The organism is Microbulbifer maximicatervae (SeqCode), assembly GCF_052467325.1.
In genome coordinates this window covers 3,580,001-3,636,094 of record NZ_CP174310.1, presented here as the reverse complement: position 1 = coordinate 3,636,094, position 56,094 = coordinate 3,580,001, and the positions used below count along the sequence as shown (strand labels likewise).

58 protein-coding genes and 1 tRNA gene (1 of these 59 running past the window's edge) are annotated in these 56,094 nt (G+C 52.3%); 28 read left to right on the top strand and 31 right to left on the bottom strand.

The window, feature by feature from the left end:
* On the bottom strand, positions 1–81 hold the beginning of the coding sequence (locus ACJJIE_RS16230) for a Tex family protein (protein ID WP_444894776.1). 2,274 nt of this gene lie to the left of the window's left edge; the window shows 81 of its 2,355 coding nt (coding positions 1–81); it begins with the start codon at positions 79–81; the stop codon falls past the left edge of the window.
* A gap of 294 nt (positions 82–375) precedes the next feature.
* Here ACJJIE_RS16230 and ACJJIE_RS16225 point away from each other — a divergent pair, with 294 nt between their 5' ends.
* The 6 genes from ACJJIE_RS16225 to ACJJIE_RS16200 all read left to right on the top strand — a co-directional run bounded on the left by ACJJIE_RS16225 (position 376) and on the right by ACJJIE_RS16200 (position 7,369).
* Positions 376–1,626, top strand: coding sequence for an efflux RND transporter periplasmic adaptor subunit (locus ACJJIE_RS16225; protein ID WP_282930689.1), 1,251 nt, complete (start codon positions 376–378; stop codon positions 1,624–1,626).
* Positions 1,626–4,757, top strand: a complete 3,132-nt coding sequence (locus ACJJIE_RS16220) for an efflux RND transporter permease subunit (protein WP_282930690.1) — start codon at positions 1,626–1,628, stop codon at positions 4,755–4,757. The genes ACJJIE_RS16225 and ACJJIE_RS16220 overlap by 1 nt, the downstream gene beginning before the upstream one ends.
* Before the next feature lie 131 nt (positions 4,758–4,888).
* Positions 4,889–5,635, top strand: a complete 747-nt coding sequence (locus ACJJIE_RS16215; RefSeq protein WP_282930691.1) for a 16S rRNA (uracil(1498)-N(3))-methyltransferase — start codon at positions 4,889–4,891, stop codon at positions 5,633–5,635.
* Between the two features lie 44 nt (positions 5,636–5,679).
* Positions 5,680–6,045 (top strand): hypothetical protein, encoded by a 366-nt coding sequence (locus ACJJIE_RS16210; RefSeq protein ID WP_282930692.1) that lies wholly within the window; start codon positions 5,680–5,682, stop codon positions 6,043–6,045.
* Between the two features lie 14 nt (positions 6,046–6,059).
* Positions 6,060–6,707 carry an HAD family hydrolase gene (locus ACJJIE_RS16205; protein WP_282930693.1) on the top strand — a complete coding sequence of 216 codons (648 nt, stop codon included), beginning with the start codon at positions 6,060–6,062 and terminating at the stop codon, positions 6,705–6,707.
* Positions 6,708–6,793: 86 nt separating this feature from the next.
* Positions 6,794–7,369: an OmpA family protein gene (locus ACJJIE_RS16200; RefSeq protein ID WP_444892343.1), complete on the top strand. Its 576-nt coding sequence runs from the start codon at positions 6,794–6,796 to the stop codon at positions 7,367–7,369.
* 43 nt (positions 7,370–7,412) lie between these two features.
* On the opposite strand, the gene ACJJIE_RS16195 is transcribed toward ACJJIE_RS16200, so the two are convergent.
* Positions 7,413–9,116: a phytoene desaturase family protein gene (locus ACJJIE_RS16195; RefSeq protein WP_444892342.1), complete on the bottom strand. Its 1,704-nt coding sequence runs from the start codon at positions 9,114–9,116 to the stop codon at positions 7,413–7,415.
* A 151-nt stretch (positions 9,117–9,267) separates the two neighbouring features.
* Here ACJJIE_RS16195 and ACJJIE_RS16190 point away from each other — a divergent pair, with 151 nt between their 5' ends.
* From ACJJIE_RS16190 to ACJJIE_RS16175, 4 genes are all read left to right on the top strand, one after another.
* Positions 9,268–9,474, top strand: a complete 207-nt coding sequence (locus ACJJIE_RS16190) for a ParD-like family protein (protein ID WP_413663773.1) — start codon at positions 9,268–9,270, stop codon at positions 9,472–9,474.
* Positions 9,467–10,252: a type I methionyl aminopeptidase gene (gene map / locus ACJJIE_RS16185; RefSeq protein WP_444892341.1), complete on the top strand. Its 786-nt coding sequence runs from the start codon at positions 9,467–9,469 to the stop codon at positions 10,250–10,252. The genes ACJJIE_RS16190 and map overlap by 8 nt, the downstream gene beginning before the upstream one ends.
* 414 nt (positions 10,253–10,666) lie before the next feature.
* Complete coding sequence (locus tag ACJJIE_RS16180) at positions 10,667–10,915, top strand: hypothetical protein (protein WP_444892340.1); 249 nt, start codon at positions 10,667–10,669, stop codon at positions 10,913–10,915.
* Positions 10,916–10,929: 14 nt separating this feature from the next.
* A complete protein-coding gene (locus ACJJIE_RS16175; protein WP_444892339.1) occupies positions 10,930–11,577 on the top strand; it encodes an SOS response-associated peptidase family protein in 648 nt (215 codons plus the stop codon).
* Here the strand turns inward: ACJJIE_RS16175 and ACJJIE_RS16170 are convergent, their stop codons facing one another.
* From ACJJIE_RS16170 to ACJJIE_RS16155, 4 genes are all read right to left on the bottom strand, one after another.
* The gene (locus ACJJIE_RS16170; RefSeq protein ID WP_444892338.1) at positions 11,578–12,231 is read right to left on the bottom strand and encodes a DUF6058 family natural product biosynthesis protein; all 654 of its coding nucleotides are present in this window, start codon (positions 12,229–12,231) and stop codon (positions 11,578–11,580) included. It abuts the gene before it with no gap.
* A gap of 106 nt (positions 12,232–12,337) precedes the next feature.
* Positions 12,338–13,135: a prolyl hydroxylase family protein gene (locus ACJJIE_RS16165; RefSeq protein WP_444892337.1), complete on the bottom strand. Its 798-nt coding sequence runs from the start codon at positions 13,133–13,135 to the stop codon at positions 12,338–12,340.
* Positions 13,136–13,170: 35 nt separating this feature from the next.
* A complete protein-coding gene (locus tag ACJJIE_RS16160) occupies positions 13,171–14,502 on the bottom strand; it encodes an aldehyde dehydrogenase family protein (RefSeq protein WP_444892336.1) in 1,332 nt (443 codons plus the stop codon).
* A 65-nt stretch (positions 14,503–14,567) separates the two neighbouring features.
* On the bottom strand, positions 14,568–15,482 hold the full coding sequence (locus ACJJIE_RS16155; RefSeq protein WP_444892335.1) for a CmcJ/NvfI family oxidoreductase: 915 nt from the start codon (positions 15,480–15,482) through the stop codon (positions 14,568–14,570).
* Position 15,483: 1 nt separating this feature from the next.
* Between ACJJIE_RS16155 and ACJJIE_RS16150 the strand changes: the two genes are divergently transcribed.
* The 3 genes from ACJJIE_RS16150 to ACJJIE_RS16140 all read left to right on the top strand — a co-directional run bounded on the left by ACJJIE_RS16150 (position 15,484) and on the right by ACJJIE_RS16140 (position 19,079).
* Positions 15,484–16,515: a LysR family transcriptional regulator gene (locus tag ACJJIE_RS16150; RefSeq protein ID WP_444892334.1), complete on the top strand. Its 1,032-nt coding sequence runs from the start codon at positions 15,484–15,486 to the stop codon at positions 16,513–16,515.
* Positions 16,516–16,538: 23 nt separating this feature from the next.
* Complete coding sequence (locus ACJJIE_RS16145; RefSeq protein WP_444892333.1) at positions 16,539–17,552, top strand: YHYH protein; 1,014 nt, start codon at positions 16,539–16,541, stop codon at positions 17,550–17,552.
* Positions 17,553–17,741: 189 nt separating this feature from the next.
* The gene (locus tag ACJJIE_RS16140; protein ID WP_282930708.1) at positions 17,742–19,079 is read left to right on the top strand and encodes a dicarboxylate/amino acid:cation symporter; all 1,338 of its coding nucleotides are present in this window, start codon (positions 17,742–17,744) and stop codon (positions 19,077–19,079) included.
* A gap of 37 nt (positions 19,080–19,116) precedes the next feature.
* Here ACJJIE_RS16140 and ACJJIE_RS16135 read toward each other — a convergent pair whose 3' ends face one another.
* The 12 genes from ACJJIE_RS16135 to ACJJIE_RS16080 all read right to left on the bottom strand — a co-directional run bounded on the left by ACJJIE_RS16135 (position 19,117) and on the right by ACJJIE_RS16080 (position 30,232).
* The gene (locus ACJJIE_RS16135; protein ID WP_444892332.1) at positions 19,117–19,245 is read right to left on the bottom strand and encodes a DUF1810 family protein; all 129 of its coding nucleotides are present in this window, start codon (positions 19,243–19,245) and stop codon (positions 19,117–19,119) included.
* A 172-nt stretch (positions 19,246–19,417) separates the two neighbouring features.
* Complete coding sequence (locus tag ACJJIE_RS16130) at positions 19,418–20,041, bottom strand: GDSL-type esterase/lipase family protein (RefSeq protein ID WP_444892331.1); 624 nt, start codon at positions 20,039–20,041, stop codon at positions 19,418–19,420.
* Between the two features lie 379 nt (positions 20,042–20,420).
* Entirely contained in the window at positions 20,421–20,858 is a 438-nt protein-coding gene (locus tag ACJJIE_RS16125) for a DUF1810 domain-containing protein (RefSeq protein ID WP_413663762.1), read from the bottom strand.
* A gap of 101 nt (positions 20,859–20,959) precedes the next feature.
* Positions 20,960–21,493, bottom strand: a complete 534-nt coding sequence (locus tag ACJJIE_RS16120; RefSeq protein ID WP_282930711.1) for a hypothetical protein — start codon at positions 21,491–21,493, stop codon at positions 20,960–20,962.
* 480 nt (positions 21,494–21,973) lie between these two features.
* Positions 21,974–22,399: a hypothetical protein gene (locus ACJJIE_RS16115; RefSeq protein WP_444892330.1), complete on the bottom strand. Its 426-nt coding sequence runs from the start codon at positions 22,397–22,399 to the stop codon at positions 21,974–21,976.
* A gap of 632 nt (positions 22,400–23,031) precedes the next feature.
* Positions 23,032–23,370 carry a hypothetical protein gene (locus ACJJIE_RS16110; RefSeq protein ID WP_444892329.1) on the bottom strand — a complete coding sequence of 113 codons (339 nt, stop codon included), beginning with the start codon at positions 23,368–23,370 and terminating at the stop codon, positions 23,032–23,034.
* Positions 23,371–23,749: 379 nt separating this feature from the next.
* Positions 23,750–23,825, bottom strand: a tRNA-Phe gene (locus tag ACJJIE_RS16105).
* A 126-nt stretch (positions 23,826–23,951) separates the two neighbouring features.
* Entirely contained in the window at positions 23,952–24,227 is a 276-nt protein-coding gene (locus tag ACJJIE_RS16100; RefSeq protein ID WP_282930759.1) for an oxidative damage protection protein, read from the bottom strand.
* 15 nt (positions 24,228–24,242) lie between these two features.
* The gene (gene mutY / locus ACJJIE_RS16095) at positions 24,243–25,328 is read right to left on the bottom strand and encodes an A/G-specific adenine glycosylase (protein ID WP_444894775.1); all 1,086 of its coding nucleotides are present in this window, start codon (positions 25,326–25,328) and stop codon (positions 24,243–24,245) included.
* A 79-nt stretch (positions 25,329–25,407) separates the two neighbouring features.
* A complete protein-coding gene (locus tag ACJJIE_RS16090) occupies positions 25,408–27,567 on the bottom strand; it encodes an AsmA family protein (protein ID WP_444892328.1) in 2,160 nt (719 codons plus the stop codon).
* Between the two features lie 176 nt (positions 27,568–27,743).
* Positions 27,744–29,834 carry a TonB-dependent receptor gene (locus ACJJIE_RS16085; protein ID WP_444892327.1) on the bottom strand — a complete coding sequence of 697 codons (2,091 nt, stop codon included), beginning with the start codon at positions 29,832–29,834 and terminating at the stop codon, positions 27,744–27,746.
* A gap of 83 nt (positions 29,835–29,917) precedes the next feature.
* Positions 29,918–30,232, bottom strand: a complete 315-nt coding sequence (locus tag ACJJIE_RS16080) for a hypothetical protein (RefSeq protein ID WP_444892326.1) — start codon at positions 30,230–30,232, stop codon at positions 29,918–29,920.
* Between the two features lie 101 nt (positions 30,233–30,333).
* On the opposite strand from ACJJIE_RS16080, the gene hisB reads away from it, so the two are divergent.
* The 4 genes from hisB to hisF are packed head-to-tail and all read left to right on the top strand — an operon-like array spanning position 30,334 to position 33,115.
* Complete coding sequence (gene hisB, locus ACJJIE_RS16075; RefSeq protein ID WP_282930763.1) at positions 30,334–30,921, top strand: imidazoleglycerol-phosphate dehydratase HisB; 588 nt, start codon at positions 30,334–30,336, stop codon at positions 30,919–30,921.
* The gene (hisH, locus tag ACJJIE_RS16070) at positions 30,921–31,574 is read left to right on the top strand and encodes an imidazole glycerol phosphate synthase subunit HisH (protein ID WP_282930764.1); all 654 of its coding nucleotides are present in this window, start codon (positions 30,921–30,923) and stop codon (positions 31,572–31,574) included. Before hisB ends, hisH begins: the two co-directional genes overlap by 1 nt.
* 48 nt (positions 31,575–31,622) lie before the next feature.
* Complete coding sequence (gene hisA / locus ACJJIE_RS16065; protein ID WP_413663754.1) at positions 31,623–32,354, top strand: 1-(5-phosphoribosyl)-5-[(5-phosphoribosylamino)methylideneamino]imidazole-4-carboxamide isomerase; 732 nt, start codon at positions 31,623–31,625, stop codon at positions 32,352–32,354.
* Positions 32,354–33,115, top strand: a complete 762-nt coding sequence (gene hisF, locus ACJJIE_RS16060; protein ID WP_282930766.1) for an imidazole glycerol phosphate synthase subunit HisF — start codon at positions 32,354–32,356, stop codon at positions 33,113–33,115. Before hisA ends, hisF begins: the two co-directional genes overlap by 1 nt.
* Before the next feature lie 46 nt (positions 33,116–33,161).
* Here hisF and ACJJIE_RS16055 read toward each other — a convergent pair whose 3' ends face one another.
* The 3 genes from ACJJIE_RS16055 to gpmI form a co-directional block, all read right to left on the bottom strand.
* Positions 33,162–34,520 (bottom strand): S41 family peptidase, encoded by a 1,359-nt coding sequence (locus tag ACJJIE_RS16055; RefSeq protein ID WP_444892325.1) that lies wholly within the window; start codon positions 34,518–34,520, stop codon positions 33,162–33,164.
* 372 nt (positions 34,521–34,892) lie between these two features.
* Complete coding sequence (locus tag ACJJIE_RS16050; RefSeq protein WP_444892324.1) at positions 34,893–36,020, bottom strand: murein hydrolase activator EnvC family protein; 1,128 nt, start codon at positions 36,018–36,020, stop codon at positions 34,893–34,895.
* Complete coding sequence (gene gpmI, locus ACJJIE_RS16045; RefSeq protein WP_444892323.1) at positions 36,020–37,567, bottom strand: 2,3-bisphosphoglycerate-independent phosphoglycerate mutase; 1,548 nt, start codon at positions 37,565–37,567, stop codon at positions 36,020–36,022. The genes ACJJIE_RS16050 and gpmI overlap by 1 nt, the downstream gene beginning before the upstream one ends.
* Before the next feature lie 216 nt (positions 37,568–37,783).
* On the opposite strand from gpmI, the gene ACJJIE_RS16040 reads away from it, so the two are divergent.
* From ACJJIE_RS16040 to smrA, 6 genes are all read left to right on the top strand, one after another.
* Positions 37,784–38,200, top strand: coding sequence for a rhodanese-like domain-containing protein (locus ACJJIE_RS16040; RefSeq protein ID WP_282930770.1), 417 nt, complete (start codon positions 37,784–37,786; stop codon positions 38,198–38,200).
* Between the two features lie 30 nt (positions 38,201–38,230).
* Positions 38,231–38,491 (top strand): glutaredoxin 3, encoded by a 261-nt coding sequence (gene grxC / locus ACJJIE_RS16035; RefSeq protein WP_444892322.1) that lies wholly within the window; start codon positions 38,231–38,233, stop codon positions 38,489–38,491.
* A gap of 160 nt (positions 38,492–38,651) precedes the next feature.
* Positions 38,652–39,143 carry a protein-export chaperone SecB gene (secB, locus tag ACJJIE_RS16030; protein ID WP_444892321.1) on the top strand — a complete coding sequence of 164 codons (492 nt, stop codon included), beginning with the start codon at positions 38,652–38,654 and terminating at the stop codon, positions 39,141–39,143.
* A 133-nt stretch (positions 39,144–39,276) separates the two neighbouring features.
* The gene (locus tag ACJJIE_RS16025; RefSeq protein ID WP_444892320.1) at positions 39,277–39,729 is read left to right on the top strand and encodes an acyl-CoA thioesterase; all 453 of its coding nucleotides are present in this window, start codon (positions 39,277–39,279) and stop codon (positions 39,727–39,729) included.
* Positions 39,722–40,585, top strand: coding sequence for an SDR family oxidoreductase (locus tag ACJJIE_RS16020; protein ID WP_444892319.1), 864 nt, complete (start codon positions 39,722–39,724; stop codon positions 40,583–40,585). Before ACJJIE_RS16025 ends, ACJJIE_RS16020 begins: the two co-directional genes overlap by 8 nt.
* Before the next feature lie 18 nt (positions 40,586–40,603).
* Positions 40,604–41,191, top strand: coding sequence for a DNA endonuclease SmrA (gene smrA / locus ACJJIE_RS16015; protein WP_444892318.1), 588 nt, complete (start codon positions 40,604–40,606; stop codon positions 41,189–41,191).
* Between the two features lie 90 nt (positions 41,192–41,281).
* On the opposite strand, the gene ACJJIE_RS16010 is transcribed toward smrA, so the two are convergent.
* A complete protein-coding gene (locus tag ACJJIE_RS16010) occupies positions 41,282–41,842 on the bottom strand; it encodes an META domain-containing protein (RefSeq protein ID WP_444892317.1) in 561 nt (186 codons plus the stop codon).
* Positions 41,843–41,906: 64 nt separating this feature from the next.
* Positions 41,907–42,380 carry an META domain-containing protein gene (locus ACJJIE_RS16005; protein WP_444892316.1) on the bottom strand — a complete coding sequence of 158 codons (474 nt, stop codon included), beginning with the start codon at positions 42,378–42,380 and terminating at the stop codon, positions 41,907–41,909.
* A 177-nt stretch (positions 42,381–42,557) separates the two neighbouring features.
* Between ACJJIE_RS16005 and pyk the strand changes: the two genes are divergently transcribed.
* Positions 42,558–43,994, top strand: coding sequence for a pyruvate kinase (gene pyk / locus ACJJIE_RS16000; protein WP_444892315.1), 1,437 nt, complete (start codon positions 42,558–42,560; stop codon positions 43,992–43,994).
* A gap of 456 nt (positions 43,995–44,450) precedes the next feature.
* Here pyk and ACJJIE_RS15995 read toward each other — a convergent pair whose 3' ends face one another.
* The 5 genes from ACJJIE_RS15995 to hutC form a co-directional block, all read right to left on the bottom strand.
* Positions 44,451–44,957: a hypothetical protein gene (locus tag ACJJIE_RS15995; RefSeq protein ID WP_444892314.1), complete on the bottom strand. Its 507-nt coding sequence runs from the start codon at positions 44,955–44,957 to the stop codon at positions 44,451–44,453.
* Positions 44,958–45,053: 96 nt separating this feature from the next.
* Complete coding sequence (locus ACJJIE_RS15990) at positions 45,054–45,386, bottom strand: hypothetical protein (protein WP_282930781.1); 333 nt, start codon at positions 45,384–45,386, stop codon at positions 45,054–45,056.
* 280 nt (positions 45,387–45,666) lie between these two features.
* Positions 45,667–47,217, bottom strand: a complete 1,551-nt coding sequence (hutH, locus tag ACJJIE_RS15985) for a histidine ammonia-lyase (RefSeq protein ID WP_444892313.1) — start codon at positions 47,215–47,217, stop codon at positions 45,667–45,669.
* Positions 47,218–47,484: 267 nt separating this feature from the next.
* A complete protein-coding gene (gene hutU / locus ACJJIE_RS15980) occupies positions 47,485–49,161 on the bottom strand; it encodes a urocanate hydratase (RefSeq protein WP_444892312.1) in 1,677 nt (558 codons plus the stop codon).
* 89 nt (positions 49,162–49,250) lie between these two features.
* Positions 49,251–49,961 carry a histidine utilization transcriptional repressor HutC gene (gene hutC / locus ACJJIE_RS15975; RefSeq protein ID WP_282930784.1) on the bottom strand — a complete coding sequence of 237 codons (711 nt, stop codon included), beginning with the start codon at positions 49,959–49,961 and terminating at the stop codon, positions 49,251–49,253.
* A gap of 187 nt (positions 49,962–50,148) precedes the next feature.
* Between hutC and hutI the strand changes: the two genes are divergently transcribed.
* The 4 genes from hutI to ACJJIE_RS15955 all read left to right on the top strand — a co-directional run bounded on the left by hutI (position 50,149) and on the right by ACJJIE_RS15955 (position 53,847).
* On the top strand, positions 50,149–51,378 hold the full coding sequence (gene hutI / locus ACJJIE_RS15970; protein WP_444892311.1) for an imidazolonepropionase: 1,230 nt from the start codon (positions 50,149–50,151) through the stop codon (positions 51,376–51,378).
* On the top strand, positions 51,362–52,324 hold the full coding sequence (gene hutG / locus ACJJIE_RS15965) for a formimidoylglutamase (RefSeq protein ID WP_444892310.1): 963 nt from the start codon (positions 51,362–51,364) through the stop codon (positions 52,322–52,324). Before hutI ends, hutG begins: the two co-directional genes overlap by 17 nt.
* 130 nt (positions 52,325–52,454) lie before the next feature.
* Positions 52,455–53,354, top strand: a complete 900-nt coding sequence (locus tag ACJJIE_RS15960; protein ID WP_444892309.1) for a LysR family transcriptional regulator — start codon at positions 52,455–52,457, stop codon at positions 53,352–53,354.
* A 91-nt stretch (positions 53,355–53,445) separates the two neighbouring features.
* Positions 53,446–53,847, top strand: coding sequence for a RidA family protein (locus ACJJIE_RS15955; RefSeq protein WP_444892308.1), 402 nt, complete (start codon positions 53,446–53,448; stop codon positions 53,845–53,847).
* Between the two features lie 42 nt (positions 53,848–53,889).
* Here ACJJIE_RS15955 and ACJJIE_RS15950 read toward each other — a convergent pair whose 3' ends face one another.
* The 3 genes from ACJJIE_RS15950 to ACJJIE_RS15940 form a co-directional block, all read right to left on the bottom strand.
* The gene (locus tag ACJJIE_RS15950; RefSeq protein WP_444892307.1) at positions 53,890–54,909 is read right to left on the bottom strand and encodes an alpha/beta hydrolase; all 1,020 of its coding nucleotides are present in this window, start codon (positions 54,907–54,909) and stop codon (positions 53,890–53,892) included.
* 30 nt (positions 54,910–54,939) lie between these two features.
* Positions 54,940–55,362 (bottom strand): organic hydroperoxide resistance protein, encoded by a 423-nt coding sequence (locus ACJJIE_RS15945; RefSeq protein ID WP_444892306.1) that lies wholly within the window; start codon positions 55,360–55,362, stop codon positions 54,940–54,942.
* A gap of 265 nt (positions 55,363–55,627) precedes the next feature.
* Positions 55,628–56,071 (bottom strand): MarR family winged helix-turn-helix transcriptional regulator, encoded by a 444-nt coding sequence (locus ACJJIE_RS15940; protein WP_444892305.1) that lies wholly within the window; start codon positions 56,069–56,071, stop codon positions 55,628–55,630.
* Between the last annotated feature and the right edge of the window lie 23 nt (positions 56,072–56,094).

Below are 56,094 nucleotides of genomic sequence, written 5' to 3'. Positions count from 1 at the left end.
ATCGAGCAGGGATACTGCGGCGGTAACCTGTTGTGGTCTGACATTGAGTTCTTCGGCGATGCGAACGTTGATATCCAGCATTTGATGTTTACATCCGTTTTCCGGGAAATTTCGTACCTTTAGGGGCGACGTTGGACCAGTAAGTAGCCTTTCAGTTTCCGTGGTTTGTAGCGGGTAAACGAGAGGGCCATTACAGGGGTAATTTCGGGTCGGCATTATGCGTTACCCGAGCGCAGCGAGGAAGGTTTGCGGCAGGACACAAACTTGTGCGGCAGTTTGCATCCAAATTGCGCCTTATCTGCGTCGAACTTCAGTAGAATGCGTGCTAACTAAAATTTGACCAATTTAGGTCAGGGAACGGGGTAGAGGGTACCTGTGAAAGTCTCGAGTAAAAACAAGCTGTTATTCATTGTATTGTTAATCGGGGTGGCTGTTATTGCTGCGGTGGTTGTATTGAAGCCAAAGCCGGAGGAAAAACCACCGGAGGCAGTGATACCGCCAATGGCTGATGTCCTCTATATAGAGCCCAGTCGTCAAACACTGTTGGTTCCCAGCCAGGGAACTGTACATGCCCGCCATGAAATCGAGGTGATTGCCCGAGTTGGTGGTGTGATTGAAAGTGTCGATGAAGCCTTTGTTGCCGGTGGTTTCTTCAAAAAAGGCGCCAATTTGCTGCAGCTTGAGCAAGCTGATTACCAGTATCAGGTTACCCGCGCAGAAGCTCAATTGGCAGATGCCAAGTCTGCCCTTGCACAGGAGCAGGGCCATGCCAAGCAGGCCAAGCGCGAGTGGCGCGACTTGGGGTCAGAGGCTGCCAACGCTTTATTCCTGCGCAAACCCCACCTAGAGGCGGCCAAGGCGGCGGTGGAGGCTGCACGGGCCGATCGCGATCAAGCCAAGCTGGATTTAGCACGTACCACATTGAAAGCGCCCTTTGCCGGTCGTGTTGTGGAGACCTATGTAGATTTGGGCCAGTACATTACCCCCGGCACGCCGCTGGCAAAAATTCACAGCACCGGCATTGCCGAAGTTCGCCTTCCCCTGACTGATCAGCAATTAGCACTGCTCAACCTGCCCCTGGGTAAATCCATCGAGAATGGCCCCGCCGTGCGCTTGCAGGCCGTGGTAGCCGGTCGTGAACATAAGTGGCGCGCACAGCTGGTGCGCACCGAGGCCAGTATTGACCCCAATAGCCGCTTTATCTTTGCTGTTGCCCAGGTTCAAAACCCCTACGAGGGAGAGGTTCCGCTGATGAATGGCCTGTTTGTAGAGGCCGACATCGCCGGTAAAACTTTTGATGATGTTGTGGAATTACCGCGCCAAGCACTGCACGAAGGGGATCACTTGCTGGTGCTGAATGAAGAGAGCCAGCTGAGTTACAAGACTGTAGAGTTACTGCAAACCGTGGGAGACAAAATCTGGCTGCGCGGCGATATCGCTGTAGGCGATCGGGTTATTGTTTCGAGTCTGGGCTACTCCCGTGAAGGTATGGTGCTTACCGCCAATCCTCTCAATGAGCGGCCTGCGGGTCTGGGTAGCCTCTCAGAGGATTCTGCTGAGCCCGCCAAGTTGTCAGCTGCGGGTGATGCCGGAGGCGTTAGTAATGCTTCCCAGGGAGGCAAGTAATGAACGGAATCATCCCTTGGTTTGCGCGCAATAGTAAGGCGGCAAACCTGCTGATGATCATGATTATCATCGGCGGATTCTTTGGTATATCCGGTATCGACCGGGAAGTATTCCCAACGGTGCAGCTGGGTATTGTCGATGTGGATATTTCCTATCCTGGTGCCGGTCCTGCTGAAGTAGAGCAGCAGGTAACTGTACGTGTTGAGGAAGCAATCTCCGAAGTAAAAGGTATTAAGGAAGTGAATTCCGCTTCCCGGCGGGGCCATGCTTCTATTGAAGTTCAGGCGATGGATGGTTACGACGAACTGCGCCTGCTCAACGATATTAAGGTGCAGGTGGACAGTATCAGCACCTTTCCGGATGGAATTGAACGTCCTGTTATTCGCTTGATCGAAGCTAATGCCGAATTAATGATGATTGCTATCGGCGGTCCGGTTTCAGAGCGTCAGCTTAAGGAGACAACTCTAGATCTGCGCGACAAGCTCAACTTGATTCCGGGTGTGCGCCGCGTTGATGTTTGGGGTGATCGGCCGGACGAGTTATCTATTGAAGTTTCCGAGCTGGATTTGCGTCGTTATAACCTGAGCTTTAATCAGGTTGCCGATGCGGTGCGCCGCTCCTCTCTGGATCTGCCTGCCGGCATGGTGCGCTCGGATCGCGGTGATATCCAGGTTCAAACCCGAGGCCAAGCCTATACCGCTGAAGACTTTGAGCGCATTCCCGTGGTTAGCCGTGCTGATGGCTCTGTATTGTTACTGCGTGATGTAGCGACAGTGCGGGATGGCTTTGAGGAATACAACAACGTTATTCGCTTTAATGGCAATCCTGCCATGAACCTCCGCATTATTCAGGGCGAGCCCCTGGATGTGGTGAAAACGGCAGAGCGAATCAAAGATTTCCTGGAAGAGACTCGCGAGCAATTGCCTCCGGGTATGGAACTGGATGTCTGGTTCGACTTCTCCAAGGCATTTGAAGGTCGCATGAATCTGCTGACTACCAATGCCCTGAGCGGTTTTGCCATGGTGTTTGTCATGCTGATGCTGTTCCTGCGCCCGGCACTGGCCATGTGGGTAACCGTAGGTATTGTTGTCGCTTTCCTTGGTGCTTTTTGGCTGTTGCCGGTGACCGGCGTCAGTCTGAATATGCTGTCGCTGTTCGCTTTCCTGTTGATACTCGGGATTGTGGTGGATGACGCCATTATTGTGGGAGAGGCCGTGCATGCTGCCCACGATAGAGGTGAATCTGGCTTAGCTGCGGCCGAGCAAGGGGTGAAGCAGGTAGCTTCGCCGGTAATTTTTGCCGTGACTTCCACCATGGTGTTCTTTATTCCCATGCTGTTCCTGCCCGGTGTCACCGCACAGATGATGCTGGCCCTGCCGGTGGTGGTATTGCTGTGTCTGGTGTTTTCGCTGGTAGAGTCCCTGTTAATCCTGCCGGCTCACTTGGTAGGCATGAAGCCTGAGAAGCCAGCCAAGTCGACACTGGGAATTAAGTTACAGAAAGTGCGTGGGCGTTTTGCCGGCGCTATGAAAACTGCTGGCGACAAGTATTACTTGCCGCTGCTGAAGAAGTCCCTCAGCAATAGCCGAACCACAGTAATGAGCTTTATGTTGGCGCTTGGTTTGTCGATCGCTGTTTTTCAGAGCGGTTATGTGGGCTCTTCATTCTCCCCCCAGGTCCCCTCTGATTTATTGCAATTGCGAATTTCAATGGCCTCTGGTGAGCCTTTCAGTGAAGCTGAACGGGTAATGGAGCAGGTACTTAGCGCCGCTGATAAGTTGGAATCTGATGAGGGAATGCTGGAGCAGAACAAGGGTGAGCCTTTCTTGGAGAACTCCTTGGTTTTCAATTGGCGAGGCAACATCTATGTAACCCTGCAGCTCATCGATGGAGAGATGCGTGATGTTACTTCTGAATCTTTGGCGCTGCGCTGGCGCGAATTGATTGGCGAACTACCAGCTAGTGTCGAAGATATGAATATTGATGCCACTATTAACAATAGCGGCAATGGTATGAGTCTAAACCTGAGCACTGCCTCGGGGGATATGGAGGAACTGCGTGCTGCGGCTGACCTAGTTAAGGAAAAGCTGGATAGTTATGTCGGTGTTTATGATGTGCGCGATAACCTGACCAGCGCCCGTCGGGATATTGAAATCCAGCTGAAGCCTTACGCTACCACGATGGGCATTAACCTGTCAGATGTGGCCAGGCAGGTTCGCCAGGGCTTCTATGGTGAGGAGGTTCAACGTATCCCACGTGGTCGTGAGGATGTTCGTGTAATGGTTCGCTACCCCATGGAGGAGCGCGCCAGTGAAGAGCAGATGGACCGTATTCGTATCCGTACCAACGATGGGGAGGTACCCTTCTCAGCGGTAGCTGATGCGGTTTATGTGCCAGGCTACACCACGATTCGCCGCAACGACCGCGAACGCACAGTTCGGGTAACCGCTGAAATAACACCGAATACTTCCAGCACGCAGGATATCCTTAAGGATATGCGCGAGACCCTGGTACCTGAACTGGAGCGTCAGTTCCCCGGCTTCTCTCTCAGAACCGCAGGAGAAATGCAGGAAGAAGAGGAATTTAATGGGGCTATCCTGGCCTTCTTTGTGCTGTCTTTGTTCGCTATTTACGCATTGCTGGCGATTGCCTTCCGCTCCTACTCTCAGCCGCTATTGATCCTCACTGCTGTACCTTTTGGATTCTTCGGTGCTTTAGTTGGCCACCTGTTGATGGGGCACAACATCAGCATTATGTCGATGCTCGGTTTCCTCGCAGCGGCGGGCGTGGTTGTGAACGACAATCTGGTATTGATGGATCGTATTAATCAGCTGCGCGCTCAAGGTATGGCGGTGATGGATGCGGTAGTACACGCGGGCCGGGATCGTTTCCGCCCGATTATCCTGACCTCGATTACTACCTTTATTGGTCTGGTACCGATTATGTTCGAGCGTTCAATCCAGGCCCAGTTCCTGATCCCGATGGTGATCAGCCTGGCATTCGGTGTACTGTTTGCAACGGCAGTGACTTTGATCTTGGTTCCCAACCTGTACAAAGTTATTGAGAAGTTACGCCCGAAGCACAAAGTTGCAGTAGAAGACGATACCCCGGTCTCATTGGAGACTGTGTAGCGCGGGTATCCGGGCGCAATGGTGGGTCGCCTTCACCATTGCGCCTTTGGGGTATAAATGCCTAAACTAACTGCCAGCAAAATGCCGACATTCCTGTCGGCTTTTTTATGGTGTTTGAATAGGATTCCCCCATGCGCATCCCGCGTATTTTTTCCAAGCAGCCTCTGGCTTCCGATCAAGAAGTAGACCTGGATGAGCTGGCTTCCCGTCACCTGGTAAAAGTACTTCGCTTGAATGCGGGCCACCCTTTAGTTCTTTTTGATGGCAATGGCGGTGAGTACACGGCGGAGTTGATCGAGACCGGCAAACGGGCGCGCGCGCGCACGGGAGAGTACTGTGCAGAGGATCGCCAGTCACCGTTGGCACTGACCCTGGCGATCGGTATTTCCCGTGGCGATCGCTTCGATTGGGTGATACAGAAAGCCACTGAGCTGGGAGTGGCGGCGATACAGCCGCTGTTTACCGAACGTTGTGAAGTGAAGCTGTCCGGGGACCGCTTACAGAAAAAACTGGGTCACTGGCGCCAGATTGCTATCAGTGCCTGTGAGCAGTGTGAGCGCAACCGGGTGCCGGAGATTGCCGAACCGATAAAGCTGGCGCAGTATTTACAGAGTGAATCTGCTGAAGCTGAGCCCCAAGCCAAGTTGGTACTGCATCACCGCACCGAGCTGGATTTGCGCCAATGGCAGGCGGAGCGCGGTACACCGGAGTCCGCCCTGCTACTGGTAGGTCCAGAAGGCGGGCTATCGCAGGTTGAAATCGATGCGGCACTGGCGCAGGATTTTATGCCTCTGCGCTTGGGACCAAGGGTGATGCGCACTGAGACAGCGCCGATAGCGGCATTGTCGGTATTGCAATTTCAATGGGGTGATTTGTAAGTCACTGAAGGATTGGACTCGAGAGTATTCAGGGAGAGAAGAGCATGATAAAAGCATTTATCTGGTTGTTGGGCATTGTCATCGTTGTGTTATCACTGGCGATTATTGCCAAGCCGAAGCTGGCACAAAGCCTCAGCGAACGGCTTAACGAAACCGGCTATGCCCTCTCCGCCTGGGCGCGAATTATTATTGGCCTGATCCTTTTACTAATTGCAGACACTCGCCACTGGTATATTTTGTTCAATGCCCTCGGTGTACTGGTGCTATTGAGTGGTGCCTATATGCTGCAAATTGGTTTTGAGCGGGGCAAAGAATTAGCGGTTAAAATTTCCCGTGGCAATGAAAATTTCCTGCGTATTAGCGGCGTCATCGGTGTCATTCTCGGCCTGATGCTGCTCTCTGCGCGTTAACGATGTAGGTTCCCATGTCTTCTACCGATTTAATTATTTTTGACTGTGATGGTGTGCTGGTAGACAGCGAGAGCATCGTCTGTCGCATATTGGCAGAAGAAATGAATCGCCTGGGCTTGCAGACCACCGCCGAGGAGCTGGACGAGCAATTCAGCGGTCGCCCGGCCAGGGACTGCTTGGTGGAAATCGAGAAGCGCTTTGGCGGACCACTACCGGATAATTATTTTGGCAATACGGAGCGGCGTATCCGCGAGGCATTCCAGCAGGAATTGCAGCCGGTTGTGGGTATCGAAGGCCTGCTCGATCAACTTCAACAGCTGGGTCTGCGCAGCTGCGTGGCCTCCTCGGGCTCTCACCAGAAAATGCAGCTGACACTGAATAAGACCGGTTTGTACGATTATTTCGACGGGCGGATTTTCAGTGCCGACGATGTATCCCGGGGCAAGCCCTGGCCAGAGCTATTCCTGCACGCGGCAGATGCCATGGGGGTGGCACCGGAGCGCTGTCTGGTGGTGGAGGACTCCATTGCCGGTGTCTCTGCGGCGGTCTCTGCAGGTATGCGCGTGGTTGGCTACAGCGCTCACCCAGTGCGGGGCCCCCAGCTGGAACAGCAGGGTGCCCGGGTAGTCACAGATATGATGGCAGTTCTCAACTTTATTTAATGGCCACAGTGGCCGAGACTTCCGGTTGATCAGCGCTTTCGCTGTTCTACACTGAATTTGACGTCGAGAAACCGGAAGCTGTACCTATGGCGGGTAAATTCTTGTCTGCCAGTTGCCTATTCTTATTGGCCTTTACTCTGGTGGGCTGTGACCAGTCCGAACCCCCAAAGAAATATACGCTCGAACCTGTCGATGGAATACAGTCAGGTGACAGTGAGAAGACTGCCCGAGCAGCGGCGCCCTTTGCCGATGAGCTGGTGAGGTTTTTACGGGGAAATAACCGGTCCATCGGGGACACATTCCGCCTGCGCCTGGAGTTCGATCCCGGCGGTTTTGCCCCCCGCATAGAAACCATTGCCGATCTGGAAGCCTTGCTGGTGATCATGCGCGATTTTTCAGAGATGCGAATCTCCATTGAGGGGCATACAGACAGTGGCGGCGATGCGAAGAAGAATCTCAGCCTGTCCCAGCGCAGAGCGGATTGGGTAAAGCATTTCCTGATAGAGCGAGGCGTCTCCGCTGACCGTATGGAAGCCCAGGGCTACGGCGATACTGATCCGATTGCGGATAATGAGACAGAGAAAGGCAAGCGGGAGAACCGCCGCCTGATGATCCGGGTACTAAATTTTGATCGTGTTCCCAGCAAACTGCCGAGGCGCTAACCCCGAACAGCTTGCAGGTGAAGAGCTAGCTTAGAGTAGTGTCTCAGCTAGAGGCATTACCCAGTTCCTCACTGGAATTTACCGGCTCTTTTGGGGCTTGATTGGAAAATATTTTCTTCATTAATTTTCCAGTTTGACGCAATCCAATAATACTCTGCGCTGTGAGCATACCGGAGATCATTGCACCGGCTACGCCGCAGCTCATCACATCCTGCCCTGTAAGGTAGAGCCCTTTGACCCGGCTTTTGGGTCTCAGCCAGGATTGCTCAAAGCGGTTGGGATCGTGATCCAGTCCGTAGATCTCTCCCCGTGGGTAGAAGCAGAAATAATCCGTGGATAACGGGGTTGAAAGCTCGTAGTAATCGATTTCCCCACGTAACTGCGGCATGTGCTTATACAAATGCTCCAGCAGGCGCTGGCTAAATGCCTCCTTCAGATCCTCGTAATCATCTCCTCGCTTGCCCCAAGGCTTGTCGTGCCACTGGGCAAACCAATCGTAGTTGGCCGGTGCCACAATTTCGATAGTTGCGCGGCCCGGGTAGCGTTGGGTAAAGGTGGGGTCTTTCGCAGACGGGAACGAAATATAGACTAGCGGTATTTCCTTACCCTGATCGTCGATAAAGGCCTGCATATCCTCTTCGTACTGATCGCTGGAATAGATCCAGTAATTGGTCTTGGGCAGGTTTAATTCTTCCGCAGTTTTATCCAAGCCAATATACAGACACAGGTGAGACATGGAGCGGTTGACGGTGTCCAGGTCGCGGATATATCCCATGCGCTCACTGGTACTGCGCGGTAACAGCTTCTCGAAGGTATTAAATACCCCTGCGCCGGAGACAACTAATGGTGCTTCGATTTCATGTCCGTCGGACATTCTTACACCGCGAACCTGATCCCCATTCATCAGGATGGTTTCCACCTTGGCATAGGTAAATACATCTCCACCACTGGCCTGGATTTGGGGAATTATCGTTTCGGAGATTTTGCTGGCGCCGCCGACAGGATAGTAACCCCCATAGAGATAATGTTTGGCGATCAGGGCGTGAATAATAAAGCTGCCCTCGGATGGGGTCATGCCATTATCACCCCACTGACCTGTCAGCACAGAGATCAGCTTTTCATTGCTGGTGATTCCACTGAGAACTTCGCGGGTGGTTTTATTGAGCCAGGCGGGTTCGCGCAGTTTTCTCCACAGGCGAATAAAAGGCCCACACCAGGAGGGCAGCATTTTTTCCATTGCCAGTCGCTGCATGGCTTTGGCAACCACATTCAGGCGCTGCAGGTACTCCTCGATATTCGCGCGCTCATCGGGGAAGTGGCTGACTAATTCATCGATAAATTGCTGGCGGCCGGCTTTCAGGTCGTATTGTTTATCGCCAATACAGATGCGGTCATAGGTGCTGTCCATTGGCGCCCAGTGCAACTGGTTATTGGAAATAAAGTCGAAGATCTTGCGGGTCATGGTGGGGTGTTCGCCCACGTCGCCGATATAGTGGACGCCGACATCCCACTCATAACCATTGCGGTCATAGGCGTGGGTGTATCCCCCGGCAGTGTAGTGTTGCTCAAGGACAAGGGCTTTCTTGCCCATGGCACTGAGCATCGCAGCACAAGTCAGACCGCCAATGCCTGAGCCAATGATAATGGCGTCGTAATTGCCTTCTAGGCGACTCGGGCGATAGCGCCGACCAATGCGCAGCCGGCTTGGTTTTGGGGCACTGCGCTTCTTCTCAGGGGTCTCTGTCATGATGGCCTCGCCACTATTGTTTTTATTCCTCAACCATAGCGCCCCCTATCGAGCTATGCAATAAGTTGCATATTAATATTCTGTATATCTATTGTGCGCTTTTATATGTAATGTATACAATTTGTATATAAAGCATATCAAGGTAATAGTTATGGGCATCGTCAAGATATCCGATGAGCTACACGATGAGATTCGCAAGGCCAGTACGGTGATGGCCCGTTCAATTAATTCCCAGGCGGAGTACTGGATCAAGATTGGGATGCTGGCGGAGCTGAACCCGGAATTAAGCTACAGCGACTTGTGTAAGAAGTTGCTGCGCAATCAGGCATTAACCCTGGAAGAGCTGACACGTGAGTGAAATAAAAATAAAGACTCCTGATGAGCAGGAGTTAATGCGCCAATCGGGTCAATTGTTGAGCCGTGTATTTGCCATGCTGGACTCCTTTATTGAACCGGGGGTCTCGACAATGCAAATTAATGAGCGGGTAGAAGAATTTATTGTCAATGAACTCAATGCCCGCCCCGCCAGCAAGGGGCAATATGATTATCCCTACGCCCTGAACACCTCAGTCAATGAGGTAGTCTGTCACGGCATGCCAAGTGATAAGCAGCTACTGCGGGAGGGAGATATCATCAATGTGGATATTACCCTGGAGAAATCTGGCTATATCGCGGATTCCAGCAAAATGTATAGCATCGGTACCGTGACCCCTATTGCCAGAAAACTGGTAACCACCTGCTATGAAGCTATGTGGGCCGGTATTGCCACGGTAAAGCCGGGAGTTACTTTTGGTGATATCGGCAATGCAATCCAGCGCCATACCGAGCGCAACGGCTTCAGTGTCGTACGGGAATATTGTGGCCACGGTATTGGCCGGGAAATGCATGAAGCACCTCAGGTTCTTCACTTTGGGCGGCCTGGTTCCGGTGAAGTTTTACAGGAGGGAATGACATTTACCATTGAGCCCATGATCAATCAGGGAAATCGTAAAACCAAACTCAAGAAAGATGGCTGGACTGTAGTAACTAAGGATAAAAAGCTATCGGCCCAATGGGAGCATACGATTTTGGTAACTGGTGACGGTTATGAAGTGCTAACGCTTAGGGATGAAGAGAGATCTTCTAAGATCAAATAGATATCAATAATAACTGCTGCGTAAATAAAGAAGGGGTTGTGAGATAACAAATATCCGCACTCCCTAATTTTTTAGAAGGGTGAGTTATTTTAGGTAGTCAGGTTCAGCTATTGGCATTGCCCTCCACGACATTTTGGCGTGTTTGGGCACTCGAGATGATATTGATGTGATGGTAAATTCTGAGCTCCTATTTCCTCGCAATATTATTTTTTGATGTGATAAAAAATCAGCATTGCTGGATTTTCTCCCCTCCCCTGACGCATTAATTTATCATCAAGTAACCCCTGTCCTCATAAGCAAAAATACGATGCCACTGATGAAGAATGGCCTTGATGCCAAGTTGTGGCTTTCTTGACATAACCACAGGAAACCAATATATACTGTATTTTTATACAGTATATTAAGTGGTTGATTATGCGCCCCAGGGTTATAGTTTTTGATCGTGAGCCGATTCGTATCTGCCGCTATCGCTCCAGTTACGATAATCGCCCTATGTACGCGATTAGTATTTTGAACTATGAAAAGTACGTACGTCGGTTTTCTGTTGCTGTGGGAGTGGATTTACGCAAGGAATTGGAGTTAACCTTGTGCCAGATGAGAGGGATCGAGAGTAATTTAAGGTGGCTGTCCGAACATACTGAAAAAACCAGTTCAGCGGGATAAGTGGGAGGCTCTGGGTGTGTAGTGTCTTTGATGTCAGTGATCATGCGGGTATGGAGCGCTTTCTCGATACCTATGGTATCCGGGGTGCCGGACATATGATTTACGGTAGGCGCCGGAGGCCCACCCAGCAGGTGTCTATCGTAACTACTCGGAAGGGTTCTGCTGAAATAGAAAACGCTATTTGGCATCTCTACCTTGAGAGGCATGGTGATACTTGGCGGCCCCATAAAAAATACTGGTCCATCAACAGCAATTGGAAAAAATTGGATTCCAGACAGGAATATCGCAAGTCCCGCTGTTTAATTCCGGCTACCGCCTGGGTGGAAAGCCAAGGTGGCAAGCACCCGGTGGAATTCAGTTATGGTGAACCTTTTTTCTTTTGTGGTTTGTATAAAATCTGGGGAAATTTACTCAGTTGCTCAATCATTACTTTGGACTCCCATCCAGCCACTAAGCGCTATCATGAAAAGTCACTTCCCATGATTGCGCCCAATCGCCCAGATTTTGTAGAGTCCTGGTTAAATTGTTCGGGGGTGACAGAAGATTTTAGCCCTTTCTTAAAACCATCCATTGAGTACTCGGGGAAAATACTGACGGCCCACCCTTTGCTGCGGGCAACTTCGACTGAGTATATCGGTGATCCTATCCCCGTAATTGGATAATTATTTACTTTTTGATACAGAGCAATCTAAATTATATTTCCTGCGCGGCGTATCAATTAGCTTCTGCCTTGAACTTATACTTCTTTCGTGAGGCGCAAAATGTGCGCTGGTTTCATCCAGAATATCTACAAAGCGATTAAGCCGATGTATTTGTTTTTGGCTTAAAGTATCTTGTGTAAGAAGCGCATTGATTTCTATGCTAGCCAGTTCCTTTGTAGCTATATCCTCCGGCAGGCCACTGCGAGTACATAATCCATAAGTCCCCTCAATAAAGTGTTGCCACTCCTCTTCGATATGTTGAGAGATTCCGGATGAAAATTTTAAGTTGCTAGATTCGTATCCTAGGTTTCGCAATTGGGCTATTTTATCCTTGTATCGATCACCAAAGCACTGGTAAATAGAGTTAAAGTCTTGCTTAGCCTCTATGATACCAATCCAGCTGGCGTAGCCTTTTGCAAAGTACTCAACTGCCTGTTTTTCGGAGTGGGGCCCAAAAAAGGATTCACAGTCCCATTGAATATTGAGCTTATAAGAGGGCTTTGGCATAACACCCTCATCCTGGTAGCGCTGCAATTGTAGTTCGCTGATTTGAGTAGCCTGAATAAGCTGTTCTTTGGTTAGGAAGTGTTTATCCAGATAGTTAACTAATTCCACTGAATGTGCTCCAAGGTAGAAATCGAATGAAATTCTAGCACCTGGAGCACTTAATACTTCGATGTGAGCCGAAGCATCTTTTCCCTTTTAACAGGTCTTGGAGAATTTATTCCTGCAGGAAGAGAATATCCGTTCTAATAATATATTTGATTCCTCGGGTGATTGGAGTAGAGCTGTGAATTCTGTGTAAGGGATGCATTCCATGGGGGAAGCACAGTACGGCCCCGGCAGGTATGCGGACATCGATGTCTAATAAAGAATCCCGACTGGGTTGTTTTAGGGGATCATCTGCATTCACCCTGAATCGGGTTGCACCACCTTCAAAATCTTCACTCAGTAGTACTAAAAACGTCATTTCACTATAGCGATCGGGGTAGCCATTGGTGATCAACTGGTTGTTGTCAATGCGGCTACCGGGCCAGGCGCCATCGGTGTGGAACTGGAAGAAATCTCCCTCACCATAGCGATAAAAGCGGCAACGCCGATTGATGCCAACAGCCTCTCTTCCACCAAAGTAACCATTTAAGTCCTGCGCCAGGTCTCGGCATCGCTGCCAGATCAGTCGCTCTGTAACTTCGTCTACCACCCAGGTCAGGTTATCGTTATGGCGGACCTCCCGGGGCAGGGAGACGGCTGCATCCGGTAAATAGCCCACCGCTTCAGTGATATCAATGAGTCGTTGGCATTCCTCTTTTGAAAAGACATTGAGCAATTGGAAGGCTCCGGGTACCTCGGCGATATCTCGTCGTGAAACCGGCTGCGGCGCCTGCTCGGCCAGCGCCGCCGGGTTTTTGCTGCGAGTAGCCCAGGTGGGTAGGGCCGGGTGTTCTGCTCCGGGTTCGCGGGCGATAACAAAGAAGTCATCCAAGTGGGTGACAGTATCAATACTTTCAGTCGTGGACATCTGCTGTACTTCTATTGGAAAATTTTTTCAAAGGCTTAGCGGTTTAAAACGGTAGTTTGTGCAAACTGCCGGTGCCCTTCAGCTCCACCGTGGAAGCCAAAGCCACTTTGCTTGGCGCCCACCCAAGGTGACCCGCCGGCGCCCTGGTTGATGCCAATCATTCCCGCTTGCAGCTGGCTGGCGACTTGCTCGGCCTGTTTGCTTTCACCAAACACAACCGCACCGAGACCGTAAACAGAGTTATTGGCCCGCTCGACCACATCGTCCACTGAGCTAAAGCGGTCGATGGCTACGATAGGCCCAAAAGTCTCATCATCTTCCACCAGCATGCCCGGTCGAATACCGCTGATAACTGTGGGCGGAACAAACGGCACCTGTGGATCGCGTTCCCCTAAAAGAAGCTTTGCGCCTTTATCCAGGGCATCGTGGATATGCTCCACTACCTTTTGGTGTTGGCGGTGATTAACCAAGGGGCCGATATCCACCTGTGGCTCCTGCCACCCGCCGACACGATATTGCTTCGCCAATGCCACCACGGCATTTTCGAATTTATCGGCAATTCTCTCGTCCACATAAATACGCTCTGTGGAGGTACACATCTGGCCTGAATTTTCAAAACTGGAGCCGACGGCAAATTGTGCAGCCTGGGGAATATTGGCGCTCTGCAACACGATCATTGGGTCATTGCCACCCAACTCCATAACCAGGCGTTTCAATGCCGGAGCGGCATTGGCCATAATTTTTTGGCCCGTTGTTCGCGATCCGGTAAAGGCGACCATATTGATGGGGGATTTCACCAGGGCTTCACCGGTTGCGCCATCGCCGTGAGCAATTTGTAAAATGTCCTGAGGCAGGGTTTGATTGAGTATTTTCACCAATAAGTCAGCGACCAACGGCGATTCTTCTGAAGGTTTTAAAATCACAGTGTTGCCTGCTACCAGGGCGGGAACAATCAGGTTATTGGCCATGGCCAGTGGATAGTTCCAGGGGGAGATAACCGCAACAACGCCCAGTGGCCGATATTGAATTTCGCTACCGCCACTGCGTTTTGCCCGCAGGGCCTCTCCGGCATCCCCCGCTAACCAGGCACCGCCTTGGACTACGCCGCCGGCTTCATACTGTGCTCGCCGGGCATCTTTGCCCATTTCACGGCTGATAAGTTGTGCCAGCTCTCCCTCTTCCGCATTCAGTTTTGTGTAAGCCTGCTGAAGTAGTTGTACCCGCTCCTGAAGAGATTTACTCGACCACAATCGCTGCGCTTTGTGGGCTTTCTCCACCATGTCCTGAATATCTTGGGGCTTGCTGACAGGTAGCGATCCGATGGCCTCTCCGGTTAGTGGATCAATCGATCGAAGTATATTTTCCATAATGAGGTCTCACTCAACCCGGCCACTTTATTGAGTGGCCGGGTGTTTTTTTAAAAGCGTTGGTGTTATTGGTCAAACAGGACAATAGTGCGAATTTCCAGGCTGGTTCTGCGTGGTGCCCCTGCACTTCCCGGCAGGTCGAAAGCGCAGTGGGGAACACCGGTTACATCGCCTCGGTGCTGGCTATCGAAGACCCGCAGTAAAATGCCTTCGCCGGGCTGCATATCGCTAAACCAAATCCAGCGGTGAACCGGGTTGAAACTCAACACCGAAATCTGCCCTTTTCGCTCTGGGTAAATTAATCGCATATTGTGGAAATCACTGGCGGCGACAGTGCGCAGGTCCACCATTGCCAACGGTGACTCCTGCACCGGGCGCAATAGGGGCAGCCAGAGATTAATAAACTGGTAGCGCGGATAATCTGATGGCTTGTACCCCCGGGCCTCCAGGGTTTCCTTTAGCTGGCGCTCTGCGGACCAGGGTGTGTAGTCGTTGTGCACCAATTTCACCGGGGATCGGCGACTGCGGCTCAGCTCCGGTGTCGCATCAGTCGATGGTTGGGCTCGCAACGTGTGGTCAAAGGTCAGTACCTTTGCTGCACCCAGGTGAGCGCCTATCCAGGATTCAATAGCTGGATACCATTGGGTGCGAATCAACTGGTCGCGCTCCTCAGGGCTGGGGCTACTCCCTGAGGGTTGGTCCAGCGCGTGTAGCGCATCATCCAGCTGGCGCAGGTTTATGCCGAGCATAGGGCGTACCAGCTCAAATCCCTGGGTATCGAGACGAAAACGCTCCCCGGCGGTTTTCAGGGCGCGACCATCGTAGATGTGAACCTGCTGGGAAATAACATTCTCGACCAGATTGGCCGGCCCTGGGCCCTCTGAACGCTTGTCGTACACCAGATCGCTACTGGGATCAGCGTAGTGAATAATTGCTGTAACTAATTGATCCTGAAAGGAGGATCGGGCTGCGGTTTGCATAGTGAACTCTCCCCCCACCGAAGTGGATGCCATACGGGCCAATCTACTCACAATGCTAGGGTTACATGGATACAATGAAAACCAAGTAACAGTTGTGAGTGATACAGGTTTGAGCAGAAATCATCGGGCGAACCCATTGGAGAGGCTGGAGTTACGTCAACTTCGCTTAATGAACGCTATCTTGCGGGAACTGAACTTATCCCGGGTGGCTGACCAGCTGGACGTGAGCCAGCAAACAGTCAGTGAACAATTGAAACGCCTGCGGGAAATCTTTGATGACCGGTTGTTTATCCGTACCAGCAACGGTGTTATTCCCACGCCCCTGGCCGAGCGCCTGGCTCCTAAATTGGATGAGATCCTGAACAATGTCGCGGCGCTGCTGCGTACGGATGAATTTGACCCGGCACAGCATCGGGGCATCTTTACCATCAGTGCAACGGACTTTGAGCAGCGGGTGGTACTGCCAGTTCTCCTCAAGCAACTGCGTCAGCAGGCCCCGGATATAAAAGTCGTGGTGCTTAAGTTGGAGATTGATCGCATGGCCCAGCAACTGCAAACCGGTGAAGTGGATCTGGTGTTTAGCACGCCGGGATTTGTGCCGGATAACAGTCCCAGCATGTTGTTGTATCGAGAGCACTACGTCTGCGTATGTTGTCAGCACACCGATATGCTGCACAGCGCCAATCAGCCTTTGGAAATGGAAGAGTTGGCGGCATTGCCACAGCTGGTGGTATCACCTTCCAGGGGAGATCTGCGGGGCATGGCGGATAGTTGGTTTGAGCTGTTTGGTTTGGAGCGCAATGTGGTGCTTTCTGTCCCCTCTTTTGCCGCCGCAGCTGAGTGCATTGCCTCTACCAATACCGTTGCCTTTTTGCCCTCGCGACTGTTGCCTGATCCCCGACTAAAAACACTGCCTATTGTCGAACAGCCCCCGGGGTTTGATGTGATTGCCGCCTGGCATACCCGCAGCAGTCAGGACCCTTTGCACAAGTGGATTCGCGCCCTGTTAGCACAACAATTTCCCAGCAGTTAGTAAGGGAGGTAGCGCTGCTAAACTTGAGCATTCCAAGTGTTCAGGTAGTGGTCGCCATGCGTGTAGCATTTTTTCTGCTGATATTTTTGAACTCTTCTGTCTACGCTCATTCCGATTTTACCGAGCAAATGGGCATCCCCCACTTATTTGCCAGGGACGCACTGGTTGAGGAAATTAAAAAAGTGGATTGCACCCTCTCTGAGGGGCGCAAGACCCAATGCTGGATGATTGTGGTAAAGGCAGAACCCAAACATAAAATAGGGCCCTGGTGCCCACGCAATGTTGTCGATCCAATTACGTCTGGCGGCATGATGTTTATCAAGCAACAGATAGTGCCGATTGATGGACCTTTCGTTAAAAATGCTGCGACCTTTTTCTCTGATCCAAAATGGAGCCTATACGATCCCAAAACCGGGGCGATAAAGGTTACCGATTCGAAGCAGGCTTGCGAGATGGCCGCGCGGCCTGATGTGGCACCGCAATACAACAATTACTGCGTGGAGTGCCTGGCCAGCTATATGGGCCCGGATTTTCATACCCGCTACTTAATCCCTGTACAGCCTGCCAAGGCCAAGTCAAAGCAGAATCCCGATGGTTTTTCCGGTTATGGGGTCGCTTTTAATGGGGTTAAATTTGATATCGCCGCGCCCATCGGCGCAATTTTAGGTGCACACACCCTAGCGCCAGTAGATGCCTGTGGTGGTCATGTAAACCCCCATGTGGGCTATCACTACCACGCTGCCCTGGGTTGCAGCCAAGCCTACCCGTCTGCCGCAAGCCATGCTGCGATTGTCGGTGTCGCCATAGATGGCTACCTGATCTATGCGCGGGAGAATGCCGATGGCCGCGAGCCCGATGACCTGGACGAATGCCGTGGCCATGAGTTTGCAGACTTGGGCTACCACTACCACGCCAACCTCGCTGCAGAAAACGATATCCTGCATTGCCTAAAAGGGGAGAGAGGTTGTGCCCTGAGCGGCAATCAAAGCCAGTGCGATTTCTCCCACCGGGGACCTCCCGGACCACCCAGGCGTTAACTCAGGCCCGATTGTTGCTTCAAATAGTGAAAGACGAAGAGAGCCTCAGCACTCTTTTTGGTATTGATATCAGTAAATGGCGTCGAATAACTGTCCTAAAAGCCCAGGACTTGATCTGACCGTCAGGTTTCCTTAATGGCCCTGGGACATAATGCCTCTAACTATTTCAGGTAATCCGGAATACCAACAATGAGCAATGGTACAAATTTCTATCTGATCCGAATGGTGGAATCCCTCGGTGTGCTGGTGCGCACTCGCCTGTGGATGCAGATAGTGGTCGCCATGATTCTGGGGCTAACTGTCGGCCTGCTGCTATCTCCTGAGGGGGCCGCGCTGGTGAGCCAGGATCTCAGTGCGGCATTGGCCAGCTGGTTTAAGCTGCCGGGCTCCATCTTTCTGAATATGATCCAGATGGTGGTGATACCGCTGATTATGTCCTCAATCATCCTGGGGCTCAGTGGCAGCGGGAATGTCAGTCAGCTTAAACGGGTCGGGCTGCGCATCGCCCCCTACTTTGTAGGCACTACCACTGTTGCGGTGATTATTGGGATTATCCTGGTCCAGTTGATCCAACCCGGCGACTATATCGACGAGTCCCTGCTCAGCGCCGCCACCGAGTTGCAGGTTGCGAGCGCGCCCCAGGTTATGGAGTCCAAACCGCTTCCCGAGCGTATTGCTGAATTGATTCCCGCCAACCTCAACGAAAGTATCGCCATGCGCAATATGTTGCAGCTGGTGGTCTATGCGATTTTTATTGGTGTTGCAGTGATGCTGTTGCCGCAAAAGCAGCGGGAAACCGCGGTATACGCTTTTGGCATTATTCAGGAGGTGGCACTTAAGGTAGTTGGCTGGGCCATGCTGTTTGCGCCCCTGGCCGTATTTGGCCTCCTGGCAGATATTGCTATTCGCGTCGGTCTCACTGCAATTCTCGGGATGTCCGTGTACGTGGGCACCGTGATTCTGGGGCTACTTATTCTTCTCAGCTTTTACCTGATAATTGTTTCCCTGGTGACCTCCGTCGGTCCGATCACATTTTTGCAGAGAATTAGCGGAGTGCAGCTGCTGGCATTCTCCACATCCAGCTCTGCTGCGGTAATGCCGTTGTCAATGAAAGTTGCAGAAAGTCCCCTGGGAGTAAAACCATCCATCGCCAAATTTATTGTGCCCCTGGGCGCTACTGTGAATATGGATGGCACAGCGCTGTATCAGGTGATTGCTGCGGTATTTTTAACCCAGGTATATGGCATTGACTTAACCACTGCACAGTTGGTGGGTCTCACCGTGACCACTGTGGGAGCATCTATTGGGTCACCGAGTACTCCCGGAGTGGGTATTGTTATCCTTGCTACTATTCTGGCCGGTATTGGTGTCCCGCCGGAAGGTATTGCGCTGATTCTGGGGGTGGATCGGATTCTCGATATGTGCCGTACAGCAGTCAATGTGACCGGGGATCTGACAGCCTGTCTGGTAATGGACCGCTTGTTAGGCAGCGACAACCTAGAGGAGGAAGCCGCCCAAACGGCCTGACTGTTAAAGTGATGGCTTAAATGAGGGTTCCCGGTTTCTATTGCGGCATAACTAGAGTTTCCAGAGTACGAGGGTCTTTTTGACCCTCGTAGTATTTCTCCAGGATTGTATCAAATAAAGTTCTGCCCTCTTCTGCCAATGCGGATAAGGCCATAGAAGATTTCATCTTAAAATCTTAATTACTTCTAGTTTATCTAAAGGAAGCTTGAAATAGAAAAAAGTGGCATATGTAAAGTATGGTTGATCTTTATGATATGAAAAAACAAATATAAATTATTTAATATCGTTCCAGTCTTTATATTTTTATAATTTTTCTGATTGAAAAATATGTAGAAATACTAAAAGTAATTTTTAGAGATAAAATTCCAAGTCTGTTCATACAGTAATTGATGTCCCTTGGGGTTTGCATGGAGGCCATCCTCTGAGAGAAGGGTAATAAATTCCTGGTCTCGCCATAAATTGTCAAATTCCAGTATGGGGATCATTTCGGCAGTGGCAGATTCTCTCATAGCTTGGTTATAAAGGTCCGCATCAGCCTGATAGAAATAGCTATCACTATTCCGAAAGGGAGTAGTTCGTTGCTCATCGAACGGAATGCCTGTCATTAGGAAGGACGGCGCGATGGTTTTAGACGTTTGTAACAGCTGTCGCACTGTTTGACGGAAAGAGTCCAGCGCTACAGAATTCTCAGCCTTTGGTCCCCCGATGCGGCAAATATCATTGAAACCAGGATATATCCCGATTAAGTGTGGCCTTCTTGGAGGCAGTTCTCGGGAAAGTCTTATGGCTAAAGAGTTCGCGTTCTCTCCGAATATTCCCAGAGCATAAACTATATTATGGGGATCTAAAGTTTCGAACCGGAACCGAAATCTTTGAACAAATCCGCCTAGTTCTGTATCACCTTTTCCATAGATAGAACTGGAACCAATAAAGACAATTTTTTTGGGGATTCTTCGTGCCATAGAAAGTCACTAAATTGACTGAACTTTGGATTTTATTTGCCGTTACCATTATAGACATCGACCAAGTTCAGGTTGTATTGATTAGTATCAAATCGTGATTTCGAAAAGTTGAGAGTCCAAGGCTGGAGTAGGAATAGCCTTGTTAAAAAACAATTAGAAATCGAATGGAGAGAGTTCTAAGGTGGGCTGTAGATTTATAGTTTCTTTGGGGGAAAGAGGTGCTGATCGGTTCGGCATAAATGGTGGGGAAAATTTAATACGGGTAGAGTGGTAGATTCTGTGAGTATGGATACTACAGCTTGTACGCCAATATAGTGGTTCAGATAATGATTGCCATCCAGCCTTTCGATCATAAAAAAAGCCCCATCCTTGCGGGCAACTAATGTTGGACAGGAACTTTCAGTATCTCGAAAGTACGAAGGTCCTTCTGTCCTTCATAGTATTTTTCCAGCACCTCTTCAAATAGCTTGTCTTTGGGATCGGCGATAGAAAATAGCGTCATGGATGACTTAAGTTTTACATCATCCGGTGAGCCGAATATCTGGTAAGCGGAGTAATTATTCAGTTGCAATAACTCCTTGCAGCACTCTTTGAGCCTGGGGCCGAGCACAGGGTGCTCCAGGTAAGCCCGGGCTTCATCCAGGTTTTTAATTGCAAAATGTTCGGATGTCGCGCTGTGCCCCAGGCCGGAGATCTGGGGGAATATATACCACATCCAGTGGGAGCGCTTATGGCCGCTATGTAACTCACTCAGGGCACTTTCATAAGAGCTTTCTTGCGCCGTCACAAAACGCTCAAGGTGAAATGGTTGGGCCATGCTTTGATTCCCTTTATTCTTATTCCTTTGCAGGCCCAAGGTTAGCAGCAATAAGGATGAATGCGAGAGGATGAACTGCCTGACGGCTGAACTTCCACCAATTAATTGATATTCATCATGATCTCAGCAAGGGCGGGCTCCTTGGCTCCCACTGGAGAATCTCCCAATAGGTTCTTCATATCGGCATAGGAAAGTTGAATTAGCCGATGTATGTCATTGGAAGTGTCAGCAGTAAAAGGAAAACTACCGCTGACAAAGACGGAAATTGAATTTGTTCGCTGAGTATTAAAAATACGAATTTCCCGCCTGAAAAAATCATTGCCGCGACAGGATGCCGCTCTTCCTGATGGAATACTATTGCCTGCGGGAACGCTTAGCAGTACATCTTTGGATCTTTCTTCAAAAGGGCCACGTCTATAGATCAACATTTCTCGTAGTCCTTTAGACACTGGATGGTTAAATTCCAGACCGCTAATTGCGTCGATAACCTGCAAGCTTTCAACATCGTAGTAGCTGTGAGCTTGTCGATCGAAGGGGCCCTTTAACCCATAGAGAAGCTCCCGCAAACGTCGGGAGACTTGCGACTTGACGGGCTGCTTTTCAATCTCTCCAATAAGTTCAGGATCGGTCGGCAAATAGGAATTACCAAATTCCTTTAATAGGGCCTTGGATTCACGACTTGCTTCCTAATTTTGGAACAGCTTATCGAGTAAGGCTCGAATTGAAACTGATTGGTTGTTATCATCAATTTGTAGTTCCAGCTCATTGTTTCCTATTTTCACCCGTAGGGAACCGTTACTTTCACTTTTATAGAGTAAAAAACAAAAGCTCAAAACAATAAGAGCAATGATACTTCCATAAATAAAATGAACACTCTTATTCGGCTTCCCTGCTGGCATATATACCTCTGAAACTTAGCTATAACTTTTTTGTGGTTCACTGCTTAGGTGCAAAAAGCCGCGCATTCTATAGTAGGTAGGGTGTTGGTCCAATTAAATATCTATCTTACGATTGATATTTGTGATTGAAATGGTATTGGCCGAAAAGTTACAGGCTGAGATGATTAGGAAAGGGAAGTGAAATGATTCAAAATACTGTTAAGCTGATTTTTATCTTTAAAAAATACAATTAACATCAGGGTGCCTTCTTATTGCAGAAAGTTTAACTTCGTTGAATGTTACAGCGTAATGGCGCGATTTTTCTGGGGTGTATTTTAATTGTTGAATTTTTTCAAGTTCTGTAAGATTAGGCTCAAAGTCAGCATTGTCTTTATAAAATTTCAAGCTTACTAAAGTGGATAAGCAGTTTAGATATTTTTCTTCATCTAAACCTGGGATATTCGCTATTTTGCTTCCCATGTAGCTTTCTGCCATCAAGGTTAAATTGTTATTTTTTAATTCATTGGCTGCATGTTCTTGAGCTAGTGCTCGGGCTTCATTGAGGATGTTGTCATTGCCTTCTTTTCCGTATAGAAAGCTGTAAATTGAAGAGAATAAAATAAGCATTAAAGAGGTGGAGCCAATTATTATATAGTTCTTCATGTATGTTTCTTTTGTGGACATAGTTTTCTTGGTGAAAGACACAATTGTTGAGTCTATATAATCCTATCTGTGAATAAACCTAATATATTCTTCTGTCATCCTTGATATGGGGTGGTGCCTTAGGACGCTTTTCTTCTGAAGTCGAGTTTTTATACCTTGGTCTTGGATAGTAAGTGTAATTGGTAAGCGAGGGCTTAGCTAGTAGAGTCAGTACCTCTCTCGACTGAGAGAAAGGCGCTGATGAGCTATTGCGAGCTGAGCGAGAGCGAACGATATCATATTTATTGCCTGAGAAAATCCGGACACTCTTAGAAGGCAATATCAATACTGTTAGGACAGTATCCCTCGACGATCAATCGAGATCTGCGAAGCAATATAATTCGACAGTGTTTTTCAAAAGGGTACTGATTTTAATAAAGTGTCAGGCGAGCAGGTTTAGTTTGTAATGGGGCGGTTGAATTGTAGACCAAGAGATAATCGGATGGAGGGTGACTGAATGAATTATTTGTGGGGCTGCATGATGATTTACTTTCAGAATAAAGGAATTGTAGTCATTACTTAAAATTAATAGTTTTTAAATTATGAGAATTTCACTACTAGAATATTAAATTTTTCTAGTAGTGAGGGCTTTATCAAAAATTTACATCTACTCTATATATTGTCGGATAACCTAAAGAGTGAATTGTACAGCCACTAATGCCAAAGCCTACTTTTTTATTTGCCGTGGCCGCTGAAAGCAGAGCTGAATACATTTCTTTAGAAGTGCTGTCTTCAAACTCTAGTATAACTTGCTCCTCAGTTTCAGTTGGGCAGCCCTGTGTATTGGTAAATCCAGGTTTAAAATAAATAACTGCAAAATCTTCATATGTTCTTATTAAGTATATTTCACGATCTATTGATACTTGGTCATTTCCCCCATATGCGAAACTGGAAAGGCATAGGCATAAGGCAGTAATTGATTTTTTAAACATTTATTCCCCCTATATAAGACTTGCTATGAAATATAAATTTGAATTTCATATTATTCATTGATTACTAGATTGAGTAAACCTAAAGTAAATAATTGGAAAATCATTGGGTTTTAAAGTCTGCACTTTCGTACAAGTTTACACTTAAATTTTTTCTTATTTTTAGGAGAGGCTAAGGCATCTTTCTAATGCAGTAACACGGGGGGCAAGTTACTTGAATTGGTGTCTGCAGCAAGGAGGATAAACTGGAATAATTTGGGGGGGGGAGAGTTAGTGTCTTTTTTTAAATATATAGATATGTAAAATTTAAGGGCATCTGAATTTGCTTCAGTATTTTTTGACATAAAAAAAGCCCCATCCTTGCGGATGAGGCTTTTAGATATGGTGCCCGGAGGCGGAATCGAACCACCGACACGGGGATTTTCAATCCCCTGCTCTACCGACTGAGCTATCCGGGCTTTGCGATTTTGCTGGGCTTCCCCTGCGTCGCGAGGCGCGTATTAAAGCCCTTCCCCGAGTCAGAGTCAACCCCTTGATTATAAAAAAGTTTTTTTTCTTTGCCGGGGAAGCTTCGGGGCCTTGTGTTACTGCTGTTCCGGCGGAACGTAACCGTCGGCTGCGTCGTATTCCTCGCCGCTCAAGAACTTCATCATCTGCTCGCTCAAGTAGGCGCGGCTTGAGGGTTCCATCATGTTCAGGTGCTTTTCGTTAATCAGCATGGTCTGGTGGGACATCCACTCCAGCCAGGCTTTTTTGGAAACGTTCTCGAAGATATCCATGCCTTTGGGGCCGGGGAAGGGCGGTGCATCCAGACCTTCCAATTCCTCTTGGTACTTGCGGCAGAATACGGTTCTGGACATGGACTCCTCCTGGTTTTAGTCGGCAGTGGTCGGCGCGAGCAGGGGAGCCTGCAGCGCCAGTAGTTGTTTTGCCAGCTTGACGATAGGGGCGGGTAGCCCCAGTTCCTGGGCCGCACGAGGGCGGTTTAAACGCCGCAGTTTATACCAGCCAGCGCCGCTCTCCGCCACCTGTGCTGGGACTTTGCTCAGTTGTACCCACACCGGGGAAATATCCAGGTGAAAGTGAGTGAAGGTGTGTCGCAGGGTCGGCAGGGTTTGGACGTCACTGGCACGCCAGCGCTTTGCCTTGAGCCAGTCGCTGCTATTGTCGGCTTCAGGTGGGCTCCAGAGTCCGCCCCAGATGCCGCTGGGCGGGCGCTGTTCCAGGTAGATCTCACCTTTGTGTTCAAGCAAGAGCAGGGTGGCGCTGCGCACCGGCTTTTCCTTGCGCGGTTTCTTGCCGGGGTAATCCTGTGGGTTGCCCTGGGCGTGAGCCAGACAGGATTTTTTTACCGGGCACTCCTCGCAGCGTGGTCTCGAGCGGGTGCACAGGGTGGCACCCAGGTCCATCATCACCTGGGTGTAGTCGTTAACGCGTTGGTTTGGGGTGTAGGTCTCGGCCAGTTGCCACAGTTGATTGGCAACTGCGGTCTGTCCGGGCCAGCCCTCCACGGCGTGAAAGCGGGCCAGCACCCGTTTGACGTTGCCATCTAGGATCGGCGCCCTGAGTCCCATACTGATACTGGCAATAGCGCCAGCGGTGGAGCGGCCTATGCCGCTCAATTCGGTCAGTTCCTCTACGTCCTGGGGAAACTCCCCGCCGTATTCCTCTAACACCGTCTGGGCGCACTTGTGCAGGTTGCGGGCGCGGGCGTAGTAGCCGAGGCCGCTCCAGTGAGCCAGGACTTTGTCCTGAGGCGCGCGGGCGAGGCTTTCCAGGGTGGGGAAGCTTTGCATAAAGCGCTCAAAGTAGGGAATCACCGTGGTGACCTGGGTCTGTTGCAGCATGATTTCGGACACCCAAACCCGATAGGGGTTGATGTCCTGCTGCCAGGGCAGGTCTTTGCGCCCGTGTTTGTCGAACCATTTCAGGACGGCATTTTGGAACTGCTTTGGGGTCATGGGGATACTGCGGGCTGGAATCTGTGGTTGAACGCTGGAGTTGTGCACCGGGTGGACCCCGGTGCACTTTAGCGGGGCCTTAGCGGCCGAAGAGATTTTTCAATTTTTCTTTCAGTTCGTCGACCTTTTCTTCAACTTTATCGCCATATTTCTTTTCGGCTTTGTGCTTCAGTTCTTCCCGCAGCAAGTCGTCGAGGCGGCGACTGTCGGGTTTACAGGTGCTGATGTTCACATCGTCGAAGTCGCCCTTGCAGCGCAGTGGCAGCGGGCGATTGCGCCAGCGCTTGTTGCGCACGGTACAGCCGTCGGCGGAGGTGCTCTCGCCCACCAGGGCCAGGCCGAGCTTGAAGTCGAAGTCCTGTTTCTTCAGGTCCACCTCTCCGTCACCGGTCAGGGCGATATTTTCGATCCCGGCGAGAATTTCGCTCACATCTACCTGGTCGCCTTTCACCGCGATGGTGGCGCGAAGGTCCTGCAGTCCGGTGCTGTTGGGCCAGTCCCGGGTGGGCATTTCGGTATTTTCTGTGTAGCTGAACAGCTGGCACATGTTTTTCTCCAGGTTGAATGGAGAAATCGACATTTCCTTACTGGAAACCTCAATGGAGGCGCGCAGGTTTTTCTCTAGGGCTGTGGATGTTTTGCCTTTGGTGCTGGCGCTCCAGTTAACGCTGGCTTCTCCGGCCAGCTGGACATCTTCACTGGGGAAGAGGGCGGCCTGGATCTTGCCAATATCGACATTGGTGAGACCGCCGCGCATTTGCGCCTCGGCGGACTGGGCGCGAGCGTTGAGCTGGCCATTCGTGTTCAGCTGGCCACCATAGATATCGGCGCTCAATTTTTGCAGGCGGTACAGGCCGTTATCCACGGTGAGTTGGATTTCCGGGCTGTCCATTTGCAGGTCAGCGGCTTGCAGTTGGTCCAGTGCCAGGCTGATATTGGCGTTGAAGCCGCGCAGGTCGCTCAGTGGCAGGGGTTCTGCCGCGGGCGGCTTGGCTGCTACTGTTCTCTTTGGTTTTTCTGCGGTTTCAGTTTGATCACTCTGTGTCGCCTGCTCTCCCGGCTTTTTGCTTTCAGCGGCAGGAGCTTGCGCACTCTGTGCTTCCACTCCCTCGGTTTGTTCCGCCGAAGCGGCTCCAGCCTCATCTTCGTTCGAAGGGGGCAGATAGTTATCCAGATTAAAGGCGCCGCCGCGCAGGTTCAGGTCCAGCCCGGGCATTTCTGCGTTGCGCAACTGGGCGTTGCCGCTAAAGGTGACGTCGTCCAGTTTCAATTGCAGCGGTGTTAGGTCGAGCTTTTGCTCTGTACCTTCCACACTCGCTTCGATACTCAGCTTTTGCAGTGCCGCTTTATCGCGGGTATCGATTTCGGTGCCCGTCAGTTCAAACCAGGGGCGCAGAGGGTCGGCATTGGCGTTGACGTTTAGTTGTATACGCCAGGGCTGGGTGTTGCTGTCCCTGCGCAGGTAGCCGCGCATATGCAGGCTGGCCTTGGCGCTGTTCTCAGAGGTGAGGTCTACTTGTAGCGGTTGCAGGCGCAGCCCATTGAGGCCCTCATCCAGGGCGAGGGTGCTATCAATTTTAAGCTTCAGCGGGTGTTTGAGGTCGCTGCCGGTAAGGTCTGCTGCGGCAGTGAGTTTGCCCGGCTCGCCACCCGGCACCAGGTTGATAACGCTTACCTGCAGGTCTTGGACTTTGTACTCTTTGCTGGTCTGGGCATCGCTGTAGAGCACCACGCCCTTCTCGATACGCAGCTTTTGCAGACTCAGGTCGACCTGTTGTTGTGAAGGCTCTTCCTGTTCCTTGGGGATGGAGAGTTTGGGAGGTTGCTTGCTCTGCGCTTCCAGGGCCTCGCTGATCAGTTCCCAGTTACCGCGTCCCTCCTTGTCAACGGTGAGCTCAATTTGCGGAGCCACCAGGACGATTTCTTCAGCTTCCACTTTGCGCTGTAGAAGAGGTTTGAGAGCGACACCGATGGCAATTTTATCCGCCTTGACCAGAGTCTGCTTTGGCAGTTTTAGCGGTGCAAGTTGAACGTCTTCCAGTTGCAGGCCGAGCTTGGGCCACAGCTGCCAGCCGATATCGCCTTCGAGCTGCAGGGAGATGCCCTGCTTGGCGGCGAGCTTTTCCAGCTGCGGTTTGTACTGGTTGATATCGAGCCCTGCGAGTAGCCAAGCGACGGCGCCGGCGAGAAGCAGGAAGACGATCAAAAGAGCGATAAAAGTGCGCTTGATCCAGGCCATGGAGTGCATTGTCCCTGTTTATTTACAGAAAGTGAGTCATGTAATACTACATGTCAGACGTCACAGCGCGGCTAGATGTTCCCGCGCACTTCTACGTAGAGGGTATGCCGGAATTGTAGGAGATACAGCCCCGCGAGGCTGGGAAAGCGCTGCGGGGCCATTGAAGCAGGTGTTTATTAGAAAATAAACCGCACACCGGCTTCGACACTGCGGCCCGCTTCGGGAGCGTAATCGCGCAGCAGAGAGGTGGAGTTGCGAATTTCTTCGTCGAGCAGGTTGCGGGCACTGGCGAAGATCACCGCATTGCTGCTGCCGATATTGAGGTTGTAGTGGGCACTCAGGTCCATGCGAGTGTAGCCGTCAGTTTCCTCTTCGTAGGCACCGGCGCGATCCTGGTCCGCAGCTTCAGTCGTGCGCCACTCCCAGCCCCACTGGTCGTATTCCGCCCCCAGGGCGAGACCCAGGCGCAGGGGAGGCATGCGGGGAACGTCGGAGCTTTCGCCGGTAATATCTTCATCGAAGCTTGCGCGAACAACATCGCCAAACAGGGTCAGGTAAAGGTTACTGCGCAGGGGAAATTTCACCGAGGCTTCAGCACCGTAGAAGGTGGCATCGCGATTGGCATAGGCGTAAATAGGCAGCTCTTCTTCGTCCTCAAGACCGGTGTTCTGCGAATAGATGTAGTCGCCGATGCGGTTGTAAAAGACACTGGCTTCAATCTGTGCTGCGTGCCAGCCGCTGGCTGCTTCGTTGTGGTGGTGGTAACCCAACTCCAGGTTGAAGGAGCGCTCTTTGTCCAGTTCGCTGTTACCGATCAGGTAGCGGGACTCGGCCAGGTGCTCACCGTCGGCGAACAGTTCTTCGGCTACCGGGGCTCTCTCGGAGTGGGTGACGCCGACACTGATATGTTGATGCTCTTGCAGGAAGTACTGCAGCGTGGCACTGGTGCTGAACAGATTAAAGTCGCGATCCTCTGCGGTTTCCGGGTCGATATCGACAAGCTCAATACGCGCGCCCAGGTCCAGGTGCCAGCTGCCCCACTCGCGCTCTTTCATGGTAAAGAGTCCGGCGCTGCGGGTGCGGGAGGGCTGGATAAAGGCTTCGTCGCCCACTGCGGCAAAGTCTTTATCGGACAACTGCAGGCCGTAAGCACCGCGCCACTCGCTATCGTTGTCGTGGGTGATTTCCAAGCGACTTTCCCAGGCTTCATTGGTAAAGCGGGTACCGGGTTCACCTTCCTCCAACTCTACGTGCTCGTAGTCGTTATAGCCGATACGCAGGCGCAACTTGTCCCAATAGTTGCTGTTGAAGCGGTGCTCGCCTTTGAGGTCGTAGCGAGTCTGCGCCATATCGATTCGCACGGCTTCGACTTCGCTCTCCTCCTCATGCTCTTCGTGTTCCTCGTGATCGTCCTCTTCGTGATGGTGCTCGTGAGTGCCGAGGGGGATACCGTAATTATTCTCAAGCTTGTTTACTGACAGGCCGATAAAGCCACTTTCAGTGATCCAGGAAACACCGCCGCTGTAGCTGTGGGCGCGGGCGTTGGTATTGCCGACGTAGCCGTCGGTGTTGAACTCTTCCTCGTGCTCGCCTTCGTCCTCGTCGTGCTCTTCGTGTTCCTCATGCTCGACAATAGCGAGGCCGGGGATTTCAGTGTCATCGTTCTCGCGGTAGACACCGTCAAAGTACCAGGCCAGCTGCCCGGCACCGCCGGTAAAGCGGAATACCGAGGCATCCTGGCTGTTGGCAGTGTCGTGGCGCATCTCAACCGCGCCTTCAACTTCCTCGGGTACCTCAGTGGGGATGCGACCGTCGATAATATTTACCACCCCACCGATAGCGCCGCTGCCGTAGCGTAGTGCCGCCGGTCCACGCAGTATCTCGATGTGCTCCGCCAGTAGAGGTTCGATACTGGCAGCGTGATCGGCGCTGGTGTTGGAGGCGTCAGAGACATCCAGGTTATCGTTCAGGATCTTCACCCGGTTGGCGCTCTGGCCGCGAATAACCGGTAGGCCCACGCCACTGCCAAAGGAGGCGTTGGCCACACCCGGCTGGTTCTTCAGGGTTTCGCCCAGGGTGGCGGAAGCGGCTTTGCGCAGGGTCTCGCCGGAGAGCACCGATACCGGGGCAGCTACTGCGTCGGCGGGCTTATCCAAGGGAGATACGGTGACGTTAACTTCTTCCAGTTTGTTGCTGTCTTCCGCAGCGCAAATAGCGGGCACGGCCAAGCTGGCAATAGCCAGGGCCAAAGTATTGAACTTAGTCATTGTTTTTTATTCCTGTCACAGGCGGACAATGCCATACGCGCTCCAGCGCGGGCATTCACTAAAAAAATATCGGTTTTTGGGTGTTAGCTGAGTGACAGGAAGAAAGGAGGGGCGCGCGCACTCTGGCGCTCTGGCTGGCAATCGCGCGCGGTTGGCGCAGAGGGCCGTTCGTAGTGACTTTGGGGCTCAGCCTGTACGAGCAATGGCTCGCTGCCGAGTGCTGCAGGTGAATGCATGCAACACAGGTCACACATCTCTACCTGGGTATTGCCCAGGTGGAAGTGCTCCGCCCACAGCGGCTGAGCTGCTACTACGGCGAGTAACAGGAACAGGCTGGCCCAGTAATGGGATTTTCGGCGCTTTAGAGTAACCATGCGGTGCATGATAGGGCTAAACAATTACGAATCAAGTTTCATCTGACACTAGAGAGCCACAGGGGATGTCATTCATCCTATAATTTGCGCCCTCTGTCTTATCGTGCAAATAAGGATCGCTTTCGATGCGTACAGCTAGCGTCACCCGTGACACCCTGGAAACCAAGATTCAAGTCAGCGTTAACCTGGACGGCCAAGGTCATGGCAAGTTCGCGACTGGGGTTCCTTTCCTGGAGCATATGCTCGATCAAATTGCCCGCCACGGCATGATCGACATGGACATTAGCTGCGATGGCGATATTCATATCGATGACCATCATACGGTGGAAGATATCGGCATTACCCTGGGCAAAGCCATTACCGAAGCGCTGGGAGATAAAAAGGGGATGACCCGTTACGGCCACAGCTATGTCCCATTGGATGAGGCGCTTTCCCGGGTCGTAATCGACTTCTCCGGGCGGCCCGGCCTGGTTATGGATGTGCCTTTCACCCAGAAGAGGATCGGCAACTTTGATACCGAACTGTTTTTTGAGTTCTTCCAGGGCTTCGTCAATCACGCGCTGGTAACCGTACATATTGACTGCCTGCGTGGCCACAACGCTCACCATCAGGTGGAAACTGTATTTAAAGCCTTTGGCCGCGCCCTGCGTATGGCGTTGACCCCGGACCCCCGTATGGCCGGCACCATGCCCTCCACCAAAGGAGTCTTGTGATGGGTAAGATTGCGGTACTCGATTACGGTATGGGCAACCTGCACTCGGTGGCCAGCGCCCTGAACAAGGTGGCGCCGGAGGCCGAGGTGGTGCTGGCACAAACTCCGGAGCAGGCCGAGGGCGCAGAGCGCCTGGTGGTGCCCGGTGTGGGTGCCATTCGGGATTGTATGGCAGGGTTTGTCGAGGCGGGTTTTTCGCCGCTGCTTCGCGAGGCCATCAGTGTGGGTACCCCGGTGCTGGGTATCTGTGTGGGTATGCAGATTATGATGCACCACAGCGAGGAGAATAATGGCGTTGATTGCCTGGGGATTTTCCCGGAGCCGGTGAAATTCTTCGGCGACAACATTCCCCCGGCGCAGAGTGCTGAACGGCTCAAGGTGCCCCATATGGGCTGGAACAGTGTTCAGCAGCGTCAGCCGCACCCCCTGTGGGCCGATATTGCCGATGGCAGTCGTTTCTACTTTGTCCACAGCTACTATGTGCCGGCTGCTGAAAATCCGGATATTGCCGGGCAAGCCGAATACGGCATTCCCCTGGCTGCCGCAGTTGCCAGGGAGAATATCTTCGCCACCCAGTTCCACCCGGAGAAGAGTGCCGAGGCTGGCTTGCAGCTGCTAAAGAACTTTGTCCACTGGAACGGCCGGGCCCAATAGACCCAGCTCACCGATCACACTGAAATTACTGCCGACGTAAGAAAAGACATGATTGTAATTCCCGCGATAGATTTAAAAGACGGCCAATGCGTGCGCCTGCGCCAGGGCGAGATGGATGACGCCACTGTATTTTCCGATGATCCCCTGGCTACAGCTCAGCATTGGGTGAACGAGGGAGCCAAGCGACTGCACCTGGTGGATTTGAACGGCGCCTTCGCCGGCAACCCGGTGAACGGTGAAGCGGTAACTGCTATCGCCAAACAGTTTCCCGATTTACCGGTGCAAATTGGCGGAGGAATTCGCGATTTGCACACTATCGAGCGCTATCTGGATGCCGGTGTGCAGTGGGGGATTATCGGCACTGCGGCGGTAAAAAATCCCAAGCTGGTGGAAGAGGCGTGTCGCGAGTTTGAGGGCCATATTATTGTCGGGCTCGATGCCAAAGATGGCTTGGTGGCTACTGAGGGCTGGGCTGAGGTCTCCGAGCTGAAGGCGACAGAACTGGCCAAGCGCTTTGCCGATTGTGGCGTCAGCTCTATTGTTTATACAGATATTGCCCGCGACGGGATGATGCAAGGCGTCAATATTGAGGCGACTCTGGAAATGGCCCGCGCAGTGCAGGTGCCTATTATTGCCTCCGGCGGTGTCAGCAGCATTGAGGACATTGAACAGCTGTTGGATGCCGGTGAAATCTACGGTGCGATTACCGGCCGGGCGATCTACGAAGACAAGTTGAACCTGCGCGAAGCGCAGCAGCTTTGCGACCAACGGAACAAATAATGGCTCTGGCGAAACGTATTATTCCCTGTCTGGATGTGGACAACGGCCGCGTGGTGAAAGGTGTTAACTTTGTCGATATCCGCGATGCCGGCGACCCGGTGGAAATTGCCCGCCGCTACAACGAAGCGGGCGCGGATGAAGTCACTTTCCTCGATATCACCGCCACCCATGAGCAGCGCGATACCATCCTGCACACCGTGGAGAAAATGGCCCACGAGGTGTTTATCCCCCTCACTGTCGGCGGCGGTGTGCGCACCTTGCAAGATATCCGCAATCTGCTGAATGCCGGTGCGGACAAGACTGCAATCAATTCAGCGGCGGTGAAAAATCCCGAGTTTGTACGCGAGGCCGCCGAACGCTTTGGCAGCCAGTGTATTGTGGTGGCCATTGATGCCAAACAGGTGGGAGAGGGCCGCTGGGAGATCTTCACTCATGGCGGGCGCCAGCCCACTGGCATTGATGCAGTGGCCTGGGCCCGGCAGATGGCCGAATACGGTGCCGGCGAAATCCTGCTGACCAGTATGGATCGCGACGGCACCAAGAACGGTTTTGACCTGGCCCTGACCCGGGCAGTTACCGAGGCGGTTCAAGTGCCAGTCATTGCTTCCGGTGGTGTGGGAGATCTACAGCACCTGGCGGATGGCGTATTGCACGGCGGTGCGGATGCGGTATTGGCTGCGAGTATCTTCCACTTTGGCGAGTACACCATTGCTGAGGCGAAAGCGTTTATGCACAGCGCTGGGATTGAAATGCGCTTGTAGGTCGGTGTAGGTCTTGCACGGCGGGCCCTGGGCCCGCCGCACTCTGCTACTGCTGTTCGTCTGCGCGGGCAAGGCGCTCGCGTAAACCCCTGTCCCTGTGAGCGTAGAGATTGAGGCCCTTGAGTACATTGAGGGCTTCGAAGATTTGATTGTCACGATCCATCCAGTCTTCCCGTTCTTCCTGTTCTCTCGAGCGGTCTTCAGAAGTCCGGTCGGCACCACCGTTACCGTTGTCCAGATGCCCTGCCAAATCCGCTTCAGTGGGTCTGGGAGAGTCGTCCAAGCGGGTGACTTTCACCCGCTCTACCACGATATCTGGTGTGATGCCCTGGGCCTGGATTGAGCGGCCATTGGGAGTGAAGTAGAGCGCGGTTGTCAGCTTGATGGCGCGCTCATTATTGATAGGGATTACCGTTTGGACCGAGCCCTTGCCGAAGCTGTCGGTGCCCATCACCACTGCGCGGCGGTGGTCCTGTAGGGCGCCGGCGACAATTTCTGCTGCAGAGGCGGAGCCCGCGTTGATTAATACAACCAGCGGAGCGCCTTCGGTTAAATCGCCCGGCTCGGCGGAATAGCTCAGGTTGGCGGCTTCATTGCGACCTTCGGTGTAGACCACCAGGCCCTCTTCCAAAAATGCATCCGCTACTTCCACCGAGGATTGCAGCACGCCACCGGGGTTGTTGCGCAGGTCGATAACCAGCCCTTTCAGTGCGCCTTTCTTCTGCAACTTGATCAGCTCGTCGGCCACATCGGCGCCGGTGTCCAGCTGGAACTGGCTGATGCGCAGATAACCGTAGCCATCGTCGAGGACTTTGCTGCGCACACTGCGCACGCGCACGGTGTCCCGCTTGAGAGTGACATCGAAAGGTTCTTTAAATCCTTTGCGAGCGATGGTCAGAGTGACACTGCTTCCTTTGGGCCCGCGCATCCACTCCACCGCTTCATCCAGGCTCACGCCCTTCATGGATTTGCCCGACAGGCGCAGTATGACATCGCCGGCCTTGAGGCCAGCGCGGGAGGCGGGGGTGTCGTCCATGGGGGTGACGACGGTGATATGGTCGTTTTCGATGCCTACCTCGATCCCGAGGCCGGCAAATTCACCGGTGGTGTTGGCTTGTAAATCGTCAAAGGAGCGGCGATCAAGGTAGGAGGAGTGAGGGTCCAGGCCTTGCAGCATACCCTTGATGGCGTATTCCAGCAGGGTGCGGTCGTCCACTTCCTCGATATAGCCCTTGCGAATTTGCTCGAAAACTTTGGCAAAGCTGCGCAGGTCTTCCAGCGGCAGGCGGGCTTCAGTGTCTGCAGCCACCTGGGAATGGCTATCGCCGTCGGTCAAACCCATTAAAGGCAGGGCTGTCAGAGCGGCTGCGCCGATCAAGGTTGTCAGCGCCTTGGGGATAAACATGTTGTTGTGACCTCTGCCTTATTTCTTCGCTGCTTTGCGAAAGTGTAGACCGCAGAGATTGGCAGGGATTCTAAGCGGACGCCAAATTCTACAGTGTCACGATCTTAGTCGTCATAAGCCCAGGGGTCTTACACCTGGGTTGGCTCCCGCTCTTATTCTCTTTTGGCGATAAAAAAGCCGCTACTCCGCAGCTTTTCGTCGTGGTGCTTTCTCATTTAATTAGCACAGCGGCGGGAGTCGTGAGATGAAGTGGAGAGCATTAGGCGGGTGTGTAATCCCGATCGCTGTGATTTGCGAGGGGGCTCTATAACGGGTGTGTGGAAAATGCACGGGATTTTACGCCTCGTATTATGCCCTCTGTGCCAGCCCCGATCAGGAGCTGCACCAAACCGTAGGGTCCTGCGCTTTACCCCGGTGGCGAATTTCGAAGTAAACACCGCTATGGCTGAGTCCACCGCTATTGCCAACCCGAGCGATGGTGTCACCACTTTCCACCCACTCGCCAATATTGCGGGTGAGGGACTGGTTGTGGGCGTAGAGACTCATGTACTCCTCTCCATGATCCAAGATAACCAGCATGCCGTGGCCGCGCAGGTAATCGGAGAAAACCACGCGGCCGCGGTGAATTGCCCGCACCGGCTCTCCCTCATTGGCGCGCAAGGTGACACCTTTCCAGGTGATGCCATTGGCGCGGCGCTGTCCATAGGCATTGGCGCGGCGGCCATCAACCGGCCACTGCATCTTGCCCCGCTGGCGCGCAAAGGGCTTTTGCTCGCTGGGGTTTACCAGTGAGGCGATGGCGCGACCTACTTCGTCGATCAATTTTTGCAGGCGTGTGCGATCCCCTTGGAGCTGCTTGAGTTCACCGCTGCCATTGGAGAGCCGCGCCGCCAGTTTATCCAGCGTGTCCTTGCGATTCTGCTGTGCGACGCGCAGTTTGCTCTGGCGTTTCTGCAGCTGCTCTCGCTCGGCTTTCAAGGTTTCGCGCTCGCGCTCAATGGAGACGGATACGGTTTCCAGTGAGGTGAGGGTTTCCAGGTAAGCGTCTATGATACGGCTGCGTTCTTGGAGGAAGTAATCGTGGTAGCGGAGATGGCGGGCGACGTTCTGTGGATCTTGCTGGTTGAGAAGGAGCTTGATCTGCTCCTGTCGGCCTAGTCGGTATGCGGCGGCGATCTCCTGCTCGACCCGCCGCTGCATACTTCGTCGCGACTCCTGCAGTTGCTGCTGTTCCTGCTGGAGTTCGCGCAGCTTGTCCGAGCGGCTGCGCATATCCTGTTTGATCTTGTCTATGCGCTGGTGCAGCCCGGAAATATCTTTCTCGTTCTCTTCCAAATCCTTGAGCAATTGGTCGCGCTGGCCTCGCACCTGGTTGAGTTCCTGTTGCAGGGACTCAATGCGTTGCTTGATTTGCGCCAGGCGCGCCTGCTCATCTCCCTCTGCCTGGCTCCAGGCGGGTAGGGAAATCAGTGTGATCAGGAGGAGTACGAGAGTTTTCATCAGTCCATTTTTACCAAACTTTGGCCGGTCATTTCCGTCGGCTGTGGCAGATCCATCAACGCTAACATGGTTGGTGCTACATCCGCCAGACTACCTCCGTCACACATTTGCACATTGCGCTCGCCGATATAAACAAAAGGCACCGGCAGAGTGGAGTGCTGGGTGCTGACCTGGCCGGAGTTTGCGTCGAACATTTCTTCCACATTGCCGTGGTCGGCAGTTATCAGCACTTCGCCGCCGGCAGCCAGAGCGGCGTTTACGACGCGCTCTACACACTGGTCCAGGGCTTCGACGGCTTTTACTGCCGCCTCGAAAACACCGGTATGGCCGACCATATCGCCGTTGGCGTAGTTGCAGATAATGGCGTCGTACTCGCCGCTCTCAATCGCCGCTACCAGTTTGTCAGTGACAATTGGCGCATTCATTTCCGGTTGCAGATCATAGGTGGCCACATCCGGTGACTTGATCAGTTCGCGGGTTTCGCCGTTGTAGGGCTCTTCGCGGCCGCCGCTGAAGAAGAAGGTAACGTGGGCGTACTTCTCTGTCTCGGCGATGCGCAGCTGGGTTTTGCCCTCTGCAGACAAGTACTCGCCGAGGGAGTTGACCAGGTTTTCTGGCGGGAAGGCACAGCTGGCGTGGATATCGGCAGCGTATTCGGTCGTCATGACGAAGTCCGCCAGCTGCGGCTTGGCTTTGCGCTCGAAGCCGCTGAAGTCCTGCTCGGTAAAAGCGCGGGTTAACTGGCGCGCGCGATCCGGGCGGAAATTCATAAAGATAAGGGCATCGCCGTCTTGGATGGGAGCGGGCTCGCCAATCACCGTTGGCGCGACAAATTCATCGTTTTCACCGCGCTCATAGGCCGAGGCCAGTCCTGCCAGGGCATCACTGGCACTGTGCTCTGCTGTACCCAGGGTCAGCATGTCGTAAACGGACTCGGTGCGCTCCCAGCGCTGGTCGCGATCCATGGCGAAGTAGCGCCCGGCCAGGGTAGCCATATGGGCATTGCCGACGGAGTCACACACCTGCATCAGGCGCGCCAGGGAGGGTTCGGCACTGCGCGGTGGGGTGTCGCGGCCATCGAGAAATGCGTGTACATAAATAGCGCGGGCGCCGCGCTGTGCCGCCAGGGTTATCATGGCGACAATATGGTCTTCGTGGCTGTGTACGCCGCCTTCGGACAGGAGTCCCATAATATGGACGGCGCCGTTTTTGGCGATAGCCTTATCGACCGCAGTGGTGTAAGCGGTATTGCGGAAGAAGTCGCCGTCCTGGATGGCTTTGTTGATCCGGGTGAAGTTCTGGTAGACCACTCGACCGGCACCCAGTGTCATATGGCCGACTTCCGAGTTGCCCATTTGTCCATCGGGCAGGCCCACCGCCATACCGGAGGTCTGGATCAGGGTTTTTGGGCGGGTCGCCCAGATATTGTCCCAGACCGGAGACTTGGCTGCGTGAATCGCATTGTGCTCGGGATTGTCGCTGTGGCCGAAGCCGTCCAGAATCAGCAGGACCAGGGGGCGTTTTTGCGGGGCTTGCGTAGCGGCCATAGCGACAGTATTCCTCTTCCAAGGGTTAAATTGCGGACGCGGATTTTAACCTGTGGGGCTGGTATTTCACCATGTTATTTAGCTTAAGCCGGATTACAAAGAGGCTGGGGCGGAGGGATTTGGTTGATTAGAATTTCGCCATGATCGTGTATACTCCCGCCGGCATTGGGCGCCGTAGCGCCCTATTGATTACCACTTGAGGATTTTGGGGGCGAAGTGGATTTTCTCGACTTTTTAGCTGAGCAGTGGCTGTTGGTCGGCCTGCTTGTGGCATTGCTTTACGCATTTGTTTTGACTGAGCGATTCAAGTCTGGCGAGCCGGCATCACTTCATGAAGTGACCAAGCTGATCAATAGCGATGGGGCCAAGGTGTTGGATATTCGCGATCGCAGCGAGTTCACTGCCGGTCATATTGTCGACTCCCTGCATATTCCCCACGGGGATGTGGCTGAGCGCATTGCCGAGCTGGAACCGTTTAAAGACAAGACCATTATTGTCGCTGACAAGATGGGGCAGCACGCCGGTCCGGTCGGGCGCATGCTGAAACAGAAAGGTTTCCAAGTGCGTCGCCTGCAGGGCGGAATGAGCGAGTGGGCTAACCAGAACCTGCCTGTCGTTAAAGGCAAAGGTTAACCTGAAGTATAAGTTTGACGGAGTTTTGTCATGCAGAATGTTGTCATTTATACCACCCGTTTCTGCCCCTACTGTATTCGCGCCAAGCAGCTGCTGGATAGCAAGGGCGTCGCCTATCGCGAAATTCCTGTGGACAATAACCCCGGTTTGCGCGCAGAAATGGCTGACAAGGCGGGGCGCCGCTCGGTGCCACAGATCTGGATTGGCGATAAACATGTAGGTGGTTGCGACGACCTGATGGCGTTGGAGCGCGGTGGTCAGCTCGACAAATTGCTGAAAGCAGCGGGATAAGTGGAAAACTGACGCGACCGCCAACATGTGGTCCCCAATTTTTGCTATTTATCCGGTTCGGGCCTTGAAACGTTTTGGCGAGGCCCCAACTGTTGGGTTATTACCGGAGCCTTTCTCAGGGAAGGCATCAATAAACTTTTTATAATGAACAGGCTGTAACATGGCTGAAGAATTAAATGGCGCAGCGGCAAGCGCAGAGGCTCCACAAGTACAATTTGCGATGCAACGCATCTACCTGAAAGACCTCTCCTTTGAAACCCCGATGGGTGCTGAGGTCTTTAAAAAGCAGTGGAAGCCCCAGGTTAATCAAGAACTCAACACCAAGACTGCGAAGATCGACGAAGATCTGTACGAAGTAGCTCTGACCCTGACTATCACCGTAAAGCTGGAAGAAGACACTGCTTTCCTGGTAGAGGTAAAACAAGCTGGCTTGTTCGGTATCAAAGGTCTAGAGGGTCAACAGCTGGCTCAGGCCCTGAACACTGCATGCCCACAGATCCTGTTTCCCTATGCCCGTGAAGTGATCGATAACGCTGTAGTTAAAGGTTCTTTCCCGGCACTGATGTTGCCGCCGGTGAACTTTGATGCGCTGTTTGCTAATGCCCTTGAAAAGGCACAGAAAGAAGCAGAAGGTGCTAAAGCGAATGCCTAATTCGCTTTAGCGCAGCTGGCACGATAGAAAGGTCCCTTACGGGGCCTTTTTTTATATCTGTGATCTCCCCGGGGATAGCTTCCGTTTTTACTGACTGTCCCTTCGCAACCGCAGTACAAACCTGGAGCCGCTTATGCAGTGGGATCTGTCAAACCCATTTATTACCAAAGTGACGGTTGGGGCCGAACATGTGGATGGTCTGAGTCACGCCAACAATGCGGAATATGTGCGCTGGTGTGAGGCTACCGCCTGGGCTCACAGCGCAGCCCTGGGGCTGGATGTCACGAATTATCAGCAGCTTGACCGGGGAATGGCAATTCGTCATGGCGAGTATGACTATATACTGGCGGCCAGAGAGGGGGAGGAATTGCTGTTTGGCACCTGGCTCACTGAGGTGGATGGGCGTCTGAATATGACTCGCCGCTTTCAGGTGTTTCGCGCCGCCGATAAGGCATTGGTATTGCGGGCCGAATGGCGGATGGTGTGCATTGAGCTTTCCACTGGCAAGCCAAAACGTATGCCGGCGATCTTCAAGGAAATTTACAGTCCGGCAGTAACTGCCCCGGAGGCTGAAAAAAATGAGTGAAGAGTTTGTATCCCTGACCAACAATTCAGGGGCGCTTAAGGACAAGACCATCTTTATCACTGGTGCCAGTCGTGGTATCGGCCGGGCGATTGCCCTTAAGTGCGCGGCAGATGGTGCCAATATTGTGATTGCCGCTAAATCGGCAGAACCTCATCCCAAGTTGCCTGGAACTATCTTCTCGGTGGCGGAGGAAGTTGAGAAAGCTGGTGGTAGTGCACTGGCCCTGCAGGTAGATGTACGCGATGAGCAGCGAGTCGAGCAGGCTATGTCGGAGGCTGCCGAAAAATTTGGCGGCATCGATGCTGTGATTAATAATGCGGGTGCGATCAACCTGACCAATGTTGAGTCGACACCACCGAAGCGCTATGACCTGATGCAGAGTATCAATAGTCGCGCGGTGTATCTCACCGCCCACTTGGCGACTCCCTATCTGAAAAAAGCTGACAACGCTCATATTCTCAGCCTGTGTCCACCACTGAATATCCAGCCCAAGTGGCTGGGGCCCTTCGCCCCCTACGCCCTGTCAAAGTTTGGCATGACCATTCTCAGCTTGGGGTTGGCAGAAGAGCTGCGAGAGGCGGGGATTAGTGTAAACACCTTGTGGCCGCGCACACTGGTGGCCACTGCTGCGATTGAGTTTGCAGTGGGTAGTCGCGATATGTTTGAGCAGAGCCGCAAGCCCTCAATTATGGCCGATGCGGCCTATGAGATACTGGCGACTAAAGATGTTGCCTTGAGTGGTCGCCAGCTAATCGATGAAGAGCTGTTGGCAGAGCGCGGTGTGAAGGATTTCACCGGTTATGCCCACAATCCAGCCAATGCAGACAATTTAACCAAGGATTTATTTCTCGACTGACGCTGGCAGGGGGTATTTGTGAGCAGCGACAGCAAATTATTTAAAGACGCTCTCGGTGAAATGGGAGACGTTAAACCGCTGGCGCAGGAGCGCCGCGTCAATTTGCGCAAGGAGCCGAAGCAATCTGAGTCTATGTTGCGGGAGCGCCGTGCCGCTGCCACGCGCCTGACAGAGCGGGAAATGAACCCCCTGTCCGGTGAATATATCGATTTGGTAGAGCCCTGGGATCCGTTGGAGTTCAAGCGCGATGGTGTGCAAAACGGGGTCTATCGCAATTTGCGCCTGGGCAAATACAGCATAGATGCGCGCCTGGATTTACATCGCCATTCTGTGGAGATGGCGCGCAGGGCCGTAATGGAATTTATCCGTGATTGTGTTGAAGCGGATGTGCGCTGTGCCCTGATTACCCACGGTAAGGGTGAGGGGCGAAAACAACCGGCGTTATTGAAAAGCTGTATCAATCACTGGTTGCCGCAACTGCACGAAGTACTGGCTTTTCACAGTGCTCAACCCCAACACGGTGGCTTGGGAGCAACTTATCTGCTGCTGAGGAAGAGTGAGCGTAAAAGGCAGGAGAATCTGGAGATACATCAAAAACGCCGTTAAGGTTCTTTTGTAACTTTTCTGTCACTTATGCAAATTAAGATGCGCCGCTGAGGCTTTCCCCTCAAGAGTGCTTTTTTAGACTCCTAAAGCTCATCTTTTTGATTCTTCTTGATTGTCATTCTGGCGACCCAATGGGTCGCCTTTTTTATAGGGCTGTGCCTGTCGGTAGCTGCGGTCTACTTGTTCAAACTCAATTCGGGCGCTGCCATCGGTACTGCTGATCATCATTTTGGTGCCCACGATAACTATCAAATCAGATTTCCTCAGGGCATTGAGGTAATCGATCTCTAATTCATCACTGGGCTGGGCGCCACCCATACGCGCAATAGCGGGAATTCGCTCCCAGGTGAATGCTCCGTTGCTAGTGAGAGAAAATCGACCGAGGTAGGGATTGGTACCACTATTGCCCCTGACGTAACCAAAACGGTCGCATTTAAAGAAGGGTCTATCTCGCCAAAACCTGCTCCAGCTTAAGGTTGAGTCATAGGTGCGCCCGGAGTAGTACAAGCTTGATAGCACCCACTCATGATCGCAGGCAGATGATGCTGATCGCTGTAGTTGGGGAATGGGGGGATTGGGGGTGCTGCAGCCTGCAAGTACCAGGTTGCATAAGACAATACTCAGCAGTAAGTGAAAAGCACGACGTGGCATGATGTCGTTCTCATTGTTTTTGCGACATTTAACCTAAAAATTTACAGGTCTTCTGTGGCGGCGTTCAAGGTCCGGCCTTTACGTATTCTATATAGATATCACCGGAGGGGTCACGCAGTATCAAACGGCTACCGCGTGATTTAGTAAAAGCCTGTCGAGTGGCGGCGAGGGCGCTGAGGTAGGCATGCTCTTGCCGCAACAACGGCTCGGGGCCGCCCATCTTGGTGGAGACGAAGCTGGAGGTATCCCACAGTAGCTGTCCGTTATCGGTTACCTGCATTTCACCTCGGTAGGTGTTTATACCACTCCTCCCCATAACATTACCTTGGAGATTGCAGACAAAGGTAAAGTCAGTCGGCCTCTGGATATCGACTACTCCACCTTTGACGCGTAGGCGTACCAGCTGCCACTTCTTACCACAGACCGCACCCATGCTACCTGAGGATTGGACAACTTGGGCCTCTTCGATTTGATTTGTTAGGCATCCGCCGACAACTAGTAGGGCTCCCAGAAGCCATATTTGCACCAACCTACTCATCGACGAGTAACTCCCAAACACAGACCCTTCTCCAGCCCACACCCAAGCTAGCCGCTTTCTGGCTTTTACAAAAGCTTAGTTGTTGGCTGCAGTGACGAGACGACAGCAGTGACAAGCTATGCTTGTACTGATGTAAAAAAATAGTATTTGGCCATCGATTAAAGGACGGTCGTCGATATGATTAGACGCACCAAGATTGTTGCCACCCTGGGTCCAGCTACCGATAAAGAAGAAACGCTTCGGCAGTTAATCAAAGCCGGTGTGGATATGGTTCGCCTGAATTTCTCTCATGGAAAAATTGATGACCACCGGCGCAGAGCGAAATTCATCCGTGAGGAGGCCGAACGTCAGTGCCGACATATTGCCTTGCTGGGAGATTTACAGGGACCAAAAATTCGTGTCGGGAAATTCACTGATGGGCGTATATACCTGCGCAAAGGTGAAGAATTTATTTTGGACCCGGACTGGGATAAAGAAAGTGGCTGTCCTGAAGGTGTCTGGGTTGATTATGAAGCGCTCGCAGAAGACTGTAATGAGGGAGACTGCCTGTTACTGGATGACGGCCGGTTGCGTTTGCGAATCAAAAAAATTATTGGACTGTCATTAAAAACTGAAGTTGAAAATGGTGGCTGGTTATCGGATAGAAAAGGAATAAACAAACAAGGTGGAGGTCTTACTGCGCCAGCACTGACAGAAAAAGACCACTGCGATATTAAGGTCGCCGCAGAATTGCAGGTAGATTATTTAGCTGTTTCATTTCCTCGCGATGCTCGTGACATTCACAAAGCGAGAAAGTTACTCAGAGAGGCGGGCGGCACTGCACATATTATTGCCAAAATTGAAAGGGCTGAAGCGGTATCCAATGATGCTCGCCTGGAAAAACTTATCTTAGCAAGTGATGCCATTATGGTAGCACGTGGAGATCTTGCTGTAGAGATAGGTGATGCAGAATTAATGGGAGTACAAAAACATTTAATCAGTTATGCCCGTTATCTCAATCGGGTAGTTATTACGGCGACACAAATGATGGAGTCGATGATTTCAAGCCCTGTGCCTACTAGAGCGGAAGTCTGCGATGTGGCCAATGCAGTACTGGATGGTACTGATGCGGTAATGTTATCTGCTGAGACGGCGGCAGGTGAATATCCTATTGAAACCGTTAAGCATATGGCTGAAGTTATTCTTGGAGCAGAAAAACATCGGAAAATTTATTCCACGCCGGAAAGCCTGCGCGGTGATTATCCTGCGGGTGATGCATGTATTGCCATGGCCGCTATGATCATAGCGAATCATTGCCGTGAAATTAAAGCCATTATTTGCCTGACAGAAACTGGAAATACCGCGCTATTAATGTCGAGAGTTTGTGCATTAATTCCTATCTACGCTTTTTGTCGGCATCAAAAGTGCTGCAATCGTGTAGCCCTCTATAGCGGTGTTGACCCCGTATTAATGGATGTCTCCAATATGGACGGCCCCTTAAGGGATCAAAAGGCAATCTCTTATTTACAGGACAAAGAGCTGCTAATATCTGGAGATTTTGTGCTGATATCTCGAGGTTATCAACAAGACATTGGTGGCCACACCGATACCCTGCGTATTGTCCGAGTGCCCTGATATGTGTTGCTAAGTATCAAAGTTTGATTGTAATAATAAGCTACCCCGCACGGACACACCTTACCAACACTTTGGTTTCTAACTCCTGCTCAACACAGTGAAATTTTTGACCATCAAGGGTTAATGACTTTGGGCCTCCCTGGGGCGCGGTTGTCGAACAACCGGCAACTCCTGTCGCCAGGGCCACGGCAAGCAGAATAAGTAACATTTTCTGCACCGCAGTTACCTCTTCGAGTGGTTTGAGGAAAGTAATCCCGAATAACTTGTTTATTTAGGGTAGAGGTAATAGCTGTCATTGAGATGTATTGGACGCCAATTTGTTAAAAGTGGCGACAGTGAGCATTGAGTAGGAGGCTGATTATAAGGAAGGTTGTACAGAGGTTAGCGACTAACTACCCCCGCTGCATCTTCTAATGGTTTGCTACAGCGGGGGTAGTTGCCTAGTAGATCTTGGAGTTAGCGTCTACCGCGATGATGCCCTCCACGATGATGTCCACCGCGAACGCGATAGTGGCCTCTATGGCTCCGGTAGCCGGCGCGGTGATAGCTTCTATAGCCTCGGTGGTGGGCCCGATAGCGAGCGTGAGACGACCGCGGATAATAGAAACGGTTGTAGTAAGGCATTCCGCGATAGTAATAGCGAGCCCGGTAACGAGGGTGGCCGCGGAATGATGCGGATCGGTAGTAGGCGTAGCCGCCGCCGTAATAGTAAGTATTCACCGGGGTGTAACCAACGGTCTGGTAAACCGGTGTTCTATAGGAGGCTAGATAGACATTACTCGAAGCGTAATAGTTGGGCGTGGCATAGGGATAAGCGTAGGAGGAGGTGTAAGCGACTTGCCCTCCACTTGGTCCACCGTAGCTGGTATAAGTGGCGTAGTAACCATCGGTGGCACAGGCGCCCAGGGCTAGGGCTGTGCACACCGTGGCGGTGAGAATCACCGTTCTTACAGCTCTATTCATAGTGCTTTCTCCGGTAAGTGGAATTTCCCCCCGGAGAGGCCCGGCAGGGGCCAAGCCCCTTAGGCGCGCCAACTAGGCGAGCACAGAATCTCAGGTTTAGTAAGGTCTTGCGCGTGGCGGTGGATCGACAATTTGATACTGGGTATTTACAACCGCAGGCGGTCTCAGGCGATAAAAGTTGCCGTCCCAGTAGAAGTTACAGTGCTGCATATTGTGACAAGTGCCATCCGGGTGGCAGTGGGCATAGCGACCACGCAGGTTGTAATACGTCTTGTTGTAATAAGGACTGTAACCGTAATAACTGGCGGAGCAATCGTTGCCTCCACAGGGATAGCCGGATGTTCCATTACAGGCCGACAGAGCCAGTCCTGCTGCGATGGCGAGCGCACAACCTGAGCCTCGCAGCAATCTAGTGGGCAGCGGTTTCATCAAGACCTCCACACCTATTGGCGGGTAACACTTCTACATTCAGCCTAGCATTTTTGGCGCGCAAATCATCACGAGGCAAAGTAAATGTTCTAGCAAAGCTGAATACCGAGGCAGGTCTGTATTGGTTGATGGAAACTGTTCAGTTTCAATTTGATAGACCCACTTGTTCGGAGTCAAAAAAGGTAAGGTCGGCAGGCGGGTGAAACCACTAAAAATTCGCACATTGTGAGAAAAATGGTTCTCTCGCAATGTGCGAATCAAGTCATGAAGGCTCTTTAACCTAGTGACTGCTGGGCAGGAGATTGGGGTCTATTGAATCTAAGTAGGCGCCGCTGCTCAGCAACTGCTTTGCCTCTTCAATATCCGGGGCAAAGTAGCGGTCCTTGTCATAGAAAGGTACTTGGGCGCGAAGTTTTGACTTGGCTGCCTCCAGTTTTTCCGTGGATTTTAAAGGAGCGCGGAAATCCAGTCCCTGGCAGGCAGCGAGTAGCTCCACCGCCAGGATGCCACAGGTATTGTCGGCCATATCCCGCAGGCGACGGCCGGCAAAGGTGGCCATGGATACATGGTCTTCCTGGTTGGCGGAGGTGGGCAGTGAGTCCACGCAGGCAGGGTGCGCCATGGATTTGTTTTCACTGGCAAGCGCCGCTGAGGTGACCTGGGCGATCATAAAGCCGGAGTTCACCCCGCCATTTTCCACCAGGAAGGGAGGCAGGCCGGATAGGTTGCTGTCGATCAACAGCGCCATACGACGCTCGGATAGGGAGCCGATTTCTGCCAATGCCAGCGCCAGGTTGTCGGCGACCATAGCAACAGGCTCCGCGTGGAAGTTACCGCCGGAAATAATGTCGGAGTTATCTGGATTTTCCTCGTCGGTAAATACCAGCGGGTTATCGGAAACACCATTTGACTCGGCCAACAATACTTCGGCAGCGAAGCGCATCTGCTGCAGACAGGCACCCATTACCTGGGGCTGACAGCGCAGGGAGTAGGGGTCCTGCACTTTTTCACAGAACTGGTGGGAATCACCGATCTGGCTGGTTTTACCGAGCAGGTCCCGATAAATTGCCGCTACGTCGCGCTGAGCCTGTTGGCCGCGGGCGTTGTGAATACGATCATCGAAGGGGCGACGTGAGCCCTTGGCGGCTTCCAGGGTAATAGCACCGGTTACCAGGGCGCCGGCGAATAAGTCTTCACTGGCGAACAGGCCGAGCAGGGCAAAGGCGGTAGAAGCCTGGGTGCCGTTTAGCAGGGCGAGGCCCTCTTTGGGGGCCAGGGTAATGGGCTCTAGTCCCGCAGCTTTGAGGCCTTCGTGAGCACTCTTGCGCTCGCCCTTGATAAATACTTCCCCTTCACCGAGAAGTACCACGCTCATATGAGCCAGCGGCGCCAAATCGCCAGAAGCGCCGACAGAACCTTTCTCAGGGATAGCAGGGTAGACACTGGCATTGACCAGTTGCATTAAAGCTTCGATGACCTGCGGGCGCACACCGGAGAAGCCGCGCGCGAGCGAGTTGATTTTCAACACCATCAGCAGGCGCACGGTGGCTTCACTCATAAAGTTGCCGGTACCGGCGGCATGGCTCAGTACAATAGCGCGCTGCAGGTTTTCCAGGTCGTGCTTTTCAATGCGAGTGTTGGCCAATAAACCAAAACCGGTATTAATTCCGTAAACCGTGCGTCCCTCGGTAATAACCTGGGCAACAGTGTGGGCAGAGGTTTCAATAGCGGGATAGGCGCTTTTCGCCAGGGACAGCTGCACCGACTCGCGGGCTACACGGCGCAGTTGCGCAAGGCTCAATTGACCGGGATCGATTTCCAATTGATACATAAATTCATTCACCAAAAAATATTTACTGCTTAGCAGGCTGTTGAAAAACATCCTGCGCGGGCGGTGCGAAAGCGCCTGCCGCAAAATCAAGCACTGCAATTGCTTGATTTGAGTGCCCATCTTTGTGGACATGTACCGCAAAGATGGCTTGAAAAAGTCGCTTGTAGGCTTTTTCAACACCCTGTTAGGCGCCGGCGGCGCAGCCCGATAAAAATTATTCGGGCTGTAAAAGATTTCCGCCGGCGGTATTTTTATTGCGGTAAAAAATCAGTCGTTCAGCATGGGCAGGTCCAAGCCCTGCTCTTTTGCACATTTTTTTGCGATCTCGTAACCGGCATCGGCGTGGCGCATTACGCCGGTGGCGGGATCATTCCAGAGAACCCGTTCGATACGTTTGCGCGCAGCTTCGGTACCGTCACAGACAATGACCACACCAGAGTGCTGGGAGAAGCCCATGCCTACGCCACCACCGTGATGCAGGGATACCCAGGTAGCGCCGGAGGCAGTGTTCAGCAGGGCATTCATCAGCGGCCAGTCGGAGACAGCGTCGGAACCATCTATCATGGCTTCAGTTTCGCGGTTGGGGCTGGCTACAGAGCCGCTGTCGAGGTGGTCGCGGCCGATCACTACCGGTGCTTCCAATTCGCCGTTGGCTACCATCTCGTTAAATGCCAGTGCTAGGCGCGCGCGATCTTTCAGGCCCACCCAGCAAATACGTGCGGGCAGTCCCTGGAAATGAATCCGCTCGCGGGCCATATCGAGCCAGTTGTGCAGTTGCGGATTGTCGGGAATTAGTTCCTTAACCTTGGCATCGGTCTTGTAGATATCTTCCGGGTTGCCGGACAGGGCCGCCCAGCGGAAAGGACCGACACCTTCGCAGAACAGAGGGCGAATATAAGCGGGTACAAAACCGGGGAAATCGAAGGCATTTTCCACACCTTCCTCGAGAGCCATCTGGCGAATATTGTTGCCGTAGTCGAGGGTTGCGGCGCCGCGCTTTTGCAGCTCCAGCATGGCTTCAACCTGAACCGCCATAGACTGTTTGGCTGCCTTTACTACTGCGGCTTCATCTTTCTTGCGCATCTCCGCAGCGTATTCCATGGTCCAGCCCTGGGGCAGGTAGCCATTTAAAGGATCGTGAGCGGAAGTCTGGTCGGTAACCGAATCTGGCAGAATATTGCGCTTTACAATTTCCGGGAAAATATCTGCTGCGTTGCCCAGCAGGCCAACGGAAATGGCTTCGCCTTTTTCCATCGCGGCTTCAATCATTTGCAGGGCTTCGTCGAGGCTGGTGGCTTTTTTGTCTAGATAGCCAGTGCGCAGACGGAAATCGATACGGGTTTCGTCGCACTCTACGGCGATCATGCTGAAACCGGCCATGGTCGCCGCCAGTGGCTGAGCGCCACCCATGCCGCCGAGGCCGCCGGTAAGAATCCATTTGCCTTTCGCTTCGCCCTTAAAATGTTTGCGTGCGATGGCGGCAAAGGTTTCATAGGTGCCCTGGACGATGCCCTGGGAGCCGATATAAATCCAGGAGCCGGCAGTCATCTGGCCGTACATGGCCAGGCCTTTTTTATCCAGCTCGTTGAAGTGTTCCCAGTTGGCCCAGTGGGGCACCAGATTGGAGTTGGCAATTAATACCCGGGGCGCGTCGGCGTGGGTTTTAAAGACACCGACGGGTTTGCCGGACTGCACCAGCAGGGTTTCGTCGTCTTCCAGGCGCTTCAGTACTTCGACTATTTTGTCGTAGCACTCCCAGTCCCGCGCGGCGCGGCCGATACCGCCGTAAACCACCAGGTCTTCCGGGCGCTCGGCTACCTCGGCGTCCAGGTTGTTCATCAACATGCGCAGGGGAGCTTCGGTGAGCCAGCTTTTGGCATTGAGCTCATTGCCGCGAGGCGCGCGGATTTTGCGGCTGGGATCGTGGCGATTGTCGGTAGACATAGCTTCCTCGTCAATTTTTCTCGTAAAAAAATTCACACGTCCCGGATTTGATTGTTTCTTTTCCCAGGGCGCGCGGGATAAATCAATAACTAGAATCTCAGTTGTGCACCGAGGCGGTATCGATTGCCTGGGTGAACCAGGCGCGCGAAGCTCACGGTGCCGGCACTGCATTTAGTGCGCCGCCAAACCTGGAGGCACGCATCTCCGGGGGCAATTTCCAGAGCGTGGGCGATAGCGGCTTCCGCAGCTATGGCCTCGACGGTTGTATCGGCCTCGGTTAGCGGTGCGACTTTGGAAAGATAGGCGTTGGGGGTGGTGTGGGCGAAGTCTTGGTCCAGGTAATCCGGAGCCAGGGCTGGATTGGTAAATCGCTCTTCCCACTGCACCGGTAAACCGTTGTCACAGTGCACAATAATGGAGTGAAACACTTTTGCCTGTTCGGGCACTTCCAGTGCCAGGGCTACATCGGCGCTGGCGACACAGGGTTGAGCCAACAGGATGCGGTTGCTGTAACTGTGCCCCCGGGCCGAGATCTCGTCGGCGATATTGCGCACTTCCAACAGTGAGCTGGCGGGCACCGGCTCGGCAACAAAAGTGCCCAGCCCCTGGGAGCGCATCAGAACGCGCTCATCGGTTAACTCGGTGAGTGCCCGCCTTGCGGTCATCCGGCTCACACTGAATTGCTGTGCCAGTTGGTTCTCCGAGGGCACCTGGGAATGAATTGGCCACTCGCCAGACTCAATTTGTTGGCGGATATGGCGCTTGATGGCCGCGTATCGGGGTTCACTTGCAGTATTCATAGACTCAGGTACAGTGCTTCCGTGGCTTGTATATTGTTGTATATACAAGAATAGTTACGGCTACTATGGTTTCCCTGCTGCGGGCTGTCAAGTCGAAGAGGGGAGCTGTATCCTGCCCGTTACTGGTTTGTCGGTCATCGGGCCGAGCATCTATGGTTTAAAAGGAAAAGCGTGCCGCTAAAAGCTTATGTCAGAACGCTGTGATTTGCTGATTACCAATTTGAATGCCGCCACAATGGACCCATCCATTGCCGGTGGTTACGGTGTTATCGAGGATGCTGCAATTGCGGTAACCAAAGGTCGGATCGTTTGGATTGGTCCCCGCCGGGATCTGCCCGAGTGCACCCCAGACCGCATTGTTGATGGCGAAGGTCAATGGGCAACTCCGGGCCTGATCGATTGCCACACGCATCTCGTATATGGAGGCCATCGCGCAGGGGAGTTTGCCCGTCGCCTGGGGGGGGAGAGTTACGAAGAAGTGGCTCGCTCTGGCGGGGGTATTATTTCTACCGTGCGGGCGACACGGGGTGCCAGTGCCGAGAACCTGTATAAGTTGGCTGAGCCACGTCTGCACGCCCTAATGGCCGAAGGCGTTACGACCGTGGAAATTAAATCCGGTTATGGCCTGGACCTGGATACTGAACTAAAGCAATTGCGCACCGCGAGACGACTGGCGCAACACAACTCAGTGGAAATAGTAACGACCTGTCTGGCAGCTCACGCTCTGCCACCGGAGTACGACGGTCGTGCTGATGAATATATCGACCTTATCTGCGAGCAGATATTGCCCGCTGTAGCCCGCGAGCAGTTGGCCGATGCAGTGGATATGTTTTGCGAGACGATTGGGTTTACTGTCGATCAGTGCCAGAGAGTTATCGATGCAGCGAAAAAACTGGACCTGCCAGTAAAAGTGCACGCCGAGCAGTTGGCGCGTACAGGGGCCACTGAAATGGCGGCAAAGTCCGGGGCATTATCGGTAGATCATATTGAATATATCAGCGATGCCGATGTACTGGCGATGGCGGAAAGTGGCACCGTGGCAGTGCTTCTACCAGGGGCTTTCTACACTCTGCACGAAACCCAGGTTCCGCCCATTGAAAAATTACGCGAGGCAGGGGTTTGTATGGCATTGGCTACAGACCTTAATCCCGGGAGTTGTCCAATCGCTTCCCTACGTTTGATGATGAATATGGGTTGTCAGTTGTTTGGCTTAACTCCGGCAGAGGCTCTCGCAGGTGTTACCCGTGCAGCCGCTCGGGCACTGGGTTTGTGTTGTTCTCGCGGTGCACTGCGGGAGGGGCTTCGAGCAGATATTGTTCTTTGGCCGATGGATACCCCGGATCAACTCGCTTATGAAGTGGGTGCTCTAAAGCCTGCAAAAATTTTCTTGGGAGGTCGCGATGTTACAACTTGCTGATATGCAATTATGGAGCGGTCGCACTGATTCTGAGGATGGGCGAGCGGGTGAGCGTTGGCACCAGCGGATTTCTCCTTTGCAGTTAGATGATGCTCCTGGCCTCACAATTCTAGGTTTTGCTTCAGATGAAGGGGTACGCCGAAATAAAGGGCGTATCGGTGCAGCGAAAGGTCCGAGAATCCTGCGTCTGGCTATGGCTAACCTGCCGGCCACTTTCGATGCGTCCTTATACGATGCGGGTAACGTCAGAGTCGAACGGGAAGACTTGGAGTCTGCCCAATCGCTATTGGGTGCCCGTATCAATGAGTTGCTCGGTGCCGGTCACTTTCCTCTGGTATTGGGAGGCGGCCATGAAATTGCTTTTGGCAGTTATCAGGGGATTGCCCGCTGGATGCGCGAGCATCACCGCGAGAGCAGTCTGGGTATTATCAATTTTGATGCGCATTTGGATTTACGCACACCTGCGCCAAAGGGGTCATCGGGTACGCCATTTTTCCAGATTGCAGAGCAGTGCAGGATAAATGGCCGCGAATTTAATTATCTCTGTGTGGGTGCGGCGGATAACGCCAACACACCTGCTCTCTATCAGAGAGCTGATGAATTGGGTGCCCAGGTTATTCGGGACCGTGAAATCAGTAGTTGGAATCTGAATACAGTTCAGGCGCGAATCCGCGACTTTATCGAGAAGGTGGATTTTGTCTATCTGACGGTATGTCTGGATGTATTGCCGGCGGCAGTAATGCCAGCGGTGAGTGCCCCCTCTGGCAGGGGAGTTTCCATGGAGTTTTTGGAAGTCTTGCTGGATACCGTTTTGGAATCCAATAAAGTTTGTTTGGCGGATATCGCTGAATTTAATCCTTATTTCGATATTGAGGATCATGGTGCGCGTACCGCAGCCCGCTTAGGTTTTCAAATTGCAAATCGTGCGGCCAGAAAAATTCCCTGAGTATTTGTAATAACACAGCGCGGCCACTATGGCTTTGGAGGTCGCGTTAACTTCAGTATTAGAAACCACTATTTTAATCTTTATCTACAGCCGTAAGTGACTGGCAGAAAGCTCCGCTTTTGTAGTTGATATGATCAAAGATCTTGAAATTAATCACTTAAAAACCCTGGAATTACTATTCAGGGTTGAAAGTATCTCCCTTGCCGCAGAGCATCTGCAGGTTTCGCAGCAAGCTGTCAGTTTGCAGCTGAAGAAGATTAGAAAAATAGTTGGGGATGATCTATTTGTGCGTACAGGGCATGGGATGGCTCCCACCAGTTATGCAAAATTTATAGAGCCACAGATTCGACAGGTGCTAACGTTACTCAGTGAGATTCCTGTCCCGGGCTCACTTGACTCAAGCCAGACTTTCCGAACTCTGGTGATTTCTGCAACAGATTACGCGCAAAAAGTGGTTGTTGCCGAATTGATCCAAAGGGTCAAGCAATATGCGCCGAAAGTGAAATTTATTGTCACTAATATTGAAAGCGTCTCGCTCACCCAGAAAATGCATCAGGGAGAAATTGACTTAGCTTTCACATCAGCGGGGTATGTGCCTGATGGAATTAATACACAGGTGCTCTTTAATGAGCGTTATGTCTGTGTATCGGCTAATCCTATGTATAGTTTAGATGAGTTGATCCCTATTGATCAGTTGATGCAATCTGATTTTGTGATTACATCGCCAGGGGTTGGAGGCTTGCGCGGTTCAGCCGATCGTTGGCTAGAGGGGCAAGGCCTAAAAAGAGAGATTGTTGTTTCGGCGCCCTCTTTTTATATAGCCCAGGAGTTTTTGAAAAGGACGGATACCCTGGCCTTTATTCCCTCTAGGTTGATGCCTTGTGAGGGCTTGGTTGAAATTACCTTGGATAAGTATCCACCTGGCTACGAAGTTGTAGCCGCCTTTCATCCCCGAGTGGAAAATGATCCATTGGTAAGTTGGATTCTCAATGATCTGCACCAGCGGTTTTCTAAGTCAATGGCTTCCTGATTGTATCCGTAACAAGCTTTACTCCATAGCTTTGGCAAAGCTGCCTTTCTACTATGATTTTTTCAAAAGCTAGAAAGCGTACAGGTCTGTTATGAGTATTCTGAATATTAATCCTTCTTCACTTTATGATGGCAGTTCTTCCTGCCTATCCCACGCCCGAGTCGATACCAAAACAGGCTTGGTATTTGTATCGGGTCAGGTGGATTGGGATAGTAATTGTGAAGTTAAAAACAAAGGGGTTGGTGGTCAGGCGGAAAGCGTCATGCAAAACTTATTGACAGTATTGGATGAGGCCGGATCGTCGGTAGAGAACCTTTTGCAGTTACGTATCTATGTGCGTGGAGAAGTTAGTGAGCATCTGGGGGAAATAGTCCCCGTGCTATCTAAATATTTGGGTACTACTCGCCCGGCAATCACGGGAGTGGGAGTCACATCCCTGGCGTCGCCAGAGACATTGATCGAAATTGAGGCAGTGGCCAAAACGCTACTTTAAGTACCTGAATAAAAAAGCCCCGCATTGCAGGGCTTTTAAGTTTTACTTGAGGTGTTCCCTAAGCTCGGAGCCTGCTTGATCAAGAGCATCCTGCACTGCGGGCACGTCACTCAGGGCATTTAGTAGGCCGTAGTCGTGAATCATGCCGTTATAGCGAACAGCGGTTACGGTCACACCAGCTTCGTTAAGTTTGCGGGCGTAAGCTTCCCCTTCATCTCTCAGCACATCCATCTCAGCAGTCTGCACCAGAGCGGGAGGCAAGCCGACCAACTGGGATTTGCTTGCGCGCAGAGGTGAAGCATAGATCTCGTTACGCTGTTTGGGGTCGGTAGTGTAGTTATCCCAGAACCACTTCATCATATCCCGTGTCAGGAAGTGATCCTGGGCGAACTGCTTGTAAGAAGCGTTGTTGAAGTTGGCATCGGTAACTGGCCAGAGCAGCAGTTGGAATTGCAGATCCGGTGTTCCTTTCTCTTTCGCCATCAAGGCAACCACGGCTGCCATATTGCCACCGACACTGTTACCGGCCACGGCAAGACGGGAACCGTCGACACCGATCTTTTCGCCATTCTCCGCGACCCACTGGGTAGCCGCATAAGCCTGGTTAATTGCAGTCGGGTACTTGGCCTCTGGAGATGGGGTGTAATCCACATACACCGCAGCGGCGCCGGAGCGTTGAACCAGATCGCGGATCAAGCGTTCGTGAGTCGGGTAGTCACCCAAGACCCAGCCTCCGCCGTGGAAATACATAAAGGCGGGAATCTGGCCCCGGGTGTTTTTCAGTTTAACGATAGTCAGTTCCAGCTTTTCGCCGTTAACCCTAATAGTTTTCTTGCTGACTTCAGCGGGCGGCAGTTGCGCACCCTCTTGGGCTCCGACCAGGACGGCACGGGCATCTTTTGGTGATAGTTGCTCAATGGGTTTGCCGCCACCTTGCGCCAGTGCTTGAAGGAACCCCTGGGTATTTTTCTCCACACCAGGGGAAATAGAAGCAGACGCAGAAGCCATACCAAGAGCAAAGAAAAGGGGTAGTGCCAGCTTGGAAATTTTTAAGCCGTTCATAACGGATACCTTCAACTCTCTACCGGTTGCTTAAGCGGATATGTGCAGGCGCACATCAACATTGCCTCGGGTTGCATTGGAATAAGGGCAAACTTCTTCGTGAGCGGTGTTGGCAATTTTTTCTGCCGTCGTCTGATCCAGGCCAGGAAGATCGATGTAGAGGTCAATATCCAGACCGAACCCCTTACCCTGGGGACCGATTCCAACTTCAGCGCGCACAGTGGTTTCTTCCGGGACTTTTACTTTCTCTTTACCGGCGACAAACTTAAGAGCGCCAATAAAGCAGGCAGAGTAACCCGCAGCAAACAGTTGCTCTGGGTTGGTGCCATCGCCACCGGGGCCGCCAAGCTCTTTGGGAATACTGAGCTTTACGCTTAACTTTCCATCTGATGATTGAGCTTCGCCATCACGGCCGCCATTTGCGGTTGCTACTGCGGTGTAAACTGTTTGCATTAACCTGTCCTCATTGATGTGTGTTTGTCTGTCAGAAGCCGCCTGGAATGGAGTCCAGTCCTTTTCCCGCTGGATTTATTGAGCTGGGGGTAGTAGTCCGGATTTCTAAGTCAGCTTCTAAACAGCGCGTCAGCTTGGACGCCAGATAAAGTTATTGCGATAACTATTATTGCGATAATTAAATTTTGCTATAAGGGCGATAGCTATAACAAATGGAGCCAAAGCGGGGGCCCCGCTAATGGCGGGGCGATAAAAGAGGGGAAGATTAGGGGTTCGCTAAATATTGGCGAAGCGTTTCTATTTGCGTCTTTAGCGCCCGTGCAGACTGAGGATTCAAGCCACAGGCATTCAGCACTTGAGTGGGAATTGAAGCAGCTTCTTTTTGCATCGACCTACCGGCATCAGTCAGCTCGATAATGACTCGACGCTCGTCCTCCGGGTCTCGGTGGCGGTTGATCAGCTTCTGATTCTCCAATCGTTTGATAACTGGCGTTAGGGCACCCTTATCCTGGCCGAGCCGCAGACTCAGCTCCGTAGCGGTGATTCCATCGTCTTCCCAGAGCACCAGCATCATCAAGTACTGGGGGTAGGTTATTCCCAGTGTCTCCAATAGAGGCTTGTACATCTTGTTCATTGCCAGGGAGGCAGAATATAGGCTAAAGCAAAGTTGGTTATCGAGTTTTTGGTCTTCGTTTATGGACTTGGCCATAGGCACACCCTACTTACCGGTGG

Excerpts from the sequence above, each read along its gene's own strand:
- ACJJIE_RS16220 (WP_282930690.1), top strand. The coding sequence starts at position 1,626 with ATGAACGGAATCATCCCTTGGTTTGCGCGCAATAGTAAGGCGGCAAAC.
- ACJJIE_RS16215 (WP_282930691.1), top strand. The coding sequence starts at position 4,889 with ATGCGCATCCCGCGTATTTTTTCCAAGCAGCCTCTGGCTTCCGATCAA.
- ACJJIE_RS16210 (WP_282930692.1), top strand. The coding sequence starts at position 5,680 with ATGATAAAAGCATTTATCTGGTTGTTGGGCATTGTCATCGTTGTGTTA.
- ACJJIE_RS16205 (WP_282930693.1), top strand. The coding sequence starts at position 6,060 with ATGTCTTCTACCGATTTAATTATTTTTGACTGTGATGGTGTGCTGGTA.
- ACJJIE_RS16200 (WP_444892343.1), top strand. The coding sequence starts at position 6,794 with ATGGCGGGTAAATTCTTGTCTGCCAGTTGCCTATTCTTATTGGCCTTT.
- ACJJIE_RS16195 (WP_444892342.1), bottom strand. The coding sequence starts at position 9,116 with ATGACAGAGACCCCTGAGAAGAAGCGCAGTGCCCCAAAACCAAGCCGG.
- ACJJIE_RS16190 (WP_413663773.1), top strand. The coding sequence starts at position 9,268 with ATGGGCATCGTCAAGATATCCGATGAGCTACACGATGAGATTCGCAAG.
- ACJJIE_RS16180 (WP_444892340.1), top strand. The coding sequence starts at position 10,667 with ATGCGCCCCAGGGTTATAGTTTTTGATCGTGAGCCGATTCGTATCTGC.
- ACJJIE_RS16165 (WP_444892337.1), bottom strand. The coding sequence starts at position 13,135 with ATGTCCACGACTGAAAGTATTGATACTGTCACCCACTTGGATGACTTC.
- ACJJIE_RS16160 (WP_444892336.1), bottom strand. The coding sequence starts at position 14,502 with ATGGAAAATATACTTCGATCGATTGATCCACTAACCGGAGAGGCCATC.
- ACJJIE_RS16155 (WP_444892335.1), bottom strand. The coding sequence starts at position 15,482 with ATGCAAACCGCAGCCCGATCCTCCTTTCAGGATCAATTAGTTACAGCA.
- ACJJIE_RS16140 (WP_282930708.1), top strand. The coding sequence starts at position 17,742 with ATGAGCAATGGTACAAATTTCTATCTGATCCGAATGGTGGAATCCCTC.
- ACJJIE_RS16135 (WP_444892332.1), bottom strand. The coding sequence starts at position 19,245 with ATGAAATCTTCTATGGCCTTATCCGCATTGGCAGAAGAGGGCAGAACT.
- ACJJIE_RS16130 (WP_444892331.1), bottom strand. The coding sequence starts at position 20,041 with ATGGCACGAAGAATCCCCAAAAAAATTGTCTTTATTGGTTCCAGTTCT.
- ACJJIE_RS16125 (WP_413663762.1), bottom strand. The coding sequence starts at position 20,858 with ATGGCCCAACCATTTCACCTTGAGCGTTTTGTGACGGCGCAAGAAAGC.
- ACJJIE_RS16115 (WP_444892330.1), bottom strand. The coding sequence starts at position 22,399 with ATGAAGAACTATATAATAATTGGCTCCACCTCTTTAATGCTTATTTTA.
- ACJJIE_RS16110 (WP_444892329.1), bottom strand. The coding sequence starts at position 23,370 with ATGTTTAAAAAATCAATTACTGCCTTATGCCTATGCCTTTCCAGTTTC.
- ACJJIE_RS16100 (WP_282930759.1), bottom strand. The coding sequence starts at position 24,227 with ATGTCCAGAACCGTATTCTGCCGCAAGTACCAAGAGGAATTGGAAGGT.
- mutY (WP_444894775.1), bottom strand. The coding sequence starts at position 25,328 with ATGACCCCAAAGCAGTTCCAAAATGCCGTCCTGAAATGGTTCGACAAA.
- ACJJIE_RS16090 (WP_444892328.1), bottom strand. The coding sequence starts at position 27,567 with ATGGCCTGGATCAAGCGCACTTTTATCGCTCTTTTGATCGTCTTCCTG.
- ACJJIE_RS16085 (WP_444892327.1), bottom strand. The coding sequence starts at position 29,834 with ATGACTAAGTTCAATACTTTGGCCCTGGCTATTGCCAGCTTGGCCGTG.
- hisB (WP_282930763.1), top strand. The coding sequence starts at position 30,334 with ATGCGTACAGCTAGCGTCACCCGTGACACCCTGGAAACCAAGATTCAA.
- hisH (WP_282930764.1), top strand. The coding sequence starts at position 30,921 with ATGGGTAAGATTGCGGTACTCGATTACGGTATGGGCAACCTGCACTCG.
- hisA (WP_413663754.1), top strand. The coding sequence starts at position 31,623 with ATGATTGTAATTCCCGCGATAGATTTAAAAGACGGCCAATGCGTGCGC.
- hisF (WP_282930766.1), top strand. The coding sequence starts at position 32,354 with ATGGCTCTGGCGAAACGTATTATTCCCTGTCTGGATGTGGACAACGGC.
- ACJJIE_RS16055 (WP_444892325.1), bottom strand. The coding sequence starts at position 34,520 with ATGTTTATCCCCAAGGCGCTGACAACCTTGATCGGCGCAGCCGCTCTG.
- ACJJIE_RS16050 (WP_444892324.1), bottom strand. The coding sequence starts at position 36,020 with ATGAAAACTCTCGTACTCCTCCTGATCACACTGATTTCCCTACCCGCC.
- gpmI (WP_444892323.1), bottom strand. The coding sequence starts at position 37,567 with ATGGCCGCTACGCAAGCCCCGCAAAAACGCCCCCTGGTCCTGCTGATT.
- grxC (WP_444892322.1), top strand. The coding sequence starts at position 38,231 with ATGCAGAATGTTGTCATTTATACCACCCGTTTCTGCCCCTACTGTATT.
- secB (WP_444892321.1), top strand. The coding sequence starts at position 38,652 with ATGGCTGAAGAATTAAATGGCGCAGCGGCAAGCGCAGAGGCTCCACAA.
- ACJJIE_RS16025 (WP_444892320.1), top strand. The coding sequence starts at position 39,277 with ATGCAGTGGGATCTGTCAAACCCATTTATTACCAAAGTGACGGTTGGG.
- ACJJIE_RS16020 (WP_444892319.1), top strand. The coding sequence starts at position 39,722 with ATGAGTGAAGAGTTTGTATCCCTGACCAACAATTCAGGGGCGCTTAAG.
- ACJJIE_RS16010 (WP_444892317.1), bottom strand. The coding sequence starts at position 41,842 with ATGCCACGTCGTGCTTTTCACTTACTGCTGAGTATTGTCTTATGCAAC.
- ACJJIE_RS16005 (WP_444892316.1), bottom strand. The coding sequence starts at position 42,380 with ATGAGTAGGTTGGTGCAAATATGGCTTCTGGGAGCCCTACTAGTTGTC.
- pyk (WP_444892315.1), top strand. The coding sequence starts at position 42,558 with ATGATTAGACGCACCAAGATTGTTGCCACCCTGGGTCCAGCTACCGAT.
- ACJJIE_RS15995 (WP_444892314.1), bottom strand. The coding sequence starts at position 44,957 with ATGAATAGAGCTGTAAGAACGGTGATTCTCACCGCCACGGTGTGCACA.
- ACJJIE_RS15990 (WP_282930781.1), bottom strand. The coding sequence starts at position 45,386 with ATGAAACCGCTGCCCACTAGATTGCTGCGAGGCTCAGGTTGTGCGCTC.
- hutH (WP_444892313.1), bottom strand. The coding sequence starts at position 47,217 with ATGTATCAATTGGAAATCGATCCCGGTCAATTGAGCCTTGCGCAACTG.
- hutU (WP_444892312.1), bottom strand. The coding sequence starts at position 49,161 with ATGTCTACCGACAATCGCCACGATCCCAGCCGCAAAATCCGCGCGCCT.
- hutC (WP_282930784.1), bottom strand. The coding sequence starts at position 49,961 with ATGAATACTGCAAGTGAACCCCGATACGCGGCCATCAAGCGCCATATC.
- hutI (WP_444892311.1), top strand. The coding sequence starts at position 50,149 with ATGTCAGAACGCTGTGATTTGCTGATTACCAATTTGAATGCCGCCACA.
- hutG (WP_444892310.1), top strand. The coding sequence starts at position 51,362 with ATGTTACAACTTGCTGATATGCAATTATGGAGCGGTCGCACTGATTCT.
- ACJJIE_RS15960 (WP_444892309.1), top strand. The coding sequence starts at position 52,455 with ATGATCAAAGATCTTGAAATTAATCACTTAAAAACCCTGGAATTACTA.
- ACJJIE_RS15955 (WP_444892308.1), top strand. The coding sequence starts at position 53,446 with ATGAGTATTCTGAATATTAATCCTTCTTCACTTTATGATGGCAGTTCT.
- ACJJIE_RS15950 (WP_444892307.1), bottom strand. The coding sequence starts at position 54,909 with ATGAACGGCTTAAAAATTTCCAAGCTGGCACTACCCCTTTTCTTTGCT.
- ACJJIE_RS15945 (WP_444892306.1), bottom strand. The coding sequence starts at position 55,362 with ATGCAAACAGTTTACACCGCAGTAGCAACCGCAAATGGCGGCCGTGAT.
- ACJJIE_RS15940 (WP_444892305.1), bottom strand. The coding sequence starts at position 56,071 with ATGGCCAAGTCCATAAACGAAGACCAAAAACTCGATAACCAACTTTGC.